We start from the raw sequence: 57,671 nt of genomic DNA, 5'->3' as shown, positions 1-57,671 counted from the left end.
GACCTGCGCGACGACGGACTCCTCGAGAACGACGAGGCCGCCACGCTGATTCTCGGCCTGCAGGACCGCACCACCCGTGACCGCGCCGCGCAGTGGATGGAGGGCGACGAGGCCGCCCCGGCGCTGTGCCTGTGGCGGGCACTGGCCCGTCGCTGCGTCGGCCCCTACCGCGAGCACGCAGCGGCACCCCTCACCCTCGCGGGATGGGTCGCCTGGTCCATGGGCGACGAACTGGAGGCACGGGAAGCGCTCGCCATGGCGCTCGGCGCCGATCCCGACTATCTGTTCGCCCGCCTTCTCCACCAGGCATGCAATGAAGGACTGGATCCGGAATCCGTCCGGCGCTGTCTGCGCGCCGAGCGCACGGACCACGGCCCGGCCGACACGGAGCGGCCGATCGACTCCGGCAGGCCACTGCCGGAGGACGGCCTGACGGTGCCCGGTTCCGCCCGGGAACCGGCCGGCCCGAAGACGACCGGTTCCCACACGCCGGACACCCCGCCCTTGGCGCCTGGCGCTCGGCGTCGCCGCAGGCCCCGACCGGCCGCGATCGGCGGCGGCCGACCGGGCCGTCGAGGTCCCGGGACCTCGAACAGCCAAGGGTGCCGCCCGGCGGCCGGTGCCTCACCGGCCGGGGACCGGCCACGGCGAGTGGCGGACCGGGCGGACGGCCGGCCGCGGAGGCGGGGCGACAGCGAGCAGCACGGTGCCGGGGAGGACTCGTGAGCGGCTGGGGCACAGCACGGTGGAACAGGTCCGGGACGAAGTCCGGCCGACATGCTCGGCCGAGGCGGGGCGGGGTTTCCGACGCGGCGGGCCGCGTCCCCATCCCACCGCTGCCGGACGGCGCGTTCTCCGCCGGGCCCGGTCACCTTCCTAGCGGTCACCTTCCGAGCGGTCGGCGACCACTCGACCGGTGCTCGTGCAACCGGTGGGCTGCCCCACCGCCATTCGGTCGGCTTCCTGGGCACATGCGTGACCCCGGACAGGGCTGTCCCGTTCACCTGAGTGGCGGAATCCCTGGCCGGATTGCGCCGCCGCAACGCCCGCGACCCCGCGGAGCCCCCACCCGGAGCGGAGCGCGCTCCAGGCGCACCGAGCGCGGAGGAAGCCACCCCATGCCCATGCCTCATCCGTCCTCGGCACCCGACGGCGGCCGTCCGACCGGGCACGAGCCCGTGCAGCCCGCCGGACGCGGGGGCGCTCCGGCAGCCCCACGCCCGGGCCGCGACGCGGGTGCGCCCTTCGTCCCGGCAGGGCGCGGACCCGGCACTCCCCGGACGTCCCTTCCCGTGCCGGGCCGGCCGGCGGACCTGCCGCCGGCCCACACCACCCTGATCTGTGCCGCCCTTCCCGGACTGGTGATCTCGACGGAGGAAGGACAACTGACCGGCCGCGGCCTCGAGGGCTTCTACATGGCGGGCCGACGGACTCTGTCCCGCTGCCTGGTCCGGGTCGCGGGCCGGGAACCGCTCGCGATGCAGGCCCGGATGCTCGCGGCCGACCGGGCCCGCTTCGTGGGCACGCTGCGCGCCGCCCCTGACACCGGTCCGGATCCGGACGTGGTCGTCGAGAGAACCCGCCATGCGGAGGGCATCGAACGGATCACCCTGCGCAGCTCGGCCCTTCGGGCCCTGCGGCTGCCCGTCGAGGTCGCCCTCGGGACGGATCTCGCGGACCTGGGCGACGTCGCCTCGGGACGGGGAGGGCCCGAACTGCCCGCCACTGTCCACGCCGCCGGCCTGCGCTGGTCCTGCCCCGCCGGCCACGTGACCGTCTCCGCCGACCCGCCGCCCACCGACGCCCTGGCCTCGGCGGGGATGCTGCGCTGGGAACTCGAACTGCCACCGGGCGGCACCCTCACCGTGGAACTGCGCATCAGACCGGACGGTCAGGGGCCGGTCAGGGCGGTGGGCCGCGGCGCGGCGAGCCCGTTCGCCGAGGCCCGGGTGCTGAGCGACGAGCCCGGAACCGAAGCGCTTCTGAGCATCTGTGTCGATGACCTGCGGGCCCTGCTGCTGCGCGACCCCCGGCATCCGGCCGACACACACCTCGCGGCGGGAGCGCCCTGGCGCTGCGGACTGGCGCCGGCCGAGGCGCTGGCCGCGGCCCGGATGACCCTGCCGCTCGGCACGCGTCTCGCCGCGGGCACGCTGCGCACCCTCGCCCGCACCCAGGTCGCCGGTCCGGGACCGCACTCCGGACTGATTCCGGGACCGCTCCGTGACAGCGGGCCGCACCTGCCGCCGGGCTGCACGGCGACCGAGGCGACCCTGCTGTTCCCGGTCCTGCTCGCGGAGGCCTGGCGCTGGGGGCTGGCCGAGCGGGAGGTGGAGGAACTGCTGCCCGCGGCCGAGCGGTGTCTGGAATGGCTGCGGACCACGGTCGGCGACGGCACGTATCTGCCCGACCCGCAGCCGGGCGGACCGTTCCGCTGCGAGACGCAGGCACACGCGCATCGCGCGGCCCTGCTCGGCGCCGGTCTGCTCGACGCGCACGGTCGGACCGGTGGCACGGGGCTGCGGCAGTGGGCCCAGGCGGTGCGGGCGGCGTTCCGTGACGACTTCTGGGTCGAGGACCTGACCGGTGGCCGACCGGCCGCCGCCCGTACCCAGGACGGGCGCCTCGTGCCCCAGCTCGGTTCGGGCACAGCCCATCTCCTCGACACCGGCTTGTCGGGTTCGGGAGAGACGGCTCCCGGTCTGCTCGACAAGGCGCGGACCGAACAGCTCGCGCGGCTCCTCGGCAGCCCGGCCATGGACTCGGGCTGGGGGCTGCGCAGCCTCGGGGCGAATGAGGCGGCGTACAACCCGTTCGGTCATCGCAGCGGGGCGGTGCGTGTCCACGAGACGGCCGTCGCCGTCACGGGACTCGCCGACGCGGGCCACGAGAAGGAGGCCGGCTCGCTGCTGTGCGGCCTCCTGGCCGCGGCCGAGTCCTTCGGCGGCAGACTGCCCGAGATGTACGCGGGGGAGCAGCGCACACGGGGGAGCGCACCGCTTCCCCATCCGGCCGCCTCCCGGCCCGCGGCCACCTCGGCCGCCGCCGGGGTGATGCTGCTCTGCTCCCTGGCCGGCATCCGCCCCGATGCGCCCGCGGGCACGGTGACCCTGCGCCCGTTCCGGGCCGCGCCCCTGGGAGAGATCGTGCTGACGGGCCTGAGGATCTCGGGCGCTCCCTTCTCCGTGCGCGTCAGCAGACTCGGGCTCGCCATGGTCGAGGAAGCGGGCGACGGACTGCAGTTGGGGGTATGACGTCGCGGTACGCGTACCTGACCGGCAGCACAGCCGACAGGGCTGCCGGTCAGAAACGGAAGTCGATCAACCATGGACCGGGCTCTCGAAGGAGGTGTTTATCGTCAGGAAGACGACTATGATCGCGGCATGCCCTACGACCCGTCAGCCTTTCCGCCCTTCGCCGTGACCGTGGACCTGGTCGTACTGACCGTGCGCCGCCATGCCCTGTGCGCGTTGGCGGTACGGCGGGGCGAGCAGCCGTTCCAGGGGCGATGGGCACTGCCCGGCGGCTTCGTACGCACCGACGAGGACCTGGCCCAGGCCGCGGCACGCGAGCTGGCCGAGGAGACGGGCCTGTGCGCCCACGACCCCTCCGTGCCCGCACAGGACAACGGCGCACACCTCGAGCAGCTCGCGACCTACGGCGACCCCAAGCGTGACCCCCGGATGCGTGTGGTCAGTGTCGCGCATCTCGCCCTCGCCCCCGACCTCCCCGCTCCCCGCGCGGGTGGCGACGCGAACAGCGCGCGCTGGGCACCGGTCGAGGAACTGCTGCAGCAGGGCGGGTACGGGCGGGACGGGGAACAGGCGGCGCCCCTCGCCTTCGATCACGCTCAGATCCTCTCGGACGGCGTGGAGCGCGCCCGGTCCAAGATCGAGTACTCGTCTCTGGCGACCGCCTTCTGTCCGACCGAGTTCACCGTCGGTGAGCTGCGCCGCGTCTACGAGGCCGTGTGGGGCGTGGTGCTCGACCCGCGCAACTTCCACCGCAAGGTGACCGGTACGCCGGGCTTCCTCGTGCCCACCGGGGGCACGACCACACGCCAGGGCGGCCGCCCCGCCCAGTTGTTCCGCGCGGGCGGCGCCACGCTGCTCAACCCGCCGATGCTGCGCCCCGAGGTCTGAGGGAGGCGGCGAACACGGTTCCGGGCCCACGGGCCCCGGCGTGCTCGCCGGACCTGCGAGGCCCGCCGGAGGTGAGCCGCATGGCGCCCGGAAAATCCGAAATGTCGCGCTATCTTGCTGTGAGTGATCCAGGCCATCGGACTGACCAGCAATATGCGCAAGGCGCGTCCGCCCGCCGTCGACGACGTGTCCTTCGAGGCACGCGCGGGCCACGTCACAGCGCTCGTCGGAGCCCCGGGCGCGGGCAAGACGACGGCGCTGAGACTCATGCTCGAACTCCAGCGGGGCCGCGGAATCACCTACTTCCGAGGCAGGCCGTTGCATCGGATCGCCCATCCCTCGCGCGAGGTCGGCGTACTCCTGGGCGAGGTGCCGGGCCATCCGGCACGTACGGTCCGCGGTCAGCTCCGCATGCTGTGCGCCGCCGCCGGGGTACCCGTGCGCCGCGCGGACGAAGTCCTCGAAGTGGTCGGGCTCGTCAGCCTGCGGGACGAGAGTCTGGGCACACTGTCCCGCGGCATGGACCGCCGGCTCGGACTGGCCTGCGCGCTCCTGCCCGACCCTCACACCCTCGTGCTCGACGGCCCCTCGGACGGCCTGTCCGTCAGGGAAGGACGATGGCTGCACGGGATTCTGCGCGCCCACGCGACCCAGGGCGGCACGGTGCTGTTCACGACGGACGACCCCAAGGAGGCCGCGCGAACCGCCGACCGGGTCGTCACCCTGGAGCAGGGACGCCTGGTCGCCGACCAGAAGGCCGCGGAGTTCGCCCGCACCCGGCTCCGGCCGCGCGTGGCCGTCCGCAGTCCGCACGCCGCCCGGCTCGGCTCCCTCCTGACCAAGGAAGCCCGCACGGCGCGGCGCTCCGTGGAAGTCGTGCGTGAGGAGGGCAACCGGCTCTCGGTGTACGGCAGCACCTGCGCCGACGTCGGCGAGACGGCCTTCCGGCACGGCATCCTCGTACACCAACTCGCCGACGAGACAGGGGACATGGGTCTCGCGGCGGCTGCGGCGTCCTCGGACGAGGGCGAGCATCCCGCCGACGAGCCGGGCACTGCCGACACATCAGGAGCGGACGCCTTGTCCGCCCTTCCGCCCCCCATCGCCGTACGCCAGGCCCGGAGCCCGCTGCGCCCCCTGCGCTACGAACTGCGCAGGGCCGCCGGTGTCAGCACCGGCTACCTCACCGCCGCCGCTGTTCTCGTCACCTCGGTCCTCCTGTCCGTCCTCCTGGCCAGAATCGGTCACACGCCTCAGCCGCGCCTGCTGGCAGCGTGGCCGCGCGAACTCCCGCTCCCGCCTGCCGCGCTCGGCGCCGGGCTGCTGGGCGCCGTCGCCTTCGGCGAGGAGTTCCGCCACCCCGCCCTGGCCGCGGACCGCGGCACCGTCCCGCGCAGGCTGGGACTGCTGACCGCCAAGCTCCTCGTCGCCTCGGCCACCGCGTTGATGCTGGCGTTCCTCACCGTGGGATGCGACCTCGAAATGCTCTACCTCGTCTACGGACGGGAGCTCACCGGAGTTCCGTCGGACTGGCTCTCACTGAGCGCGAGTTGGTTCGGCCTCGTGATGGGCTGCGCGTGGGCGGGCGTGCTGGCGGCCGGCATCTTCCGGTCCACCGCCGCCGGGCTCGCGGCGGTCCTCGCCGTGCCGGTCATCGTCGTACCCCTCGTACAAAAGGTTCTGTGGGGGCCGTCTGTGCGGTCGGCAGCCGGATTCCCGGAGCGGCTTCGGGAACTGGTTCTCGTGCAGTGGCCGTTCGGCGGGGAGCGCTACCTGGCTGCCGGTGTGCGGGTACTGGCCCAACCCGTGGGCGGGGCACTGCTGTTGTCGCTGACCGCACTGCTCTGCGCATATCTGCTCACGACCCTGCGGAGCCGAGTCCGATGACGACCGTCCGCACCCTTCCGTTCTCCCTGTGCGCACAACTCCCCGAAGAACGCCCATTTCTTTCCGATAAGGCGTCAATTGCGACGGTGTGAGCGATCACCCTTTCGTGTGCTTTTCACCAAAGACCTCAAGGCAGTTGGAGTAGGCGCCGACAAAAGACCCGTGAGTACCCTTGCGCAGACCATGATGACCGCCGCCCGTTCCTCAGACTCCGGCCTCGCCGGACCGGGCGAACTCGACCGTTACCCCTATGCCGACGCGTCCGGTGCCGACCGCGTCGGCCCTCCTGCGTGGGAGAGCGCCGAACCGGAGCTCGGCCGTGTCGGCCGACGCGCCACCGGCAGCCGCGGACGCGGACTGCACGGCCAGCTCGTCCAGCAGCTCGGCCAGATGATCGTCTCCGGAGACCTCGGCGCGGACCGTCCGCTCGTGCCCGAGGAGATCGGCCAGCGGTTCGAGGTCTCCCGGACCGTCGTCCGTGAGTCCCTCCGCGTACTGGAGGCCAAGGGGCTGGTCAGTGCCCGCCCGAACGTCGGCACGCGCGTGCGTCCCGTCAGCGACTGGAACCTCCTCGACCCGGACATCATCGAATGGCGAGCCTTCGGGCCGCAGCGGGACGACCAGCGGCGCGAGCTGAGCGAGCTCCGCTGGACCATCGAGCCGCTCGCCGCGCGCCTCGCGGCCGGACATGGACGTGAGGAGGTCCAGCAGCGGCTCGGCGACATGGTCGAGATCATGGGCCACGCCATGGCACAGGGTGACGCACTCACCTTCGCGCGTGCCGACTCCGAGTTCCACTCGCTGCTCATCCAGCTCGCGGGCAACAGGATGCTGGAACACCTCTCGGGGATCGTGTCGGCGGCGCTCCAGGTCTCCGGTGGCCCGGTCGCCGGCTGTGACCGGCCGAACGAGGCCTCGCTGGGTCACCACGCGCGCATCGTCGACGCCCTCGCGGCGGCCGACGGTGCGGCGGCCGAGTCGGCCATGCGGCAGCTCCTCACCGTCCACCCCGAGGTGGAGCGTGTCGTGCCCGCGCCGCGCGAGCACTGATCGCGCGCCGAGGGTGACGCGGTCCGGGGCGCGTGTGCGTCCGTGGCGGCGTCGGACCCGTGAGTCATCACCCGTCGGGATCTCGCCAAATCCTTCGTGGATGAGGTGAGGTCCCGACGGTGCGACCGGTCGGCGGATCATGAACTAACCTGGATTGATATGATCTGTCATCTTTTGGGCACTTACGGGGTGTGACTCGGGCCACGCAGATTGGGCGTAACGCTCTTCGGAGCAGCGCGATGACCTAAGAGGTGATAGCCGAGGAAGGAATACAGACGCCGTGTGTGGCGCTGTGCATCTTCCCGGCCCCCGCCCGCGCCGTCGGCCCATCCCCAGTCGGCGGTCGTCGGTTCCTGTCCGCAGTGGACGGGGCCGGAAGCCGTTTTTCAACGTTCCGAGAGGTTGTTCGTGTCGGCCAGCACATCCCGTACGCTCCCGCCGGAGATCGCCGAGTCCGTCTCTGTCATGGCGCTCATCGAGCGGGGAAAGGCTGAGGGGCAGATCGCCGGCGATGACGTGCGTCGGGCCTTCGAAGCTGACCAGATTCCGGCCACTCAGTGGAAGAACGTACTGCGCAGCCTCAACCAGATCCTCGAGGAAGAGGGTGTGACGCTGATGGTCAGTGCCGCGGAGCCCAAGCGCACCCGAAAGAGCGTCGCAGCGAAGAGTCCGGCCAAGCGCACCGCCACCAAGACCGTGGCGGCCAAGACGGTGACCACCAAGAAGGCCACCGCCACGGCGGCTCCGGCTGCCCTCGCCGACGATTCGGCTGAGGACGCCTCCGCAGGCAAGCCCACCGCAGCCAAGAAGACGACGGCGAAGAAGGCCGTCGCCAAGAAGACGGTCGCCAAGAAGACGGCGGCCAAGAAGACGAGCGCCAAGAAGGACGACGCCGAGCTCGTCGACGACGAGACGGCCGAGGAGACCCCGGGCAAGGCCGGTGCGGAGGAGCCCACCGAGGACGGCGCCCAGGGCTTCGTCCTGTCCGACGAGGACGAGGACGACGCGCCCGCGCAGCAGGTCGCCGCCGCCGGTGCCACCGCCGACCCGGTCAAGGACTACCTCAAGCAGATCGGCAAGGTCCCGCTGCTCAACGCCGAGCAGGAGGTCGAGCTCGCCAAGCGCATCGAGGCCGGTCTGTTCGCCGAGGACAAGCTGGCCAACGCCGACAAGCTCGCCCCCAAGCTCAAGCGTGAGCTCGAGATCATCGCCGAGGACGGCCGCCGCGCCAAGAACCACCTTCTGGAGGCCAACCTCCGTCTGGTGGTCTCCCTGGCCAAGCGCTACACCGGTCGCGGCATGCTCTTCCTGGACCTCATCCAGGAGGGCAACCTCGGTCTGATCCGCGCGGTCGAGAAGTTCGACTACACCAAGGGCTACAAGTTCTCCACGTACGCCACTTGGTGGATCCGTCAGGCGATCACCCGCGCCATGGCCGACCAGGCCCGCACCATCCGTATCCCGGTGCACATGGTCGAGGTCATCAACAAGCTCGCACGCGTCCAGCGCCAGATGCTCCAGGACCTGGGCCGTGAGCCCACCCCGGAGGAGCTGGCCAAGGAACTCGACATGACCCCCGAGAAGGTCATCGAGGTCCAGAAGTACGGCCGTGAGCCCATCTCTCTGCACACGCCGCTGGGCGAGGACGGTGACAGCGAGTTCGGTGACCTCATCGAGGACTCCGAGGCTGTCGTGCCGGCCGACGCGGTCAGCTTCACGCTCCTCCAGGAGCAGCTGCACTCCGTACTCGACACCCTGTCCGAGCGTGAGGCGGGTGTCGTCTCGATGCGCTTCGGTCTCACCGACGGTCAGCCGAAGACCCTCGACGAGATCGGCAAGGTGTACGGCGTGACCCGTGAGCGGATCCGCCAGATCGAGTCCAAGACCATGTCGAAGCTGCGTCACCCGTCGCGTTCCCAGGTGCTGCGCGACTACCTCGACTAGGCCTCGGCTGCATGTCGGCGAGGGCCCGACCTCCTCTGGGGGGTCGGGCCCTCGCCGTATGCGCGGAGTGCGTGCCCTCGCTCGCTGGATCACTCTGGGTGTTCCAAGACCCTCCCAGTGTGAGGAGCGCGCATGCGCCGTCCCTACGCCCCGACCCTGGCCCTTGCGGCCGCCACAGCGGTGATATCACTGACGACCCCCGCCCTGGCGTCCTCCGACAGCGTTGTCATAGGAAGCCGTCCGGTCCGGATCTCCGAGAGCCCGTGGACGGTCGCACTGTCCAGTCGTGACCGGTTCGGGGGTACCCGCGCGGGACAGTTCTGCGGAGGAGTGGTCATCGGCCCGACCACGGTCCTGACCGCGGCCCACTGCCTCGGCGAGGATGTGCTGGGGGCGCCACCGCGCGACGCGGGCGATCTGAAGGTCATCGCCGGGCGCGGGGACCTGACGTCCGAGGACGGCAAGGAGATCCCCGTACGAGACGTCTGGGTCAACCCGCACTACGACAGTGATACGAACGCCGGGGACTTCGGCGTACTGACGCTCGCCGAGCCGCTGCCGGCCTCCTCCGTGATCCGTATGGCCGCCTCGGGGGACCGGGCGTACGAGCCGGGGACCGCCGCCGTCGTCTACGGCTGGGGCGACCTGACGGGCGGCGGCGACTATGCGAGCAGCCTGCGTGCCGCCGACGTGCACGTGCTTCCCGACGCCGCGTGCGAGCGGGCCTACCCCGGCGACGAGTCCGGGACCTACGACGCGGCGTCCATGGTCTGCGCGGGAGAGCCGGCGGGCGGCCGTGACGCCTGCCAGGGGGACAGTGGCGGGCCGCTGGTCGCCCAGGGCCGTCTCATCGGCCTGGTGTCCTGGGGGAGCGGCTGTGGGCGTGCGGAGAGCCCTGGTGTCTACACGCGGGTGTCAGAGGCTGTCCAGGCGCTGAACGCGGGCCGCTGAGACCTCTCGGCGATGCGATACGAGTGCGGGCGGTCACACCCTGTATCCAGGGTGTGACCGCCCGCACACCGGCCTGTCGCCGGTACCCGCTCGTCGTTGATGCGAAGGGTCAGCGATCTTCGTCGTTGACGCTCTCGGGAACGGACGTGAGCCGCTCCGTCTCGTCCTGTATCTCAGCGGCGATCTTCTTGAGTTCCGGCTCGAACTTGCGACCGTGGTGGGCGCAGAAGAGCAGTTCTCCGCCGCTCAGGAGGACGACGCGCAGATATGCCTGGGCGCCGCAACGGTCGCAGCGGTCAGCGGCCGTCAGCGGGCTCGCGGGGGTCAGAACAGTAGTCACGTCGCCTCTTCTCTAGCTCGACGAGCTGTCGTACCAGGGTCAACATCCAACCAGGCCGAAAACGTTCCCGCTCGCGGCTTTTCCTCGAAATTTTCTTTCGAGCCAGCTGTCTGCTGCCGGTTGGCGGCGAATGAGCCGTATTGCGTGTCTTTGTGTCTGTACGGGTTCGCGCTGTCTGTCGGGTGTCGGTCCTCCCGGCTGGATTGCCGGTTGTTCATGAGGACGTGCCCGGAGCCTAAATGGTTCATGCCTCGAAGGGAACGTGATATGTACTTCACTCCATCGAGGGATCGAACACCCATGCGATCCTGGACTAGGGTGAGTTCATGCGAGGGTGGTGCTACAACGGCTCTACCAGGCCTCGGTACCCTCTGAACGGCGACCGAAGCCGGGCCCTTACCCAAAAGGGTCTCCCATGAAATTCAGCGAGGAGCGAACCGCGTGACCGCCGATACGTCCGTGCCGTCCACAGCGCTGCTGACCGGAGCAGACCGTGACGGTTCCAACTACACCGCGCGGCACCTGCTCGTCCTTGAGGGGCTCGAGGCAGTGCGGAAGCGCCCGGGCATGTACATCGGGTCGACCGACAGCCGTGGCCTGATGCACTGCCTGTGGGAGATCATCGACAACTCGGTGGACGAGGCCCTCGGGGGCTACTGCGACCACATCGATGTGACCCTGCACGACGACGGCTCCGTCGAGGTGCGGGACAACGGCCGCGGCATCCCCGTCGACGTGGAGCCCAAGACCGGCCTCTCCGGCGTCGAGGTCGTCATGACCAAGCTGCACGCCGGCGGAAAGTTCGGCGGCGGCTCGTACGCGGCCTCCGGCGGTCTGCACGGCGTGGGCGCCTCCGTGGTGAACGCGCTCTCCGCCCGTCTGGACGTCGAGGTGGACCGCAGTGGGAACACCCACGCCGTGAGCTTCCGCCGAGGCACCCCGGGAGCCTTCAAGGCCGACGGCCCCGACGCCGCCTTCGACGCGTCGAGCGGGCTGCGCAAGCTCAAGCGCATCCCGAAGACCCGCACCGGCACGCGCGTGCGCTACTGGGCCGACCGCCAGATCTTCCTCAAGGACGCCAAGCTCTCCCTGGAGCACCTCCACCAGCGCGCCCGCCAGACGGCTTTCCTGGTGCCGGGCCTGACCATCGTCGTCCGTGACGAATTGGGGCTCGGCGAGGGCGGCAGCAAGGGCGAGGAGTCGTTCCGCTTCGACGGCGGCATCAGCGAGTTCTGTGAGTTCCTGGCCGCCGACAAGCCGGTCTGCGACGTCCTCCGCTTCTCCGGGCAGGGGACCTTCAAGGAGACCGTCCCGGTCCTCGACGAGCACGGGCAGATGACCCCCACCGAGGTCACGCGTGAGCTGGGCGTCGATGTCGCGATGCGCTGGGGCACCGGATACGACATGACTCTGAAGTCGTTCGTGAACATCATCGCCACGCCCAAGGGCGGCACCCATGTCGCCGGCTTCGAGCAGGCCGTCGCCAAGACGATGAACGAGGTCCTGCGGACCAAGAAGCTGCTGCGGGTCGCCGAGGACGACATCGTCAAGGACGACGCGCTGGAGGGCCTCACGGCCGTTGTCACGGTGCGTCTCGCCGAGCCCCAGTTCGAGGGGCAGACGAAGGAGGTCCTCGGTACCTCGGCCGCCCGCCGCATCGTGACGAACGTGGTCACGAAGGAACTCAAGGCGTTCCTGACCTCCGCCAAGCGGGACGAGGCCGCGCAGGCGCGGGTCGTCATGGAGAAGGCTGTCGCCGCCGCGCGCACGAGGATCGCAGCCCGGCAGCACAAGGACGCGCAGCGCCGCAAGACGGCCCTGGAGTCCTCCTCGCTGCCCGCCAAGCTCGCCGACTGCCGCAGTGACGACGTCGAGCGCAGCGAGCTGTTCATCGTCGAGGGCGATTCCGCGCTGGGTACGGCGAAGCTGGCCCGGAACTCCGAGTTCCAGGCACTGCTGCCGATCCGGGGCAAGATCCTCAACGTTCAGAAGGCGTCCGTGACGGACATGCTGAAGAACGCCGAGTGCGGTGCGATCATCCAGGTCATAGGGGCCGGCTCAGGGCGGACCTTCGACATCGACGCCGCGCGCTACGGGAAGATCATTCTCCTCGTCGACGCCGATGTCGACGGCGCGCACATCCGGATTCTGCTGCTGACGCTGTTCCAGCGCTACATGCGGCCCATGGTCGAGGCGGGGCGGGTGTTCGCGGCGGTTCCGCCGCTGCACCGGATCGAGCTCAGCCAGCCCAAGAAGGGGCAGGACAAGTACGTCTACACGTACTCGGACCGTGAGCTGCGGGAGACGGTGCTGGAGCTGCAGCGCAAGGGTGTGCGTTACAAGGACTCGATCCAGCGGTACAAGGGTCTCGGCGAGATGGACGCCGATCAGCTGGCCGAGACGACGATGGATCCACGGTTCCGGACGCTGCGCCGGATCAACATCTCCGACCTGGAGGCGTCCGAGCAGGTGTTCGACCTGTTGATGGGGAACGACGTGGCGCCGCGCAAGGAGTTCATCTCGAGCTCTGCCGCGACGCTGGACCGGTCGCGTATCGACGCGTAGCCCTCCGGGCGCATTCCGGGTGGGCCCGCTAGGTGAATGGGGGCCGTGCCGGTACATCCGCCCGTCGCCGTCGGATCAGATGCGGGCTTCGCAGGGAGCGACAGCTCGGTCCGGACGTGAGCGACGGGCATGTGATGTACAGGCACAGCACTCCCGCGCGTCGCCGCCTGAGGGTACATCGTGGGTCCAGAGAGCCCTCCGGCCGCTCTGACCGCGGGCACGTGAGGGCTTGGGCGTGGCGCCTCCCGTGCGCGAAATCAATCCGCTCCGGTCGGCCTTTCGGCCGCGGGTCAGATTTCAGCCCCTCCGACGCACCCATCGTCTGGGAGGCAGGGTCCAGGCCGTCGGACCCGCCCATCGGCTCCAGTGCGTTCTCGGGTGCGGGGGGAAATCCAGTCCCTCCGGCGTTTGAGGAGCGGGCTCTGGGGCGGAGCCCCAGGGGGCGAACCAGGCTTTAGGTCGTCTGGGTCCGGGCTCGGGCCGCCTGGTCGGGGCGCTGTACGGGTGGGATCCACCCGTGGGTGGAGAGACGCGGGTGCGGGGGATCCACCCGCGATCCACCCGGGCGCCGATCTCCCGGGGGCTCGATTTCCGTAGCGTCGATGGGGTCGGCAGCGCTCGCTGCGGACACCCGTTTCCCGCTCACGGAGGCCGCGCATGTCCGGGCTCATGAATGCCGTGGTGATCTTCGCTGTCGCCGTAGTGGTGATCGCGCGCCAGTTCAGCGCACGCCGGATCAGTTCGGACCGGCGCTGGTGGATCGTGCCCGCCGTCCTCGCCGTCATGGCGATGCGCGAGTCCGGCGTGATCGACCCGCACCACCAGATCGAGGCGTCCCTCCTGCTCGGCACGGAACTGGTGACGGCGCTGGCCATCGGAGCCGGATGGGCGTGGACGACGCGGATATGGACCGAGCCGGACGGCGCCGTGTGGAGCAGGAGCACCAGGGCCGCCGGAGCCGTCTGGGGCGTGGGCATCTGTCTGCGGCTGGGTCTGTTCGGCATAGGTGCCCTGCTCGGTGTGCACCAGAACTCCTCCGCCCTGATGCTCGGCCTGGCGGCCACCCTGCTGGTCCGCTCCGGGCTCCTGACCTGGCGGGCGCGGGCCCTGCGGCCGACGGTGACCGGGCAGGGCCCGGCGTACGGTGACGGGGTCGGCCGCGTCCTGAGGAAGGAGCGCCTGTGACGGACAACGCCTGGATGCGCTGGCCCTCTCGTGAGGCACTGTCGCGTGTGGGTGTGCACAAGGCCCGCCGTGTGCTCTCCCGGGTCACGCGCGCCATCGTCCTCGGCGTGCTCGTCGCCACGACACTCACGAACCCGGAGCTCAGCAGCTGGGCGCTCGCCGGAGGCATCACGGGGATCGCGGTGTGCGGGTTCCTCGCCTGGGGCTTCTGGCGGACCACACTGGAACACCGTCTGCTGCCGTCCCTGGTACTGCTCGCTCTGCTCCTGGCGGTCGCGGCTGCGGGACACAGCGCGGGCTTCCGGATTCCGGCGCTCGTCCTGCTGTGCGGGATTGCTGTCGCCGCCATCGAACGGCTGCCCCTCGCGGCGGCCCTCCCGGCCATGGCGGTGGCGCTGAGCGCTTACGCGATGTTGGACAACGACGCCTGGCTGACCACCGCGGCCACCACCGTGGGCCTGGCGCTCGCGGGATACGTCCTGCGCCTCGACGCGGAAGCACGGGCGAGTGCCCAGCGGCTGCTGGCCCAGGAACGCGTGGCCCGCGTGGCCGAGGCGGAGACCGCGGCCCTCGCGGAGCGAGCGCGGATAGCCAGGGAGATCCACGACGTCCTGGCCCACAGCCTGTCCGCGCAGCTCGTGCATCTGGAGGCGGCACGACTGCTCATCGAGAGAGGAGCGGACCGGGAGATCATCCTCGAACGGGTCGTGGCGGCACGGGGAATGGCCCGTGAAGGGCTTTCGGAGACCCGGCAGGCACTCTCCGCGCTCCGGGGCGAGATGTCGCCGCTGGAGGACTTCCTCGGCGAACTCGTGGCCACCGCCGACCGCGCCGGTGTCACGGTGACCGGGGAGCGTCAGCCGCTGCCGGCGGAAGCCTCCCAGGCGGTGCGCCGAGTCGCGCAGGAGGCACTGACGAACGTACGCAAACACGCTCCGGGAGCCGAAATCCACATCCGGCTGGACTACGGAGAGCACGAAGTGACGCTGGATGTACGGGATTCGGGTGGAAAACCGGGCGAACTCGGCGGTTCGGGTGCCGGGTACGGTCTGCTGGGGATGCGGGAGCGCGCAGAGCTGCTCGGCGGCTCGCTGGACGCAGGACCGGGCGAGGAGGGGTTCGTGGTGACGCTGAAGGTGCCGGTATGACCGAGCGGGCGGAGGGCAGGGCACCGGCGCGGGTCGTGGTCGCGGACGATCAGACGGTCGTGCGCGAGGGCATTGTGATGCTGCTGGGACTGCTGCCCGGGATCGAGGTCGTCGGAGCGGCCGGTGACGGGGCCGAGGCGGTGGAGCTGGTGGCCGAACTCGCCCCGGACGTCGTGCTGATGGATCTGCGCATGCCTCGATGCGACGGGGTCGAGGCGACCCGGCGCATCCGTGCCGAGCATCCCGGGACCCAGGTCGTCGTGCTCACGACGTTCGCGGACGACGAGTCGCTGTTCCCCGCGCTGCGCGCCGGAGCCCGCGGCTATCTGACCAAGGACGCGGGAGGCGACGAGATCGTGCGGGCCGTGGAGAGCGTGCTCTCCGGAGACGCGGGGCTCTCGCCGAGCATCCAACGACGGCTGCTGGAGCGGCTGTCGGACCCGGAACCGGAGCCCGGCCCGCCTCCGGAGGCCCCGGACGGGCTCACCTCGCGCGAGACGGAGGTGCTCCTGCTCATCGCCGAGGGCCTCAGCAACCACGAGATCGCTCGCAAGCTCCATGTGTCCACGGCCACCGTGAAGACCCACATCAACAATCTCTTCGCCAAGGCAGGTCTCAAAGACCGTGCTCAAGCAGTCCGTTACGCCTATGGGAAAGGTCTCGTACGGCCGCCCGCGGGATGAAGTCACCTGATGGGGTGAAGAGCGCGGAGACAGGAGTCAGGGAGCCCTCCGATCTGCACATCCTTGGGCACGCGGCAGCAACGGGTCGCGGACAAGGAGAGTTCGGTGGACAAGCACGACGGCGGCGACACGGGGGAGGTCCGGTTCGACGACCCCTGGTACGACGCGCTCGCTTCCGGCTGGGGCGAGTTGGACGGTACGGGCGCGCTCGCTCCCGCCGTGCCAGCCGCTCGTTCGGAGCACCAAGGACGACCGGGCGGGACCGCCCTCGTCTACCTGGAGGTGCAGCGCAGTGCCGCCTTCCAGGAAGTACGCGGCCGGTACCGCAGGTTCGTGATTCCGGCCGTCGCCGTATTCTTCCCCTGGTACGTGGGTTATGTGGTGACCGCGACCACCGCGCCGGGGTTCATGGCGCGGCCCGTCGTCGGTGTCGTGAACGTGGCACTGCTCGCGGGACTCGGACAGTTCCTCACGACGTTCCTGCTCGCCTGGGCGTACGCGCGGCACGCGCGGCTGCGCCGTGACCGGGCCGCGCTGGAACTGCGCTGGAACACCCAGGAGATGACGCGGAACGTCAGGGGTGGTGAGCGGTGAGCGGCCACCATCAGACCCTGGCCCTGCTCCTGTTCAGCGCGTTCGTCGCGGTGACACTAGGGATCACGACATGGGTGAGTCGCCACCGGCACGGTTCGGCCGAAGAGTTCTACGCGGGCGGGCGGCTGTTCTCGCCGATGGAAAATGGATTTGCCCTCTCCGGGGACTACATGTCGGCTGCTTCCTTCCTCGGTATCACGGGACTCATCTCCCTGTACGGCTACGACGGTCTGCTGTACGCCGTGGGATTCCTGGTGGCCTGGCTGGTCGTTCTTTTCCTCGTCGCCGAACTGGTGCGCAACTGCGGCCGGTTCACGCTCGCGGACGTCGTCGCGGCCCGGATGGACGTGCGGCCCGTGCGGGTCGCGGCCGGAACGTCCTCGGTGGTGGTGTCCGTTCTGTATCTGGTGGCGCAGATGGTGGGCGCGGGCAGCCTGGTGTCGCTGCTACTGGGAGGTACGAGTGACGCGGCGCGCAACTGGACGGTGATCGGGGTCGGCGCGCTCATGGTGATCTATGTGTCGATGGGAGGGATGCGGGCGACGACCTGGATCCAGATCGTCAAGGCGGTTCTGCTCATCGGCGGGGCCATCGTTCTCACCGTGCTGGTCCTGATGCGGTTCCACGGGGACATCAACGAACTGCTGCGCACAGCTGCGGGGCGCAGCGGCCACGGCCAGGCCTTTCTCGCACCCGGGCTGAAATACGGCGGTGACTGGACGGCACGCTTCGACTTCATGAGCCTCGGGCTCGCACTCGTGCTCGGCACCGCCGGGTTGCCGCACATCCTGTCGCGCTTCTACACCGTGCCGACCGCGCGGGCCGCCCGGCGCTCGGTGCTGTGGTCGATCGGGCTCATCGGCGGCTTCTACCTGATGACGATCGTGCTGGGCTTCGCTGCCGCTGCCGTCGTCGGTCCCGAGGCGGTGCGCGGATCGAACGCCGCGGGGAACACCGCCGTTCCGCTGCTGGCCCTGGATCTGGGCGGCGGGGCCAACTCCACCGGAGGAACAGTGCTGTTCGCGACCGTCGCCGCCATCGCCTTCGCCACGATTCTCGCGGTCGTCGCAGGAGTCACCCTCGCGTCCTCGGCGGCCGTGGCCCACGACCTGTACGCCTCGTCGCGTCGCCGCCGCGCCAAGCCGCACAGCGAGGTCGCGGTGGCGCGTGCCGCGTCGGTCGGCATCGGCGTGATCGCCATCGGCCTGAGCCTCCTGGCCCGCGACCTCAACGTGGCCTTCCTGGTCGGGCTCGCCTTCGCCGTCGCCGCGTCCGCGAACCTGCCGGTTCTGCTGTTCTCCTTGTTCTGGCGGTCCTTCACGACGCGTGGCGCCGTGTGGGCCGTCTACGGCGGCCTGGTGCCCGCGGTGGTGCTCGTGCTGCTGTCGCCGGTGGTGTCGGGCAGTCCCGAATCGCTCTTCCCGGGCGTGGACTTCCAGTACTTCCCGCTTCAGAACCCGGGGCTCGTCTCGATCCCCCTGGGCTTCGTCGCCGGCTGGCTCGGCACCGTCACCTCGGCGGAGCCGCCGGACGAGGCCAAGCACGCCGAGATCGAGGTCCGCGCGCTCACGGGCGCCGGGGCCGTCTGAGGGCCGAGAGCGACCGCCCTGAGACGGCATGATCCAGACGGCATCCAGCTGTCGGGGGAGTGCCGGCTCAGGGCGCCACCCATGCGTAGCGGTGTTCCGGGCGCCCCGTGTCGCCGTACTTGAGGGAGAGGCGCAGCCGCCCCGCTTGTTCCAGGTGCCGCAGATAGCGCTGGGCGGTGGATCGGCTCAGGCCGGTCTCGGCGGCCACCTCGTGGGCCGACAGCGGCTGGCTCGCCTGGTGCAGCACATCGCAGATCAGGTCCGTGGTGGGCTCCGAGTGCCCGCTGGGGAGCCCGAGGGAGGACGGCGCGGGTGCGGTGCGCAGGGCTCCGAAGATCCGGTCGACCTGCTCCTGGCCCGTCACACCGCGGCCGCCCACCCGGTCGACGGTACGGCGCAGCGCGGCGTAGGAGTCGAGGCGTGTGCGCAGGGCGGTGAACGTGAACGGTTTGATCAGGTAGTGCAGGGCACCCAGGCGCATCGCCGCCCGTACGGTGGCCACATCGCCAGCCGCGGTGATCATGATGACGTCGGTGCCGTGACCGTTCTCCCGCATCCGGTGAACGAGCTCGAGTCCCGTCCTGTCCGGCAGATAGTGGTCGAGCAGCACCAGATCGACGGGAGTGCGCTCGATCGCGGCCAGAGCCTGGGCGGCACTGTGCGCGCGGGCGGCCACCCGGAACCCGGGAACCTTGCTCACGTACTTCGCGTTGATCTCGGCGACGCGGAAGTCGTCGTCCACGACCAGGACGTCAATCATCGGGCCTCTTTCTCTCAAGGCCTGGGCGTATGTTGCGCCCGTGTTTCGGCTCCGCTGTTGTAGCGCGAGCAAAATGAGCACAACAGACCCTTGCGAGCAGAAGAACGCCTTGCGCCCACAAGACTGATGTTGTGGCCCGCACCACATCTACCGTCCGGGCCATGAGCACAGACACCAGCCCCGCCATCGAGCTGCGGGGCGCGAGCAAGATCTTCAAGACCCCGTCGGGGGGTTTGCACACAGCCGTCAGGGACCTTGACCTGACCGTCGGCCGTGGCGAGTTCGTGGCGGTGGTCGGACCGACCGGCTGCGGGAAGTCCACGACGCTGACCCTGGTCAGCGGTCTTGAGGAGCCCACCGAGGGCGAGGTCCTGGTCGCCGGGGAGCCGGTCGCCGGCGTCGGGGACAAGGTCGGTTTCGTCTTCCAGCAGGACGCCACCTTTCCCTGGCGCACGGTGCTGTCCAACGTGATGGCCGGGCCCCGGTTCCGTGGCGTGCCCAAGGCCGAGGCGAGGGAACGCGCCAGGGAGTGGCTCGCCCGGGTCGGGCTCGCGGCCTTCGAGGACCGCTATCCGCACCAGCTCTCCGGTGGTCAGCGCAAGCGCGTCGCCCTCGCCGCCACCTTCGTCAACGACCCCGAGATCCTGCTGATGGACGAGCCGTTCTCGGCGCTCGACGTGCAGACCCGGGCGCTGATGTCCGACGAACTTCTCGAGCTGTGGGCAGGCACGGGCGCCTCGGTCGTCTTCGTCACCCACGACTTGGAGGAGTCCATCGCGCTCGCCGACAAGGTCGTCGTGATGACCGCGGGTCCGGCCACCGTGAAGCAGGTCTTCGACATCGATCTGCCGCGGCCGCGCAAGGTCGAATCGGTGCGTCTGGAGCCGCGGTTCATCGAGATCTACCGCGAGATCTGGGAGTCCCTCGGCGAAGAGGTCCGCATCACCCGTGAAAGGGGCGCCGCTGATGTCGCCTGACGTTCTCAGTGCTCCGGTCGTCGAAACGGCCAAGACTCAGGGCCGCGCGCACACCCGCGCCCGTGCCGCCCGCAGACGCAGGATCGTGGTGGGCACCGCCCGGGTGCTGCTCCTGGTCGCCGTGCTCGGCCTGTGGGAGGTCCTCTCGCGGGCCGAGGTCATCGACCCGTTCAACTTCTCGATGCCCTCGAAGATCTGGGAACAGATCCAGACCTGGGTGATGCACGGGACCGCGCTCGGTTCTCTCGGTGAGCAGATCTGGTACACGCTTCACGAGGCGCTGCTCGGCTGGGTCATCGGTGTGGTCGCCGGTGTGCTCTTCGGCATCGCCCTGGGGCGTATCACCTTGCTCGCGGACATTCTTGGTCCATACATCAAGGTGCTCAACTCCATACCGAGGATCGTCCTCGCGCCCATCTTCGTGATCTGGTTCGGGCTCGGACCCGCCTCCAAGGTCGCCTCGGCCGTGGTGCTCGTCTTCTTCCCGGTGTTCTTCAACGCCTTCCAGGGCGCCCGGGAGGTCGACCGGAACCTGGTGGCCAACGCCCGGATCCTGGGAGCGAGCGACCGCAGGGTGACGCTGCAGGTCGTCATACCGTCCGCCACCTCGTGGATCTTCACCAGCCTCCATGTCAGCTTCGGCTTCGCGCTGATCGGCGCGATCGTCGGCGAGTACATCGGCGCCACCAAGGGCATCGGCCTGCTCGTCGCCCAGTCGCAGGGCACCTTCAACGCGGCGGGGGTGTACGCGGCGATGGTCATCCTCGCCGTCGTCGCCCTGGTCGCCGAAGGACTGCTGACGTTCGGTGAACGCCGCATCTTCCGCTGGAAGCCGTCGGAATCCGACCGCTGACTTCACCCCGGCAAGCACGTACGACCTCCTCCTCGCACACGTACGAGTCCGCCCGTACGCACGATCCCGCCCCACCCGTACGCACCATCCCGCCGTACGCACGCACGGCCTCCCCTTCACTCACAAGGACGTGAACCACCATGCGCAAGACCGCCAGATACTCCGCGCTGGCAGCCGCCGGTCTCCTCGCTCTCTCCTCGCTCACCGCCTGTGCCAATGACGCGGCGAGCACGACGGCCGACTCCGGCAGCGGCGGGGGTGGCGGCAAGGGGGAGCACGTCAAGATCATGGTCGGTGGGCTGGACAAGGTCATCTACCTGCCGGCGATGCTCACTCAGAGGCTCGGTTACTTCGAGGACGCCGGTCTGAACGTCGAGCTCCTCAGCGAGCCGGCCGGAGTCCAGGCCGAGACCGCCCTCGTGTCGGGACAGGTGCAGGGAGCCGTCGGCTTCTACGACCACACGCTCGACCTGCAGACCAAGGGCAAGGCGGTGGAGTCCGTCGTGCAGTTCTCGCACGCTCCCGGTGAGGTCGAGATCGTCTCCGCCAAGCGTGCGGGCGACATCACTTCACCCAAGGACTTCAAGGGCAGGAAGCTCGGGGTCACCGGACTCGGCTCCTCGACCGACTTCCTCACGAAGTACCTCGCGGTCAAGAACGGTGTGCAGGTCAGCGAGTTCACGCCGGTCGCCGTCGGTGCCGGCCCGACGTTCGTCTCCGCCCTCCAGAAGGGCGCCATCGACGGCGGCATGACGACGGACCCCACCGTCGCCACGGTCATGGAGAAGAAGCTCGGCAAGGTACTCATCGACATGCGCACGCCCGAGGGCTCCCAGAAGGCGCTCGGCGGGCCGTACCCCTCGTCAAGTCTGTACATGCAGACGGACTGGGTCAACGGTCACAAGGAGACGGTCCAGAAGCTCGCGAACGCCTTCGTGAAGACCCTCCGGTGGATGGCCGGGCACAGCGCCTCCGAGATCGCCGCCAAGATGCCCGCCGACTACTCCCAGGGCAACCAGACGCTGTACGCCGGGGCGATCGAGAGCACGCTGCCGATGTTCACCGAGGACGGGGTGATGCCCGAGAACGGTCCCGAGACCGTCGAGAAGGTCCTCAAGGCGTTCAACCCGAACATCAGGAACGCCGACGTGGACCTGAGCAAGACGTACACCACGGAGTTCGTGAAGAAGGCGGTCGGCTGACCATCCGCAGCCGATACACGCCGAGCCGTCCCGCCGTGCGTACGACCGTGCTCCCCCCGCCGGTCGTACGGGCGACGGGGCGGCCGTTTTTCCGCTTCGTCGGAGGTGCCCTCAGGCGCGGGTGGCCCAGGCGTAGCGGTGCTCCGGGCGGCCCGCGTCGCCGTATCGGAGGGTCAGACGAACCTTCCCCGTACGCTCCAGGAGCTTCAGATAGCGCTGTGCGGTCTGCCGGCTCAGTCCGGTCTCCTCCGCGACCTCCTGTGCCGACAGCGAGCCCTCCGCGTTCAACAGGGCGCGTCGTACGAGTTCGGCCGTCGGCGGGGAGTGGCCCTTGGGCAGGTCGGGCACGACGCCTGCCGAGAGGGTCCCGAAGATCAGGTCCACATCGGACTGCTCGGCCGTACCACCGCGGTCGAGCGTGCGTCGCAGATCCGCGTACGTCTCCAGTTTGGCGCGCAGCCCGGCGAAGGAGAACGGCTTGACCAGGTACTGGAGTACGCCCTGCCGCAACGCCGCCCGGACGGTCGCGAGGTCACGCGCGGCGGTCACCATGATCACATCGATCTGATGCCCGCGTCGGCGCATCTCCTGGACGACCGCGAGACCTGTCTCGTCCGGCAGGTGATGGTCCATGAGGACCAGGTCCGGGCGCGGAAGCTCCTCCACGCGGCGCAGCGCCTCGGCCGCGCTGTGCGCCTGCCCCACGACACGGAATCCCGGCACCCTCTCCACGTAGGCGGCGTTGACGCGGGCGACCCGCGTGTCGTCGTCCACGACCAGGACCTGGATCATCACGACTCCCCGTAGGGGTACCCGGTGCTCCGGTCGGTCCCGGTGTTCTCGGCACTCCAGGTGTTCCCGGTGTTTTCGGTGGCGTCCTTCGGCGCGAGGGACGGGTCGGTCAGCGCCTCCGGCAGGACGACGATGAACTCCGCGCCGCCGCCGTCCGCGTCGGCCACCTCCGCGCTGCCGCCCTGCCGCTCGGCGAGGCGCCGCACCAGCGAGAGGCCGATTCCACGCTTGCCGTGTGCGGGCGGCTGCTTGGTGCTCCAGCCGTCCGTGAAGATCAACTCCCGCCGCTCCTCGGGGATGCCGGGCCCGGTGTCCCGTATCCGCAGCACGGCGGTCCGCCCCTCGGCGTGCAAGTCGACCTCCACACGCGCGTGCGGTGTGCCCGCGACGGCGTCGAGCGCGTTGTCGACCAGGTTGCCGACGACGGTGACGAGCCCACGCGGGTCGACCAGCCGGTCCGGCAGCAGCGTCCGGTCCGAGACCCACAGTGCCACGCCACGCTCGGTCGCCACGGTCGCCTTGCCGACCAGAAGGGCGGCGAGCAGCGGATCGTGGATCTTCTCGGTGACCTGTTCCGAAGTGACCCTGTGGTCGCCGACCACCTCCCCGATGAACTCCACGGCGTCGTCGTACATCTCCAGTTCGAGCAGCCCCAGGAGCGTGTGCATCCGGTTGGCGTGCTCATGGTCCTGTGCGCGCAAAGCGTCGATCAGGCCGTGCGTGGAGTCGAGCTCACGGCCGAGCTGCTCCAGTTCGGTCCGGTCGCGCAAGGTGGCGACAGCTCCGCCGTCCTCGGTGGGCATCCTGTTGGCGACCAGGACGCGCTGGCCGCGAACGGTGAGCAGGTCCGTTCCGGTGACGCGTCCCGCCAGCACATCCGTCGTACGGCCCGGGCCGAGCGCGTCGTCGAGCGGCCGCCCGATGGCCTCGGCGCCGACCCCGAGGAGCCGCTGCGCCTCGTCGTTCAGAAGGCGTACGCGACCGCCGCGGTCCAGGGCGACCACGCCCTCCCGGATGCCGTGCAGCATCGCCTCGCGTTCTGCCAGCAGCGCCGCGATATCGGAGAAGGCCAGGTCACGGGTCTGTCGCTGGACCCTGCGGGAGATCAGATACGCGGCCAGCGCGCCGACGGCCATGGCTCCGCCCGCGTACGCGAACAGTCCCGGGATCGCGTCGATCAGCCGGGCCCGCACACTGCCGTACTTGATACCCACCGACACCGCGCCGACGATCCGGTCGCCGGCGTCGCGCAGCGGCACCTTGCCCCGTGCGGACCGCCCCAGGGTTCCGGTGTCGATTTCCATGACATCCCTGCCGGCCAGGGCCTGCTTCGGGCTCGTCGAGACCGGTTTGCCGATCTGGGCGGGGGACCTGTGCGACCAGCGGATGCCCCGCATGTCCATCACGACGACGTACTCGGCACCGCTCGCCTTCCGTATCCGCTCGGCCTCGGCCTGCACGGGGCCGGTCCTGGAGGGGGCCGTCCGCTGGAGGTCCACGGCGATCTGCGGCTGGGCGGCCGTGGTCTGCGCGATCGCGAGAGCGCGCCGCATGGCCTCGTCGTCCAGCTGTGCGCTCAGCGGGGCCAGGAACAGCCCGGTGGCGAGTACCGCGACTCCCACCGCGATCGCGATCTGCATCAGCAGCACTTGGGCGAACACCCGCCGCGGCAGACCGAGGCGCAGTCGTCGTGCGAGGGGAGTGGGGCTCATGGCCACGACGGTACGGGGGAGTGCGCGCCCCTCCGAAGGGAGTGTGGTGTGGATCTCTTGATCAATGGATGATGCGGCTGTCAGTCCTGCACAGCGCCGCGGGTCGGGTGGTGGGGGCCTGACACGACTTCTGGTCGGTTCGTGCGTCGCACCCCGGCCCCGTCGAACTCGGGGCCCGGGCCGTCAGCAGGCCACGGCGACAGCCGTCTCCTCCAGTTGCCGTACAGCCACCACGTCCATCCGCGCCGGTGAACCGAGTGCCGAGCCGCAGCTCTCCGGGCGGGGCGGCAGAGAGGCGCCCCGCGCCACGACGACCCGCCACAGGCGGCCGTCGGAGTGGGCGACGGTCACCTCCCAGCGCGGCGCGGTGCCGTCCGTGCGGATCACCGTCAGGACATCGGCGGCGTGCTCCCCCGACGCCGTCCGTACGGCCAGCTCGGCCGCCTGGCCAGGGCGTTCCCAGGCGGAGTTCCCGCGACACCCCTCGGTGACGACCCGGCCCTCCCGGACGCCCTGGAGGACCTCCTTGACGGCATGGGCCTCGGCACGGCCGTACGCGTACCCGTACGGCAGGATCAGCACGGTGGGGGAGAAGCGATGACCTCCCAGATGAGTGACCTCCCAGGTGCCGCCGACGCCGGAGGCTGCCAGTTCCGCCGCCAGCGGGCGTCCGAGCAGGGCGCAGCAGCGGTCGCGCTTGCCGTTGGTGCAGACGAGGGCCAGCGGATCGCCGGTATGGGGCCGCCCTTGGAGGACCTCTTCGAAGGAGCGCGGATCGCCCGCGCCGAGCGCGGCGAAGTCGAGGTCGAGCAGGTGTCCGGGGTCGCGCGTCATGGCGCTGTGCAGCCATACGTTTCCCGGGGTGGTGTGGGCCACGTACACATGCCGTTCGGCGAGAGAGTCGCAGTCGGCATGGCGCCCGGGACGCCGGATCAGGGCGATCCGTACCCCTGTGCCCTGCGCGGCCGCTTCGAGGGCGCGGCCGACCGTGGGATCCAGGTGGCTCGAAGTGAGCGCCTTGGCACCCCAGGGGCCGGGCTGCTCGATGAGCAGCCATGTCCTCGCAGTGGCCGCGGTCCCGGAAATGGGCTCGTCGAGCTGCCGCGACGCGGTCGTGCACGTACTCACAGAGGTGAGCCTAACCTGACTTCGCCCGGGGTGACTTCCCGCCGTCCACAGGGGGCGCGCCAGGGGTGGTCCGGGCGCGTGGCGGGGCGTATGGAAGCGCAGGGATGGAGACAGCGCTCGGAGGGCGCGCACAGGTCCTCCCTGCGCGCCGAGTGAGCGCCGTCTAGCTCCGGCGGGGAAGTGGCTGGGGCGGCCGCTCACCCACGTAGTGGCCGCTCGGTCGCATGCGCAACGGGCGCTCCGCGTACTCCTCCAGGGTGTGGGCGATCCAGCCGGCCGTCCGGGAGACAGCGAAGATGGTCTCTCCCGCAGAGGCCGGCATCCCGGACGAGACGGTGAAGACGGCCAGCGCCAGATCGACATTGGCGTGCAGAGGGGTGTGCCGGGCCGTGGTGGTCACCACGTCATGGGCCGCCTCCAGTGCGGGGGCCGCGCCGGGGACCTCTTCCAGGAGGGCGAACAGGGCGCGCGCACGTGGGTCTTCGCCGGGGTAGAGCCGATGGCCGAGTCCGGGGACACGGCGCCCGGCGCGCAGTTCGTCGGCGACCACGGGAGCGGCGGTTCCCTGGTCCAGGACGTCCAGCAGCAGTCGGTGCGCGAGCCCGCTGGCCGCCCCGTGCAGGGGCCCTTCGAGGACGCCGAGGCCCGCCGACACGGCCGCGTACGGGTGGGCGCGGGCCGATGCCGCTACCCGGACCGCCAGCGTCGAGGCTGCCAGGTCGTGGTCGACGAGCAGCCCGAGTGCCGTGTCCAGCACCCGCACGGACGCGTCGTCGGGTGCGCGTCCGCTGAGCCGTGCCCACAGCCGACGGGCCAGCGGGCCTTCGTCGCGGTGGTCGTGCCGCATGGTCGGAAGCGCGGCGACGAGGGTGGGAATGAGGGTGCGTCCGGTGCCGAGCACGGCGTTCTCGGAGAGGTCGAAGCGCAGCGGGTCGGCAGCCGCCGCTGCGATCGCCGCGACGCGCAGCCGGTCGGTCGGGCCGCTGTGCTCGGGCAGCGCTTCGACGCCGCGCCGGGCGGCGGTCACGGCTGTCTCTGGGGCCGTGAACGTGACGCCGGGGCGCAGTTCACCGGTCCACAGCCATTCGGCGATCTCCTCGTAGGAGTACCGTGCGGCCAGTTCCGTCGCGTCGACACCCCGGAAGTAATACCGGTCCTTGTCGATCAACGTGATGCGAGTGCGGACGGAGAGCTCGCCGCCACTGCTCGAACTGCCGCCGCCTTCCCGTCTGTTGCGCCGCGCAAGGGCCTCGACCTCCTTGGTGTCGAACGTGCTCCCGCGCCCTCCCGGCTCCCGCCTGCTGCTGAGCTGACCCCGGCTCACATACGCGTACACGGTCTCCGGCTTCACGCCGAGCAGTTCGGCGGTCTCCTTGGTGCTGAGCCGCCGGCCCTCGTGCGCAGGTACTGCCGCTTCTCGATCCCTCATGAGCGCCACCGTATCTGTGGATCGGCATATTGATTGAATCAATATTGACAGTTATTGAGTCAAGCATGGACAGTCGAATCAAGTCCAGGGAGGAAACATGCCGATCAACCAAGCCGCGTCCACCTCTGCCGTCGTACCTGCCGATGTTCCGCGAGGTCTCGCCGGCGTCGTCGTCACCGATACCGAACTGGGTGACGTCAGGGGGTTGGAGGGCTTCTACCACTACCGCCAGTACTCGGCCGTCGACCTCGCGCAGGCCTGCGGCTTCGAGGAGGTCTGGCATCTGTTGGTCCACGGTGAGCTGCCCGACGAGGACCGCCGTGCCGCCTTCACCGCGAGGACCGCGCGGCTGCGCAGGCTGCCGGACGACGTGCGCGACGCGCTGCCCGCGATCGCGAGAGCAACCGGACCGTCTGGCCCCCTCGCCGGGCTGCGCACCGCGTTGTCGCTGCTCGGGGCCTCCCTGGGCTTCCGGCCGGTGTACGACATCGACGCCGGGCGGCGCCGCGACGACGGCCTCGCGGCGACGGCGGCCGTGCCGACACTGCTCACCGCGCTGTACCGGATCGGGCAGGGACTGGACCCGGTGGAGCCGCGCGAGGACCTGGGATACGCCGCCAACTACCTGTACATGTTGACGGGTTCGGAGCCGGACGCAGCCCGTGCTCGAGCGGTCGAGCAATACCTCATCTCAACCATTGACCACGGATTCAATGCATCAACATTCACGGCGCGGGTGATCGCTTCCACCGGCGCGGATGTGGCGGCCTGCCTAGTGGGCGCGGTCGGGGCTCTCTCCGGTCCTCTCCATGGAGGCGCTCCCAGCCGCGCGCTGGACACCCTCGACGCGATCGGGACGCCCGACCGCATCGACCCCTGGATTCGCGAACGTGTCCTCGCCGGCGAGCGCATCATGGGCTTCGGGCACCCTGTCTACCGCACGGAGGACCCACGCTCGCGGATGCTCCGAGGGATGGCTCAGGAGTTCGGTGGCCCGCTCGTGGAGTTCGCGGTCGAGGTGGAGCGACAGGTGGAAGCGATCCTGGCCGAACTCAAGCCGGGCCGCGAGCTGCACACCAACGTGGAGTTCTACGCCGGTGTGGTCATGGAACTCTGTGGGCTGCCCCGAGAGATGTTCACGCCCACCTTCGCCGCCGCCCGCGTGGTCGGCTGGAGCGCGAACATCATGGAACAGGCGGAGGACACGAAGATCATCCGCCCGGCGGCTCGCTATGTGGGTCCGGAGGCGCCGGTGGCGGTGCCAAGGGTCTCCGTCTAGGTCGGCCGTAGTCCGTCTGGAGTTCGTGCGCGGCATCGCGTGACGGGACCGGCGACCGCGGCGGGCTCAGACGAGAGGTCCAGCACCGATCGGGGCTGGACCTCAGGAGGTTTCTGTCGAGCGGTTCGGTGCGGAGTGAGCGCCGGCGTTGCTCGGGCTCCGGCGGCAGGGATGCCGCGCCGGGCGTGTGGGTGGTTATGGGGCGGGCCGGGAAAATGTGCGCCCTCCGGAGATGGGCCGGGGTGACCGACTGATCTCGACGGACTGCGGGCGTTTCCTGTCTCAGCCCGGTGGCCGCTTCACTTCTCGGGAATGTCCCTCTTCGCGCGGAGGAGGGTTTCCCTGCTGATGATCACGATGCGCTCGTAGTCCGCGCGTGCCGCGTCGTGAGGGAGCTGGTCGTCGAGCGCCGCTGTCGCTTCTGTGCCGATAACGGCGAAATTCCCGTCGCTCAGCTCGAAGATGTCAGGGCATGTCTCGCCCGTCACGCTGCCTCGTTCGCGTGGAGATGCGCCGATGCGGCGCACGATCTTCAACTGGATCCCGGTCCTCAGGTTTAGACAGTGAAAACAGGGATTACAGTAGCCGAAAGTTTACCCAGTTAGATTATCGCACTCGTGAGCCAACTGGGCTACTGGGGATGCTTGTTGGGCCGGATGTTAGTCCTGTTCCGGGGGTGACTCGCCGACGACCCACCACTCTTCCGTATCCGATTCATCCAAATCGCGGATGAGTGTGTCCATCATTCGGCCCACCCGCGCCTCCTGTGACGCTGTTTGAAGGCTCGCCCGATGGTGGCGTGTCGCGTCCCAGTAGTCGCGAAAGATCGCGCTCTGGCAGATCACTCGAAGGTGTCCGTGCAGTTCGTCCCAGGTGAGGTCCCCGGCCCGGTAGGCCCGCAGGATGTTGGTGTAGATGGCGTTGGCGAAGAGGTACTGGCGCCGCCTGGTCGGGTCCACTTCGTTGATGGTGCTCAGGACCTCGGCGAGATCCGGATCGTTCAGCGCTTTGTCGAGGAGGTAGGCCTGAAAGCGTTGCTGTTCCGCCAGCCGCGTGTTCCGGTCGTCGGCCTGCTCGACCTGCGCGACGCGCAGGCGAAGTGCCTCGAACCGGCGCTGCTGAGCGAGCAGGACCGCGAGGACCCCTACCGCGAACGCGAGTCCTGCCGTCGCGGCAGAACTCAGCCTCCGCGCCCCATGGTTCTGTGTGGTCATGTCAACCCCCGAATCAGGCGACCGTCCGCCGGTCGTCGGTTGTGGGGCGACAGGGAGCGGACCGGCGAGCGGTGGGCGGCGCGCTTGCCGTCTCCCAGTGTTGCCGAGCGGCTCTGATCGGCGGGGAGGCGGAGAGGAGGCGCACGGAGGGATGTGCGGGTCTCATCCACCGGCGCCATGTCCAACGTGTGCCCCGCGAGCGCCGCTAACAATCGTTCACTTCGGGGCGATTCCCCCCACTCGTATGCTGGGTCGGCATTCATTCCCCGTGTGAGCGCCGGTCCCGTGAGCCGGTGTACGCACAGCTTCAGAGAGGGCGCGTGGTGAGTCGGTCGAGTACCCGCCAGATCCCGGTCGTCGTTCTCGCCGGCTTCCTGGGTTCCGGCAAGACCACACTGCTCAACCATCTCCTGCACCGCAGCGGTGGCAGTCGCATCGGAGCCGTCGTCAACGACTTCGGCGCGATCGAGATCGACGCTATGGCCGTGGCCGGAGCGCTCGGCGACTCCACCGTCTCGCTCGGCAACGGGTGTCTGTGCTGTGCGGTCGATGTCAGTGAACTGGATCAATATCTGGACCGGCTCGCTCAGCCCTCCGCCCGGATCGACGTCATCGTCATCGAGGCGAGCGGGCTCGCCGAGCCCCAGGAACTCGTACGCATGGTGCTCGCCAGCGAGCACCCCGGGATCGTGTACGGCGGGCTCGTCGAGGTCGTCGACGCCGCCGAGTTCGCCGGCACGCGCGAGAGACACCCCGAGATCGACCGGCATCTCGCTCTCGCCGATCTCGTCGTCGTCAACAAGACCGACCGGGCCGAGGACGCCGGACGCGTACTGGGTGTCGTCCGGGAACTCGCCGACCGTGCCGCGGTCGTCCCCGCCACCTACGGCCGGGTCGATCCGGAGTTCCTCTTCGACTGCAGGCCCAGCGAGGAGCGCATCGAACAGCTGTCCTTCGACGATCTCCACCGGCACGACGAGGGCGACGGCGGGGCGGACGGTCCGGGAGAGGGCGGCCATGAGGATCACGGCCACCTCGGTCATCTCCACTCCGCCTACGAGTCCCTCTCCTTCAGCTCCGCAGCGCCTCTGGGGCCACGGCAGCTGATGGCTTTCCTCGACAGTCGGCCCGAGGGGCTCTACCGGATCAAGGGGTACGTCGACTTCGGCGTCCAGGACATCCGCAACCGGTACGCCGTGCATGCCGTCGGGCGGTTCCTGCGCTTCTATCCGGAGCCCTGGACCGACGAGGACGAGCGGCTCACCCAGCTCGTCCTCATCGGCTCCGGGATCGACACGGTGGCGCTGGCCAAGGAGCTGGAGGCATGTAAAGAGGACGCCCCGCATGCCGATGAACACAGCATGTGGGGCGTCCTCCGCTACGTACAGGAGCCCAGCCCGGAGGGCTGACCGCGCACTACACCGGGCCGGCCACCACCGACACCGGCTTGCCGAGCGAGATGCCCGAGCCGTCACGGCGCGGGTCGATCTCCGGCAGGTCGACGGGCATGCCGGTCTTCTGCGCCGCGTGTCCCGGCACCGGGCCGGCCCAGGCCAGCGACAGGCAGTCCTCGCCCTTCAGGAACCGCTGGCAGCGCACACCGCCGGTGGCACGGCCCTTGCGCGGATACTGGTCGAAGGGAGTCAGCTTCGCCGTGGTCTGGACGGAGTCGTCCAGCGTTCCGCGTGAACCAGCCACCGTGAAGACCACCGCGTCGACCGCCGGGTCGACCGCGGTGAACGAGATCACCTTCGCGCCGTCCGTCAGCTTGATGCCCGCCATACCGCCCGCGGCACGGCCCTGCGGGCGTACCTGCGAGGCCTGGTAGCGCAGGAGCTGGGCGTCGTCCGTGATGAAGACCAGGTCCTCCTCGCCGGTGCGCAGCTCGATGGCGCCGACGATCCGGTCGCCGTCCTTGAGGGTGATGACCTCCAACTCCTCCTTGTTCGAGGGGTAGTCGGGCACCACACGCTTGACGACACCCTGCTCCGTGCCGATCGCGAGGCCTGGCGACGTCTCGTCGAGCGTCGTCAGACAGATCACCGTCTCGTCCGGATCGAGGGAGGACAGGAACTCCGTGATCGGAGCGCCCCCGGAGAGATTGGGCGCCGACGCCGTCTCGGGTAGCTGCGGCAGGTCGATCACGTTCAGGCGCAGAAGGCGGCCCAGGGACGTGACCACACCGATCTCGCCGCGTGCCGTCGCGGGCACCGCTGAGACGATCACGTCGTGCTTGGTGCGCTTGCCGTCCGGGTCCTCCCCGAAGGGGTCACCGGTCGCCGTACGCGCCAGCAGCCCCGTGGAGGACAGCAGGACGCGGCACGGGTCGTCGGCGACCTGGAGCGAGACGGTCGCGGCGGGAGCGCCCGCGGACTCCAGGAGAACCGTGCGCCGGTCGGTGCCGAACTTCTTGGCCACCGCGGCCAGTTCACCGGAGACCAGCTTGCGCAGCTCCGAGTCCGAGTCCAGGATGCCGGTCAGCTCGTCGATCTCGCCGTTGAGGCGGTCGCGCTCCGACTCCAGCTCGATGCGGTCGAACCGGGTGAGCCGGCGCAGCGGCGTGTCCAGGATGTACTGCGTCTGGATCTCGGAGAGCGAGAAGTGCTCGATCAGGCGTTCCTTGGCCTGCGCCGAGTTGTCGCTGGAGCGGATGAGGCGGATGACCTCGTCGATGTCCAGGAGAGCGACGAGGAGGCCTTCGACCAGGTGCAGCCGGTCGCGCTTCTTGGTGCGGCGGAACTCGCTGCGGCGGCGTACGACGTCGAAGCGGTGGTCGAGATAGACCTCCAGCAGCTCCTTGAGGCCCAGGGTGAGCGGCTGACCGTCCACCAGTGCCACGTTGTTGATGCCGAAGGACTCCTCCATCGGCGTCAGCTTGTAGAGCTGTTCGAGGACCGCCTCCGGCACGAAGCCGTTCTTGATCTCGATGACCAGGCGCAGGCCGTGCGCGCGGTCGGTGAGGTCCTTGACGTCGGCGATGCCCTGCAGCTTCTTCGAGCCGACCAGGTCCTTGATCTTGGAGATCACCTTCTCCGGACCGACGGTGAAGGGCAGTTCCGTGACGACGAGGCCCTTGCGGCGCGCCGTGACGTCCTCGACCGACACCGTGGCGCGGATCTTGAAGGTGCCGCGGCCCGACTCGTACGCGTCCCTGATCCCGGAGAGACCGACGATCCGGCCGCCGGTGGGCAGGTCGGGGCCCGGGACGTGCTTCATCAGCGTCTCGAGGTCGGCGCCCGGATACCGGATGAGGTGCCGGGCGGCGGCGATGACCTCGCCGAGGTTGTGCGGCGGCATGTTCGTGGCCATGCCGACGGCGATACCCGACGCGCCGTTGACCAGCAGGTTCGGGAAGGCGGCCGGAAGGGCCACCGGCTCCCGCTCCTGGCCGTCGTAGTTGGGCGAGAAGTCGACGGTGTCCTCGTCGATCGACTCGGTCATCAACGACGTCGCGTCGGCCATACGGGCCTCGGTGTAGCGCATCGCGGCCGGCGGGTCGTCGTTGCCGAGCGAACCGAAGTTCCCGTGGCCGTCGACCAGGGGCAGACGCATGGAGAAGGGCTGCGCCAGACGCACCAGCGCGTCGTAGATCGACGCGTCGCCGTGCGGGTGCAGTTTACCCATGACCTCGCCGACGACACGGGCGCACTTCACATAGCCGCGGTCGGGACGCAGGCCCATCTCGTTCATCTGGTAGACGATGCGACGGTGAACCGGCTTCAGGCCGTCGCGGGCGTCCGGCAGGGCTCGCGAGTAGATGACCGAGTACGCGTATTCGAGGAAGGAGCCCTGCATCTCGTCCACGACGTCGATGTCGAGGATCTTCTCCTCGTACGAGTCGTCGGGCGGCGGGGTCTTCGTGCTGCGGCGGGCCATCGCTGCTGCGGCTCCTTCACAGTCTCTGCCGGGGCATGAACGGGTTCTGACGCGCACCATTGTGGACCGCCCCACTGACAACGCCGACCGCGACCCGTCCGTAGCGCTCCTGCGGCGCGCTGCGCGGGCCTCGCGGGGACCGCTCCCGGACGGCCGTCCGGCCCGGTGCCCGGCGGCCCCGAGCGCGTTCGCGGCCGTTCTCGGTGGGCTTCCCCAGGCGCGCCGGAGACACGCACAAGTCTCGCTCTCGGCGTACGAGGTGCGGGAACTTCGCCAGCCGTCCGCGCGCTTGCATACAGTGGCAGGACCGACAGGAATGACGTAGTTCCGCGATCGAAGGGACGTACATGCCCATGGGTCACACGGCCACAGCTGAGGCAGGCTCCGGCGGCCTGACAGCGACCGAGCACCGCCTGGCCAACGGCCTGCGCGTGGTGCTCTCCGAGGACCATCTGACCCCGGTCGCCGCGGTGTGCCTCTGGTACGACGTCGGCTCGCGCCACGAGGTCAAGGGCCGGACCGGTCTCGCCCACCTCTTCGAGCACCTGATGTTCCAGGGCTCCAAGCAGGTCCACGGCAACGGTCACTTCGAACTCGTCCAGGGCGCCGGCGGCTCCCTCAACGGCACGACGAGCTTCGAGCGCACCAACTACTTCGAGACCATGCCCACCCACCAGCTGGAGCTCGCCCTCTGGCTGGAGGCCGACCGCATGGGCTCGCTGCTTGCGGCACTGGACGACGAGTCCATGGAGAACCAGCGCGACGTCGTGAAGAACGAGCGCCGGCAGCGTTACGACAACGTGCCGTACGGCACCGCCTTCGAGAAGCTCACCGCGCTCTCGTACCCCGAGGGCCACCCGTACCACCACACCCCGATCGGGTCGATGGCGGACCTGGACGCGGCCACCCTGGAGGACGCCCGCGCGTTCTTCCGCACCAATTACGCGCCCAACAACGCGGTCCTGTCGGTCGTCGGCGACATCGACCCGGAGCAGACGCTCGCCTGGGTCGAGAAGTACTTCGGCTCCATCCCCGGGCACGACGGCAAGCCCGCCCCACGGGACGGCTCGCTTCCCGACGTCATCGGCGAGCAGGTGCGCGAGGTCGTCGAGGAGGACGTACCGGCGCGCGCCCTGATGGCCGCCTACCGGCTCCCGGAGGACGGCACGCGCGCGTGCGACGCGGCCGACCTGGCGCTCACCGTCCTCGGCGGCGGCGAGTCCTCCCGGCTCTACAACCGGCTCGTACGCCGTGACCGCACCGCCGTCGCGGCCGGGTTCGGCCTGCTGCGGCTCGCCGGAGCGCCCTCCCTGGGGTGGCTGGACGTGAAGACGTCCGGCGACGTCGAGGTCCCGGTCATCGAGGCCGCCGTCGACGAGGAGCTCGCCCGGTTCGCCGAGGAGGGCCCCACGGCCGGTGAGATGGAGCGCGCCCAGGCCCAGTTGGAGCGCGAATGGCTCGACCGGCTCGGCACCGTGGCGGGCCGCGCCGACGAACTGTGCCGGTACGCCGTCCTGTTCGGGGACCCGCAGCTCGCCCTGACCGCCGTGCAGCGCGTCCTCGACGTCACGGCGGAGGAGGTCCGGGAGGCCGCCAAGGCCCGCCTGCGCCCCGACAACCGCGCGGTGCTCGTCTACGAGCCGACCACCGCCGAAGCAGCCGACGCGGCTGACTCCGCCGACGAGACCGACGAGGAGGCGGCGAAGTGACCGAGCTCGCCACCATGGACTTCCACCCGCAGCCCCAGGCCGGCCAGCCGAAGCCGTGGGCGTTTCCCGCCCCCGAGCGGGGCACCCTGGACAACGGTCTGACCGTGCTGCGCTGCCATCGCCCCGGCCAGCAGGTCGTGGCCGTCGAGGTGAACCTCGACGCGCCGCTGGACGCCGAGCCGGCGGGCCTGGACGGCATCGCCACGATCATGGCGCGCGCCTTCTCCGAGGGCACCGACAAGCACTCGGCCGAGGACTTCGCCGCCGAACTGGAGCGCTGCGGCGCCACGCTCGACGCGCACGCCGACCACCCCGGTGTGCGCCTGTCCCTCGAAGTGCCCGTCTCGCGCCTGGCCAAGGCCCTCGGCCTGCTCGCCGACGCCCTGCGGGCCCCCGCGTTCGCGGACAGCGAGGTCGAGCGGCTGGTGACCAACCGGCTGGACGAGATCCCGCACGAGACGGCCAATCCCGCCCGCCGTGCCGCCAAAGAGCTCTCCAAGGAGCTGTTCCCGGCGAGCGCGCGCATGGCGCGCCCGCGGCAGGGCACCGAGGAGACCGTCCAGAACATCGACTCGTCGGCCGTTCGCGCGTTCTACGAGAGGCACGTGCGCCCCGTCACGGCCACTGCCGTCGTCGTCGGTGACCTGACCGATGTCGATCTCGACGAACTGCTCGCCGACACGCTCGGCTCCTGGACCGGCTCGGCCGCCCAGCCGCGCCCCGTGCCGCCGGTGAGCGCCGACGACACCGGCCGCGTGATCATCGTCGACCGCCCCGGCGCCGTCCAGACGCAGCTGCTCATCGGCCGGGTCGGCGCCGACCGGCACGACCGCGTGTGGCCCGCGCAGGTCCTCGGCACCTACTGCCTCGGCGGCACCCTCACCTCGCGCCTGGACCGCGTCCTGCGCGAGGAGAAGGGCTACACCTACGGCGTGCGGGCGTTCGGACAGGTCCTGCGCTCCGCGCCGGACGGCACGGGAGCCGCGATGCTCGCCATCAGCGGCTCGGTCGACACCCCCAACACCGGTCCTGCGCTCGACGACCTGTGGACGGTGCTGCGCACCCTCGCGGCCGAGGGTCTGACCGACGCGGAGCGCGACGTCGCCGTGCAGAACCTGGTGGGTGTCGCGCCCCTCAAGTTCGAGACGGCCGCGGCGGTCGCGAGCACGCTCGCGGACCAGGTCGAGCAGCACCTGCCGGACGACTATCAGGCGACGCTCTACCGGCAACTGGCCGCCACCGGCACCGTGGAGGCCACCGCGGCGGCCGTGAGCGCCTTCCCGACGGACCGTCTGGTGACCGTCCTGGTGGGCGACGCGGCGCAGATCGCGGAGCCGGTCAGGGCCCTCGGAATCGGTGAAGTCACCGTGGTGGCCGCCGAGTAGAACCCGTGCGACGCGGGAGGGCCCTGACGGCTGAAGAGCCGTCAGGGCCCTCCCTTTTCCGGAAGCCGTTCCCAAGATGTCCGTATTCGTATGACGGTCACCCTTCTGCCCTGTGGGATACGTTACAAAAATCGTGATCCGTTTGTTGTTCGAAAGTTGCCCCGCTTAGCGTCAGTGCGGCTGTTCGTCACGCAGTGCGCCGCGCCCGCGGCACCGGACAGTCATCGCCGAGTCCCCCATGACGCGAGTCAGGGGAGCCGGGGACCCACACGTAGTCCCTGGGGTGAATCGGACGCCCTCTCCGGAGGGGGCCCGTAGGAGACCTTCCTGCTCCGAACCCGTCAGCTAACCCGGTAGGCGAGAGGGAAGGAAAGGATCAGCCCCTACATGGCGTTCACCTGTGGCACCGGCAAGCACCGTCGTACGAGCCGCGTGCACAGCACGACCACCACGACCGCCGTCGGGGTCGCGGCGCTCACCACCACCGGTGTCATCGGAACCCTGGCCGCCCCCGCGTTCGCCGCGGAAACCTCCGTCGAGCAGACCGGGCTGACCCAGACCGTCACCCTCAACGACACGGTCGCCGACCAGATCGACGCCCAGGCCTTCGCGCAGCTGCGCGCCGCCGACGAGGCCGCCGCGCGCAAGCAGGCCGAGCAGACCGCGCGCAAGCAGGCCGCGGAGCAGGCCCAGGAGCTGCGCGAGACCAAGGAGCGCGCCGCCCGCGAGGCCGAGCGCAAGCGTCTGAACACGTTCGTCATGCCGATCACCGGTTCGTACGTCTCCACCGGCTACCAGGCCAGCAGCAGCCTCTGGTCCTCCGGCAGCCACACCGGAGTCGACTTCCACGCCGCGTCCGGCACCTCGGTCCACGCCGTCGGCTCCGGCACGGTCGTCACGGCCGGCTGGGGCGGCGCCTACGGCAATCAAGTCGTGATCAAGATGCACGACGGCACGTACACCATGTACGGCCACCTCTCGTCCATCGGTGTGTCCGTGGGGCAGACGGTCACTCCGGGGCAGCAGATCGCTCTCTCGGGGGACACCGGCAACACCACCGGTCCCCACCTTCACTTCGAGGCCCGTACGACCGCCGAGTACGGATCGGACATGGACCCGGTCGCGTACCTGCGCTCGCACGGCGTCAACGTCTGACGACCGCTTCGCGGCTTCTTCGCCGCTTTCGATGCCCCGGCTCACCGAGCCGGGGCATCGTCGTTTCCAGATGCCGTCTGTCCAAAAAATATCCATGGATTCAGGCCTGCCATCGGAAATTCAGGCTTCCTGCAATAGAGTCACTGAACAAGCGTCAATCGACGGCGTTTCACGGGGATTAAAGCGGAGGTCGGTCATGCGTATTCCGGCGCACTCGGTGTGCACGGCGATCCGTGACGACATCGTCGCGGGTGTCTACGAGCGCGGCGGCCGCCTCACCGAGGAACTGCTCGCACGCCGATACGGCGTCTCTCGCGTCCCCGTGCGCGAGGCCCTGCGCACGCTGGAGGCCGAGGGGTTCGTGGTCACCCGCCGGCACGCGGGCGCGTGTGTCGCGGAGCCCTCCGAGCTGGAGGCCGCGGACCTCCTGGAGATGCGCATGCTGCTGGAACCGCTGGGTGCCGCGAGGGCCGCGCAGCGGCGCACGGAGGCCCACCTGAAGGTGCTGCGGGGTCTGGTCAGGCTGGGGCAGGAGCGCTCCAGGCGAGGCCACAGCGAGGATCTGCGCTCGTTGGGCGGCTGGTTCCACGAGACGCTCGCGCAGGCGTCCGGCAGCCCCGCGCTCACCTCGACGCTCGCCCAGCTGCGCCACAAGATCGCCTGGATGTACTCGGTGGAGGCGCCGGCCGACCCCGCGGAATCCTGGGCGGAGCACGGCGGCATCGTGGACGCGGTCGCCCGCGGGGACAGTGAGCGGGCCCGCGCGATCACGGCCCTGCACACCGAGCGCGCCACGGCCGCGCACCGGCTCCGATTTCCCGGCGGCGACCGGCCGGACCGTGTGAGAAGTTCGCAACATCCCGTAAACATGACGGGCCCGCGTCATTAACACGGGCGCCGTATACAAAGAGGGATATTCGGCAGGGGCTCATTTCTGATGCCCTTTTATGCGTGTGTCCGGAATTTCGGCGCACGCCATTCCCGCGGCCATGGCGCGAGGTCGTACGTGGCATGTGGGGAATTTCCGAGCGAGGGTACGGAAAAACGGCCGAGCCGCGCCACCCGGCGAAGGGGAGCGCGGCTCGGCCGTGTGAGTCCACGTGCCTCGTGGGCGGCTCAGACGGTCTCGGGGAGTTCGTCGAGCCCCTCGGCGACCAGCTTCGCCAGACGGTCGAGAGCGGCATCCGCGCCCTCGGAGTCCGACGTGAGGACGATCTCCTCGCCGCCCTGGGCGCCCAGGCCGAGGACCGCGAGCATGGAGGCCGCGTTGACGGGGTTCCCGTCGGCCTTGGCGATCGTCACGGGGATGCCGGAAGCCGTGGCGGCCCGGACGAAGATGGAGGCGGGGCGGGCATGGAGGCCCTCGGTCCAGCCGACGTTGACGCGGCGCTCAGCCATGTGATGCTGCCCTTCGGGTGTTCAAGGTTGTCTAGACCATTCTTTCATATCGCGAGGCGTGCCCGAACGGTCCCGGACCTCACCCGCCGCGGTGTCGGCCGAGGACCCGCTCCGACGCCCGTCACCCTCAGACTGCCTCGCGCCGTTGTCGTACGCGAGCCGTACTCTGGGGCCCATGCAGACCTCGGCGGACCGGCACGAGTACCCAGCCCACTGGGAGGCCGACGTGGTGCTGCGCGACGGCGGCACCGCACGCATCAGGCCCATCACCGTCGACGACGCCGAACGCCTGGTCAGCTTCTACGAGCAGGTGTCGGACGAGTCGAAGTACTACCGCTTCTTCGCGCCCTATCCGCGGCTGTCCGCCAAGGACGTCCACCGCTTCACCCACCACGACTTCGTGGACCGCGTGGGCCTCGCGGCCACGGTGGGCGGCGAGTTCATCGCCACCGTGCGCTACGACCGGATCAACGCGGACGGCATGCCCGCCTCCGCGCCCGCCGACGAGGCCGAGGTCGCCTTCCTCGTGCAGGACGCCCACCAGGGCCGCGGTGTCGCCTCCGCGATGCTCGAGCACATCGCCGCGGTGGCCCGCGAGCGCGACATCCGCCGCTTCGCCGCCGAGGTGCTGCCCGCCAACAACAAGATGATCAAGGTGTTCACGGACGCCGGATACACCCAGAAGCGCAGCTTCGAGGACGGTGTCGTACGCCTGGAGTTCGACCTCGAACCCACCGACCGGTCCCTGGCCGTGCAGCGCGCGCGGGAACAGCGCGCCGAGGCCCGCTCCGTGCAGCGGCTGCTCGCCCCCGGCTCCGTCGCCGTCATCGGCGCCGGGCGCACACCCGGCGGGGTCGGTCGCAGTGTCCTCGACAACCTCCGGGAAGCCGGGTTCACCGGACGCCTGTACGCCGTGAACACGGCCCTCCAGGAGAAGGAACTCGACGGAGTCCCGGCCCACCGCTCCATCAGGGACATCACCGAACCCGTCGACCTCGCCGTCGTCGCCGTGCCCGCCGAACACGTCCCCGAGGTCGTGACGGAATGCGGCGAACACGGTGTGCAGGGACTGGTGGTGGTCTCCGCCGGCTACGCCGAGAGCGGTCCCGAGGGACGCGAGCGCCAGCGCGAACTCGTGCGGCACGCGCGCACGTACGGGATGCGCATCATCGGGCCCAACGCCTTCGGTGTCATCAACACATCGCCCGACGTGCGCCTGAACGCCTCGCTCGCCCCCCAGATGCCCCGCCCCGGACGCATCGGCCTGTTCGCGCAGTCCGGAGCCATCGGCATCGCCCTGCTGTCCCGGCTGCACCGGCGCGGCGGAGGCGTCACGGGTGTGACCGGCGTGTCGACCTTCGTCTCCTCCGGGAACCGCGCGGACGTCTCCGGCAACGACGTACTGCAGTACTGGTACGACGACCCGGACACCGACGTCGCCCTGATGTACCTCGAATCCATCGGCAACCCGCGCAAGTTCACCCGGCTCGCGCGGCGGACGGCGGCCGCGAAGCCGCTGGTCGTGGTCCAGGGGGCGCGGCACGGCGGGGCCGCTCCCCAGGGGCACGCCGTACGGGCCACACGACTGCCGCACGCCACCGTGTCCGCGCTGCTGCGCCAGGCCGGAGTGATCCGGGTGGACACGATCACCGAACTCGTCGACGCGGGCCTGCTGCTGGCCCGCCAGCCGCTTCCCCGGGGACCCCGCGTGGCGATCCTCGGGAACTCCGAGTCCCTGGGGCTGCTGACGTACGACGCGTGTCTCGCCGAGGGACTCAGGCCACTGCCACCCCGGGACCTGACCACGGCGGCCTCCGCGGAGGACTTCCACCGGGCACTGTCCCAGGCGCTCGCCGACGACGGCTGCGACGCCGTCATCGTGACGGCCATACCGACGGTGGGGGAGACCTCGGCCGCCGACGCGGCACTCGCCGAGGCGCTCCGCTCCTCCGCCCTGGAGGCTCCGGCGAAACCCGTGCTCGTGGTGCACGTCGAACTGGGCGGACTCGCCGAAGCCCTGTCCGCCGCCGCGAGTACCGCCCCGCAGGCCCCCGCGACGGCACCCGGTGCGACGGCCGGCGCCCGCTTCCACCCCTCGGACCGGTCGCCCGCCGCGGTCCGTGCCGACCCCGCGCCGGACTCCCGGCTCATCCCCGCCTACCCCGCCGCCGAACGTGCCGTCCGCGCCCTCGCCGAGGCCGTCAAGTACGCCCAGTGGCGCACGGACGCCGGCGAGCCCGGCAAGGTGCCCGAGTACGAGGACATCGACGAGAAAGGCGCCGCCCGGCTGATCGACGACCTCCTCGCGCGCGGGGAGGGTCTGACCCTGGGAGGCGAGCAGACGGCGGTGCTGCTCGGGTTGTACGGCATCGACGTGCACAGTGCCCTGCCCGCCCCCACTCCGGACGACGCGGTGGCGGCCGCGCACGCCATCGGCTACCCCGTGGCCCTCAAGACCACCGCCCCGCACCTGCGGCACCGCGCGGACCTCGGCGGCGTACGCCTGGACGTGGCGGACGAGGAACAGTTGCGCCGGGCTTACGCGGAGCTGACCGAGCTGTTCGGGCCACCCACGGTGCTGCGCCCGGTCGTGCAGGCGATGGCGCCGCGCGGTGTCGACACGGTCGTCCGCGCGGTGATCGACCCGGCGGCCGGGGCGGTCCTCTCCTTCGGGCTCTCCGGAGCCGCCTCCGAACTGCTCGGGGACACCGCCCACCGGCTGATCCCGGTCACCGACCGGGACGCGGCCTCGCTGGTCCGGTCGATCAGGACGGCACCGCTCCTGTTCGGCTGGCGGGGCTCCGCGCCGGTCGACACGGCGGCCCTCGAAGAGCTGATGCTGCGCATCTCCCGGCTGGTCGACGACCACCCGGAGGTCGTCGCGGTCTCGCTGGAGCCGGTGGTGGTCGCCCCGGCCGGCCTGAGCGTCCTCAGCGCCACGGTACGGCTGGCCCGCGCCCCGCTCCGGGACGACCTCGGCCCCCGGACGCTGCCCGTCGTCTGAGCAGTCCGATCCGCCTGAGTCGTCCGGGCCAAGCGGGCCGTTCGAGTCGTGCGGGGCGCCGGAAGGGGGCGGCACTGTGACGGCGGGCACCCCGCCCGGACGCCTGCCGTGCCCGCGTCGCACCGGTCACCCTGCGCGATTCGGTCTGATCCGTCCACGACGGACCCGAGCGAGCGGTGCCTCGCAGTCAGTGGGCCCCCGTAGGATGGACGGCATGGCCAAGACCAGTACGACGACCCAGGGGCTGCGAGCGGCGATCGAGCGCAGCGGCTACTACCCGGCCCTCGTGGCCGAGGCGGTGGAGGCCGCGATCGGCGGCGAGACCATCCGGTCGTACCTGGTCCACCAGGAGACGACGTTCGACGCGAACGAGGTGCGGCGGCACGTCACCGTGCTGGTCCTCACCGGCAACCGTTTCATCGTGAGCCACACGGACGAGCAGAACGCGGACACCACCTCCCCGACCCCTTACGCCACGACCTCGACGGAATCGGTCAAGCTCGGCCGGATCTCCTCGGTCGTCGTCAGCCGCGTCGTCGCGAACCCGGAGTCGTACACGCCCGGCACCCTGCCCCGTGAAGTGGTCCTGACCATCGGCTGGGGCGCCGTCTCCCGCATCGACCTGGAGCCGGCCGCCTGCGGTGACCCCAACTGCGAGGCCGATCACGGCTACACCGGCAACTCGACGGCGGACGACCTGAGCCTGCGGGTCAGTGAGGCGGGCGACGGTCCGGAGACCGTCCGCCAGGCCCTCGTCTTCGCGCAGTCCCTCTCCGAAGCGACCGCGGACGTCGCCCGCTGATGGCCCTGCCCACCTGGGATCACCCGGAACCGCTCGCCGTCGACTCCGCGCCCGTCCCCGAGTACGGCGCCGGTTCACTGGCCGATCTGCTCCCCACGCTCGCCGCCGGCATGTCCGTGCCCGGCGCGGCCGCCGCCATACCCGAGCTGACCGCGGCCGACCGGAACTGCGTGTTCCTGATCGACGGTCTCGGCTGGGAGCAGCTCCGGGCCCACCCGGACGAGGCCCCCTTCATGACCTCGCTGCTGGCGTCCTCGCGCGGCGGTACGGGACGTCCGATCACCGCCGGCTACCCGGCCACCACCGCGACCTCCCTCGCCTCCGTGGGCACCGGCCTGCCCCCGGGCGCCCACGGCCTGCCCGGCTACACCGTGCGCAACCCCGCCACCGGCCAGCTGATGAACCAGCTCCGCTGGAACCCGTGGACCGAGCCGCGCGCCTGGCAGCCCCATCCCACGATCTTCCAGCTGGCCGACGCGGCCGGGGTGCACACCGCCCAGGTCTCCTCGCCGACCTTCCAGAACACTCCGCTGACGAAGGTCGCGCTGAGCGGCGGGACGTTCCACGGCCGGCTGTCCGGCGAGGAGCGCATGGACTTCGCCGCCGAGCAACTGGCCGCCGGTGACCGCTCGTTGGTCTACACGTACTACGCGGAGGTGGACGGCAAGGGCCACCGCTTCGGCGTCGACTCCGACCCCTGGCGCGGCCAGCTCATGTACGTCGACCGGCTGGTCCAGCGCCTCGCGGAGCAGTTGCCGCCGCGCACGGCGCTGTATGTCACCGCCGACCACGGCATGATCGACATTCCGTTCGACGAACAGCACCGCATCGACTTCGACGAGGACTGGGAGCTGCGCGCCGGTGTCGCCCTGCTGGGCGGAGAGGGCCGCGCCCGTCATGTGTACGCGGTCCCGGGCGCCGAGGCGGACGTGCTGACCTGCTGGCGCGAAGTGCTGGGCGAGCAGTTCTGGGTCGCCTCCCGTGACGAGGCGATCGACGCGGGCTGGTTCGGCCCACGGGTCGACGAGCGGGTCTACGCCCGGCTGGGTGACGTCATCGCCGCCGCCCGGGACGATGTCCTGATCACCGCGTCCGAACGGGAGCCGAAGGAGTCGGTGATGGTCGGCAACCACGGCTCGATGACCCCGGCCGAGCAACTGGTGCCCCTCCTCCAAGTACGCTCCTGACGCCGTCCCCCTTCCCCGTTGCCGAAAGGTGCTCAACTCCCCATGCCCGAGCTGGTGTTCTTCTCTGGAACGATGGACTGCGGGAAGTCCACGCTGGCTCTCCAGATCGAGCACAACCGCTCGGCGCGGGGCCTGCAGGGCATGATCTTCACGCGTGACGACCGCGCGGGCGAGGGCAAGCTCTCCTCGCGCCTCGGGCTGGTCACCGACGCGGTCGAGGTGGCGGACGACCAGGATCTGTACGCCCATCTCGTGGACCATCTCTCGCAGGGCGGCCGGGCCGACTACGTGATCGCGGACGAGGCGCAGTTCCTGGCCCCCGCGCAGATCGACCAGCTGGCCCGTGTGGTGGACGACCTGGACGTCGACGTCTTCGCCTTCGGGATCACCACCGACTTCCGGTCCAAGCTCTTCCCCGGCTCCCAGCGCCTGGTCGAACTGGCGGACCGGGTCGAGGTGCTCCAGGTCGAGGCCCTGTGCTGGTGCGGTGCCCGCGCCACGCACAACGCCCGCACCGTGGGCGGTGAGATGGTCGTCGAGGGCGCCCAGGTGGTCGTCGGTGACGTCAACCAGCACGAGAACATCGGCTACGAGGTCCTGTGCCGCCGGCACCACCGACGCCGTATGACAGCCGCCACGGCCCGCGCGAGCGCCCTGTCCCCCGACGTCCTGCCGATCGCCTCCGTCTGAGCCCTGTCCCCGAGCCCCTCCCTGGAGAGATGCCGTCCCCGGAGAGCTGCCGGGTCAGGAGACGGCGTGGATCAGGGAGAAGACCGCGCCCTCCGGATCCGCCACCGTCGCCACGCGGCCGTACGGGGAGTCGTGGGCCGCCCGAAGGAGGTGTCCGCCGAGTTCCGTGACGAGGCGGACGGTGTCGTCCAGTTCGGCGGCCTCGAAGTACGTCAGCCAGTGCGGGCCCCGGTCGCGCGGCAGGGTGTTCCCGACGCCATGGAGGCCGGCCACCGGCCGTCCGTCGATGTGCAGGGTCACGTAGTCGAAGCCGGGCGAGACGGTCGGCTCCAGGTCGTAGCCGAACACCCCCTGGTAAAACTTGACGACGCTCTCCGTGTCGCGCGTCACGAGCTCGTTCCACGCCGGGGTGCCGGGCACGCCGGTGAGCTCCGTTCCCAGGTGGGCCACCCTCTGCCAGATCCCGAAAACGGCGCCCGACGGGTCGGAGGCGATCGCCAGGCGGCCGGCCTCGGCGGCGTCCAGCGGTCCCACGCCCACGGTTCCCCCGCTGTGCCGGACCTTCTCGGCGGTCCGGTCCACGTCGGCCGACGCGAAATAGGGCGTCCAGGCGATCGGCAGGTGCCGGTCGGGCGGCAACTGACCGATCCCGGCCACCTCGCGGCCGTCGAGCAGCGCCCGGGCGTAGGGGCCGAGCTGCGGGGGGCCGGGCTGGAACTCCCAGCCGAACAGCGCTCCGTAGAACTCCTGGGTCGCGGCCGTGTCATGCGCCATCAGGCTCACCCAGCAGGGTGTCCCGGGCGTGTGCCGAGCGTGCGTGGTGCCGTTCGGGCCGGCCGATTCCCGTGCCTCGGTCATCGTCACTCTCTTCTCGGCCCCTCGCGGTGGCCGGTCACCTTCCGCCTGCGAACACGCGTACTCAGTCGCGTGCGTGCGCGCCGTGCCGATGCTCGCACCACCGGTCATGCCGGAGGTCCCTCCCGCGCCGCGGTCGAGCGGTGCGGGAACGGACGACGTCCGATCCGCCGCCTCTCGTCCGTCGCGGAGCGATTGCCGTGCGGTGCCCATCGGTTGTACAGCATGTGCCCGATCCCGTACGCCTGGTGATCGGACCTGCCCGGCGGAGCAGAGTAGCCGGACATGGACGAAGCGGCCACCCCGTGCGCAAGGATGGGGCCATGAACGCCATCATCACGGCACCCGAACTCGCCAGTGACCTGGCGGGGCCGACCCCGCCGGTCCTCCTCGACGTCCGCTGGCGGTTGGGTGGCCCCAACCTGCGCTCCGAGTACGAGAACGCGCACATCCCCGGTGCCGTTTTCGTCGATCTGGATTCCGAACTCGCTGGTCCGGCCGGTGGGGCGGGCCGGCATCCGCTCCCCGACCCCGAGGTCTTCGGCGCGGCGATGCGGGCCGCGGGAGTGTCCCAGAACCGCGATGTCGTCGTGTACGACGGCGGGCAGGGCTGGGCGGCCGCACGCGCCTGGTGGCTGCTGGGCCATTCGGGTCATCCGGCGGTACGCGTGCTTGACGGCGGGTTCGCCGCCTGGAGCGGGCCGGTCTCCTCGGAGGTCCCCTCGCCGGCGCCCGGAACGTTCGTACCGACGGCCGGCGCCCGGCCGTCGCTCGACGCGGACGGGGCGGCCGCGCTCGCCCGCACCGGGCTGCTGCTGGACGCCCGCGCGGGGGAGCGGTACCGGGGCGAGGTCGAGCCGATCGATCCGGTCGGCGGTCACATCCCGGGTGCCGTGTCCGCGCCGACCACCGAGAACGTCACGGAGGACGGACGGTTCCTGCCGGTGGACGAACTCGCCGACCGTTTCAAGTCACTCGGGGTGACACCGGCGTCCGAGGTCGGCGTCTACTGCGGTTCCGGCGTCTCGGGCGCCCATGAGGTGCTGGCCCTCGCCGTGGCCGGCATTCCCGCGGCGCTGTACGTGGGTTCGTGGTCGGAGTGGTCCCAGGACACGGACCGCCCCGTCGCGGTGGGCCCCGACCCGCAGTGACACCCGCAGTGACATCCGCGATGGCGAGCGCGGGGACGCCGAGGGAGGGCCACCCGTAGGAACGCTGCGGGGACGCCCACGGGAACACGCGCACGACGACGGGGCCCGCACCGGATCGGTACGGGCCCCGTCGTCATGGAACTGGCAAATCCTGCTTCTTCTGGCTAGTCCTGCTTCTTACGGCGTGTGCCGAAGACGATCTCGTCCCAGCTCGGGACCGCCGCTCTGCGGCCCGGACGGACGCCGTCGGCCTCGGCCTGGCGGTCGGTCGCGCCGACCAGCCGGTCGCGGTGGCTGCCCACCGAGCGGGGCATGAGCACGTCCGCGTACGCGGAACCGGCACCCGCCGAGGCGGCGGGAGCCGGGGGCTCCTCCTCCTCGGGCTCGGGGACGGGCTCCTCGGCCGCGGGGCGCTCGGCGGGGGCGGGCCGCTCGGGCACCACCATGTCGCCCCGGAAGCTGGGCACCGCCTCCAGGAGGCTGGTCAGCGAGTCCCGGTCCTCCGCCTCTTCGGAGGATTCCGGAGACGCCGGGGGCAGACTCGGCCGCTCCGCCTGGCGGTCCAGGGCACGGTCCAGCGGACGGTCACGGGGCAGCCGGGCGATTCGCGGCACGAACGGGAAGCTCGGCTCGGGCGCGGCGAGGTCGTCGGACTCGCCGATCAGCGAGCGCGCCTCGTCGTCGACGGCCTGGACGAGCCGCCGGGGCGGGTCGTAGGTCCAGCTCGCCGCGTGCGGTTCGCCCGCGACCCGGTAGACCAGCATGACTTCCCAGGTGCCGTCGTCGCGGCGCCAGGAGTCCCACTGGACGGTGTCCTTCTCGGCGCCCCGGATCAGCAGCCGCTCCTGGACGGCCTCACCGAGCTGGGGGCCGGCGTTCTCGCCGGGGCGGCGGACGGGAGTCTTCCTGGCGCGCTCGGCCATGAAGGCGCGCTCGGCCAGCACGGGTCCCTCGAAACGGCGTACGCGATCGACGGGGATGCCGGCGAGCTGGGCGACTTCCTCCGCGGAGGCACCGGCGCGTATACGCGCCTGGATGTCGCGGGGGCGGAGATGGCTCTCCACCTCGATCTCGATCTGGCCGAGGCGGGGACGGTCGCCGCGTACGGCGGCGCGCAGCCGCTCGTCAATCGGAAGCGTGTATTCCGTACTGTCCGCAGCCTTCAGCACCAGCCGTGTGCCGTCGTTAGAGACGGCCACGACACGCAGTTCGGGCATGGGGACCTCCCGGGTGGTGCCTGCCGACGTCACGTGCGTCGCTGCTTCCGCTAGTCGAGTGTGGCCTGCCCGGGTGCAGCCTGCCACAACCTTGCCGAGTTGCCCGGCGTGTCGGGCACGGGCCCGGGGTCGCCGTTATGGCACGGTTACCTATTCGCAACGCTAAGTGACGAACTCCATCACCCTGTGCAACGAGCCCCCTCCCGGTGGTCCTGCAAGGCCCCGGACGCCCTGGCGGGAGTCCGGACCCAGGGCTCGCAACAGTACTCCATTCGGGCCACATGCGTGGATCGGCACGCCGCCCAACTTCTAGCGGGGGGTGCTAGTTGGCCGATCCGGACGCACTTTCGGCGGCCGGGCACTGTGGCACAGTTCACGCAATCGGCAGAAACGGAACTTATCGTTTCGCCTGTACGTCCCTTTCTCGTGCGGTCGGTCGATCAAGTACGGGAAAGGCAGGCAAGGTCCGGGAATGCGTGAGAAGCCGGAAGTCGGCGGCGAACAGCCGGGTGCCGACGGAGAACCGAGGAAGAGGCGGCTGGACCTGAGCGTCCCCCAGGTGGCGGGGAGCGCGGTCGCCGCGGTGGTCGCGGCGAAACTGGCGTCGTACTTCGGCGTCTACGGGACGATCCTGGGCGCCGGGCTGGTCAGCGTCGTCGCGACCTGCGGAGGAACGCTGTTCCAGCACTTCTTCAGGCGCACCGGTGAACAGTTCCGTGACGTGACGGTGCAGCCGGGACCGAAGCCCCGGCAGCTGTCCGGTGTGCCCGGGGAGTTCGGCGAAGGGACCGTGTACCGCGCGCGGGTCAAAAACTGGAAGAGGCCGCTGGTCGCGACCGCTCTCGTCTTCGGCGTCACGATGGCCGGAATCACCACGTACGAAGCGGTCTCGGGGCAGAGTTTCAGCGGAGACGGCACCAGCACGACGGTCGGCGACGCCTTCAAGGGGAACAACGCCGGCTCGGGGAACCGGAAGCCGGACACGGCACCGTCGACCGGGCCCTCGCCGTCCTCGCCGACGGCCTCTCAGGAGGCTCCGACGCCTTCCGGCGGCACCGCCGGCTCGGGTGACACGGGCGGTGACGGCACGGCCACCGCGCCGGCCCCGGGGGACGGCACGGCATCGGAGCCGGAAACCGGGGACGGCACCCCGGCTCCCGAACCCAGCGCGACCGCTACGACCCCAGAACCCTCCGCAAGTAGTCATTCGCAAAGCGCCGGTCCGGATCGAGACGGTCCCGCAGCGCGGTGAACTCGCCGAAGCGCGGATAGGCCCGGGAGAAGTACTCCGCGTCGCGGGTGTGCACCTTGCCCCAGTGCGGCCGGCCCTCGTGCGCGGTGAAGATCCGCTCGGCCGCGGTGAAGTACGCCTGATAAGGGGTGCCCCGGAACATGTGGACGGCGATGTACGCGCTGTCCCGCCCGGATGCCGTGGAGAGGGTGATGTCGTCGGCGGGCGCCGTCCGCACCTCCACGGGGAAGCTCACCCGCAGGGTCGAGCTGTCGACCATCGCCTTCAGCTCGCGCAGCGTCTCGACCAGGGCCTCGCGCGGCACGGCGTACTCCATCTCCACGAACCGCACGCGGCGCGGAGAGGTGAAGACCTTGTACGGGATGTCGGTGTAGGTCCGCGCGGACAGCACGCGGCTGGAGAATCCGGCGATCGACGGGATGGCTGCGGGAACGGCCCGGCCGAGCAGGTTGGCCACCTGGAAGGCGCCGTTGGAGAGGAACTCGTCCTCGATCCAGCCGCGGACGGGGCCGACCGGGTTCTCGGGGCCCGCGCTGCGGTTGTTGCGCTTGGTGTTGCAGTTGCCGGTGTGCGGGAACCAGTAGAACTCGAAGTGCTCGTTCTCGGTGAAGAGTTCCTCGAAGTCGGCGGTGACCTTGTCGAAGGTCATCGGCTCCTCGCGGGCCGTGAGCAGGAAGACGGGCTCCACGGAGAAGGTGATCGCGGTGACGATTCCCAGGGCGCCGATGCCTATGCGGGCCGACGCGAAGACCTCCGGGTTCTCGCTCTCGGAACAGGTGAGCACCGAGCCGTCGGCCGTCACGAGTTCAAGGCCCGTGATCTGGGCGGCGATCGAGGCCGAGTCACGCCCGGTGCCGTGGGTTCCGGTGCTGGTCGCCCCTGAGACCGTCTGCTCCATGATGTCGCCCATGTTCGTGAGCGACAGGCCCTCGCGAGCCAGGGCCATGTTGAGCCTCTTGAGCGGGGTGCCGGCCTCGACGGTGACCGTCATGGCCGCGCGGTCGATCTTGCGGATCCCGGTCAACAGTTGAGGGCGGATCAATACGCCGTCGGTCGCGGCGGCAGCCGTGAAGGAGTGCCCGGTGCCGACGGCCTTCACCGTCAGACCGTCCTCGGCCGCCTTCCGTACGGCGGCGGAGAGTTCGTCCACCGAGGCAGGGGTGACCTCCCGTACGGGAAGGGCGGTGACGTTGCCCGCCCAGTTACGCCACGTGCCGCTCTTCTCGCTCACTGCGGTGCTCATGAGACCCTCCCCGCTGCAGAACCGGCCTGCTGAGCCGGCGGTAGCCGAGGAAACCGACCGCGACCGCGACGGCCCCGGACACCGCCGGAACCCCGTACCCGGCCTTCGCGCCGGCGGAGTCGATCACCCAGCCGGCGACGGAGGAACCGAGCGCGACCCCGACGGCGAGCCCTGTACTCACCCAGGTCATGCCTTCGGTCAGTTTCGCGCGAGGTACGTGCTGCTCGATGAGGGACATCGTCGTGATCATCGTGGGAGCGATGGACAGGCCCGCAACGAACAGCGCCACGGCCAGGAACGGCAAGTTTCCGACCAGTAGGAGGGGGATCATACTCACGGCCATCGCGCATATGCCCAGCAGCCACCTGCCTTCCGCCGCCCCCTTGAAGTGCAGCAGTCCGAAGACCGCTCCCGCGAGGCAGGAGCCCGCCGCGTAGAGGGCCAGGACGATGCTCGCGGCGCCCTTGTGACCCTGCTCCTCGGCGAAGGCCACGGTGACCACGTCGACGGCTCCGAAGATCGCCCCCGTCGCCACGAACGTGGCCACCAGGACCTGGAGTCCTGCCGAGCGGAGTGCCGAGCCGCCGCTGTGCTGTCCGCGCGGATGCGGCTGGGGCTCGGTGGCGTGCTGGGAGGTCAGCCAGAAGACCCCGGCCGTCAGGAAACAGGCGGCGAGCAGCGGTCCGGCCTCCGGGAACCACACCGTGGACAGGCCGATGGAGATGATCGGTCCGAAGATGAAGCAGATCTCGTCCACCACGGACTCCAGGGAGTACGCGGTGTGCAGTTGCGGGGTGCCTCCGTAGAGCGCCGCCCAGCGGGCCCGGATCATCGCGCCGATGCTCGGGACGCAGCCGATGCCGGCCGAGCACACGAACAGGACCCAGTCCGGCCACCCGTAGTGCGCGGCGACCAGCAGCATCCCGGCCGCCGCGAGCGCGAAGACCGTCACCGGGCGCAGGACACGCCGCTGACCGTGCAGGTCCACCAGGCGCGAGACCTGCGGGCCCATCGCCGCGGCCGCCAGCGCGATGGTCGCCGACAGGGCGCCTGCGAGGCCGTAGCGCCCGGTCAGCTGGGAGATCATCGTGACGACGCCGATGCCCATCATGGACAGCGGCATCCGGCCGAGCAGGCCCGCGGCGGAGAAGCTCTTGGAGCCGGGGGCGGCGAACAGGGCGCGGTACGGGCTGGTCACGAGGGTCTCCGTCGGCTCCGTTCGGCCCCGCCCCGTCACGCGGGCGGCCCGAACCTGGGTAAGGCGTGAAGGTGGCCGATACAGCTTACTGGTTAGGTAACCCTAACGCAGCCTCTCGTGACTGCCCGCCGACGCTGCCCGTCCCGTCCGTCCGACACGCGGTCGCAGGATGCCCGTCCGGCAGCGCAGCCCCTCGCGCCCTTCCGGCCGTCTGTCCGGGCGGCGCCCGGCCGGGGCACGCTCCCGCCGCGCGCCCCGCCGTCGTCGTCCGCACGCCACCCCGCCGGTTATCGCCCGTCAGTGACGGGTGGCAGGATCGGATCCATGCCAGAAGTGCTCGATGCCACCCCCTACGACGCCCTGCTCCTGCTCTCGTTCGGCGGTCCGGAGGGCCCGGACGACGTGGTCCCGTTCCTGGAGAACGTGACGCGGGGCAGAGGCATCCCCAAGGAACGCCTCAAGGAGGTCGGGCAGCACTACTTCCTGTTCGACGGAATCAGCCCCATCAACGACCAGAACCGCGCCCTGCTCGACGCGCTGCGCAAGGACTTCGCCGAGCACGGTCTGGATCTGCCGGTCTACTGGGGCAACCGCAACTGGGCGCCCTACCTGACCGACACGCTGCGCGAGATGGCCGCCGACGGGCGGCGCAGGATCCTGGTGCTGGCCACCAGCGCGTACGCCTCGTACTCGGGCTGCCGGCAGTACCGCGAGGATCTGGCGGGGTCCCTGGCCGTCCTGGAGGCGGAGGGGCTGGAGCCGCCGAAGGTCGACAAGCTGCGGCACTACTTCAACCATCCCGGGTTCGTCGAGCCGATGACCGAGGGCGTCCTGAGGTCGCTCGCCGAACTGCCCGAGGAGGTCCGACCGGGCGCGCACCTGGTGTTCACCACGCATTCGATCCCGGTCGCCGCGGCGGACACCTCCGGCCCGGCCGATGGACACGGCGACGGCGGTGCCTATGTCCGGCAGCATCTGGACGTGGCCCGGCTGATCGCGGAAACGGTGCGCGAGGAGACCGGGACCGACCGGCCGTGGAAGCTCGTTTACCAGTCGCGCTCCGGGGCCCCGCACATCCCCTGGCTGGAGCCGGACATCTGCGACCACCTGGAGGAGCTGCACGGGGCAGGAGCCCCGGCGGCGGTGATGGTGCCGATCGGCTTCGTGTCGGATCACATGGAGGTCCTGTACGACCTGGACACGGAGGCGCGGGCGAAGGCGCGGGAGCTGGGGCTGCCGGTGAGCCGTTCGGCCACGGTGGGCTCCGATCCCCGGTTCGCCGCGGCCGTCCGTGACCTGGTGCTGGAGCGTGCCGCGGCCGAGAGCGGCCGACAGGTGACACGGTGTGCCCTGGGCGCGCTGGGCGCGAGTCACGACCTGTGTCCGGTGGGCTGCTGTCCGGCCCGTTCGCCCAAGCCCGCCGTCGCGGGCGCCGACAGCCCTTACGCATGAGGAGCCACGTGACCGACCCGCTGCACACCGAACTCCTCCAGCTCGCGCACGAGGCCGCCCGCCGGGCGGGCGAGCTGCTGCGCGACGGCCGCCCGGCTGACCTCACGGTCGCCGCCACGAAGTCCAGCCCGATCGACGTCGTCACCGAGATGGACATCGCCGCCGAGAAGCTGATCACCTCGCTGATCGCCGAACACCGGCCCCGCGACGGCTTCCTCGGCGAGGAGGGCTCCGCCACCGAGGGCACCAGCGGAGTCCGCTGGATCGTCGACCCGCTCGACGGCACGGTCAACTACCTGTACGGGCTGCCGACCTGGGCGGTGTCCATCGCGGCCCAGCAGGACGGCGAGACCGTCGTCGGCGTCGTGGCGGCGCCCATGCGCGGCGAGACGTACCACGCGGTCCGCGGCCGGGGTGCCCGGGCTTCCGGGGCATGGGTCGGCGAGCGCCGACTGGCCTGCCGCCCGTCCCCGCCGCTCGACCAGGCCCTCGTCTCGACGGGCTTCAACTACGTGACCGAGGTCAAGGTCCATCAGGCCGACGTGGCCCAGCGGCTGATCCCGCTCGTGCGCGACATCCGGCGCTCCGGCTCGGCGGCGGTCGACCTGTGCGACGTCGCGGCCGGCCGCCTCGACGGCTACTACGAACGCGGTCTGCACCCCTGGGATCTGGCGGCGGGGGACCTGATCGCCAGGGAAGCGGGCGCGGTGACCGGTGGACGCCCCGGAGAGGGCCCCACGGGCGATCTCGCGGTGGCGGCCTCCCCGGGCGTCTTCGAGCCCCTCCAGCGGCTCCTGGAGGACTTCGGGGCCTGGCACGACTGACGCACCCCTGACAGCACGCCCGTCAGGGCTCGTCGGCGGCCGCCGACGGGGGACGGCGCAACGCACGTACGAGAGCGGGGCCCCGGTACTGGATCGATACCGGGGCCCCGCTCTCGTACGTGCTGATCAGACGCGTGTGGCGCCGACCTCCACACCGTGCTCGGCGGCAAGGCGGTGCAGGTCGTCGAGTTCGGCCTGCTCGACCTCCGCGAGGAAGTCGTCGCCTGTCTCGCGAGCCCGCGTCAGGTCGGACTCGGTCGTCCTTATGCGCTGCAGAAGTCCTGTGGTGAATGCGTCCATGCTGCGCCCCCTCGTCCTGGGTCGTGGGTCGGGTGGCACGGGGGTGTGCCGATGGAAAGGGGCGATCACGTCTCCGAATGGGGTGCCCAGCGCTGCCCGCTCCGGGCGGCGACGGTGCCGGACACCCACGCCCGCTCTGCGGAAGCGGTTGGACGTACCACAATGTGGTTTGCCACATGCAGAGCGTGATCGCGGGGTGTAAAGCCGTCCTCCCCCCGCTCTCTTCCACGGAAACCTCAACCCGACGAGAAAATCTCGCATTTTCGGCCCCCGGGACGCGCCTCCCTGGCGCCTCCCCCGTCTTACAGCCGGTTTATGGCCGAAACGGGCAGGATGGAGCTCTCATCCGTGACGGACCCACCCGCGTGGTGCGCTGAAACGTGCCTGCCGGTGACAGAGGAAGGACAAGCGACGTGCGCGTACTCGTCGTCGAGGACGAGCAACTGCTCGCCGATGCGGTGGCCACCGGACTGCGCCGGGAGGCCATGGCCGTCGACGTCGTGTACGACGGCGCGGCCGCGCTGGAGCGCATCGGGGTCAACGACTACGACGTCGTCGTCCTCGACCGAGACCTCCCGCTCGTGCACGGCGACGACGTCTGCCGGAAGATCGTCGAGCTCGGCATGCCCACGCGCGTGCTGATGCTGACCGCGTCCGGCGATGTCAGCGACCGTGTCGAGGGCCTGGAGATCGGCGCCGACGACTACCTCCCCAAGCCGTTCGCGTTCAGCGAGCTGACCGCACGCGTGCGTGCCCTCGGACGTCGTACGAGCCTGCCGCTGCCGCCGGTCCTGGAACGTGCCGGGATCAAGCTCGACCCCAACCGCCGCGAGGTCTTCCGCGACGGCAAGGAGGTCCAGCTCGCTCCCAAGGAGTTCGCCGTCCTGGAGGTACTGCTGCGCAGCGAGGGCGCCGTCGTCTCCGCGGAACAGCTCCTGGAGAAGGCCTGGGACGAGAACACGGACCCGTTCACCAACGTGGTGCGCGTGACCGTCATGACGCTGCGGCGCAAGCTCGGTGAGCCCGCCGTGATCGTCACCGTGCCCGGCTCCGGGTACAGGATCTGATCCACCGTGGCCACCACCCCCGCGCCGCCCGCGGCGCCTCCGAAGCCCACCTGGGACCCGAGAAGAGCGGAACCGCCCTTCCCCTGGCTGCGCCCCACGATCCGCATACGGCTCACGCTGCTGTACGGCGGCATGTTCCTGATCGCCGGCATCATGCTGCTGTCGATCATCTACCTGCTCGCGGCGCAGGCGCTGAACGTCGGCAGCGAACTCCCCTTCAAGATCATTTCCGGACAGGTCGGCAGCAGCACCTGCAACCTCCCGTCGGCACCCTCGGCGGACGAGCTCAACAGCGCGATGGCCGACTGTGTGAACCGGCAGCGCCAGCACGCCCTCGACGACCTGCTCAGCCGCTCCTTGCTGGCCCTGCTCGGCCTCGCGGTCATCGCCTTCGCGTTCGGTTACGCGATGGCGGGCCGCGTCCTGTCGCCGCTCGGCCACATCACCCGCACCGCGCGGGCGGTGGCCGGCTCCGACCTGTCCCGGCGGATCGAGCTGGACGGCCCGGACGACGAGCTGAAGGAGCTCGCGGACACCTTCGACGACATGCTGGAGCGGCTTCAGCGGGCCTTCACCGCCCAGCAGCGGTTCGTGGGGAACGCCTCCCACGAACTGCGCACGCCTCTCGCGATCAACCGCACGCTCCTGGAGGTGCACCTCTCCGGTCCCGGGGTGCCGACGGAGATGCAGCAGCTCGGCAAGACGCTGCTCGCCACCAACGAACGCAGCGAACAGCTCGTCGAGGGACTGCTGCTGCTCGCCCGCAGCGACAACCAGATCATCGAGCGCAAGCCGGTGGACCTCGCCGAGGTCGCCTCGCAGGCCGTCGACCAGGTGCACGCCGAGGCGGAGGCCAAGGGCGTGGAGATCCGCGGGCTGCGCGCTCCGGTGGTCGTCCAGGGCAACGGCGTCCTCCTGGAGCGGATCGCCCTGAACCTCGTCCAGAACGCCGTTCGGTACAACGTGCCGCAGGACGGCTGGGTCGAGGTCACGACCGACACGGAGCACGGCCGGGCGGTCCTGGAGGTGTCGAACACGGGACCGGTCGTTCCCGCGTACGAGGTCGACAATCTTTTCGAACCCTTCCGGCGGCTGCGCACGGAGCGCACGGGCAGCGACAAGGGCGTGGGCCTTGGCCTGTCGATCGTCCGGTCGGTGGCCCGCGCGCACGGGGGTCACATTGTCGCCCGGCCCCGAGAAGGGGGTGGGCTCGTGATGCGCGTCACCCTTCCCATCTGAGACCATGTCGCGGACACGCGGCGATGTTCGCTTTGCGCGGAATTTTCGGGTCACCCACCCGAGTGACCCGTGTGTGATCGATCACAAGGGCGATTTTCTGTCCATCTACTCTCCGTGATCATGTGAACTGCCGGAAAGCCGGGAAAATCCGGGTTTTCGGGGGTCCCGATCACGGGAAGTACACGGTGGGGCGCCTTTGAAGTGTGACCTCGGGACCGTGTACGGTCCGCATCGCCATCCAAGCCGATCACTCTTGATGAGTCCGGTTGGGTGTCGATTGAGTAACAGACCTTGATGTGAGGCAAAATCTCCGCCTCGGGTCGGGCACAAGTCCGGCCTCTCACGCGTTACGTGCGCTGGAGACACCGAAGACACCCAGAGGGGGAGAGCGACAATGGCAACGGATTACGACACCCCGCGCAAGACCGACGACGACGTCGACTCGGACAGCCTTGAAGAACTGAAGGCTCGCCGGAACGACAAGTCGACCTCGTCCGTCGACGTAGATGAGTTCGAGGCCGCGGAAGGCCTGGAGCTGCCCGGTGCGGACCTCTCGAACGAAGAGCTGGCCGTCCGGGTGCTGCCCAAGCAGCAGGACGAGTTCACCTGCATGAGCTGCTTCCTGGTGCACCACCGCAGCCAGCTGGCCCGCGAGAAGAACGGTCAGCCGATCTGCCGCGACTGCGACTGAGGCAGGGTCGGCCGTGACCGGCTCGACCCCACCTTGGAAGCGCCGCCTCCCCTCCAGGGCGGCGGACGAAGGGCCCTCCAAGGGCCCTGAAGGCGTGCGTGACGACGAGCGGGGCTCTTCCGAACAGGGATCAGCCTCGCTCGACCGAGCGGGCGCCACAGACGGCCTGACGGCCCCCACGGACACTCCCTCGCCTGCCGCGAGGCGTCGCGTGGAGGCTGTCCGGGACGGCGTCAAGAGGGGCGTCACGAGGAGCGGCGTCCGGGCCAGGGCGGGCCTCGCGTTCGTCACCGACCGCATCATCGACATCGCCCCGCGGGTTCCCGTACGGGACCTGGCCACCCTCCGCAGACAGTTCCCGGGCCTCGGCCCCGAGGAGCTCGCGGACAAGCTCGTCGCGGGCGCCGCCGCCGCGACGTCCACAGTCGGCGCCGGCATCGGCGCCGCCGCGATGCTGCCGGTACCGCCCGCCATGCCCACGGAGCTGGCCGCCGAGATCACCGCCGTCGCCGCGATCGAGCTGAAACTGATCGCCGAACTCCACGAGGTCTA

The 57,671-nt window shown here is 70.3% G+C and carries 48 protein-coding genes, 1 pseudogene and 1 riboswitch (2 of these 50 running past the window's edge); of the genes and pseudogenes, 34 read left to right on the top strand and 15 right to left on the bottom strand.

Annotation, left to right across the window (positions count from 1 at the left end; genetic code table 11):
• The 7 genes and pseudogenes from OG780_RS11410 to OG780_RS11380 all read left to right on the top strand — a co-directional run.
• Positions 1-726 (top strand): annotated as a pseudogene (locus OG780_RS11410) (DUF4192 domain-containing protein) (its annotated part extends 462 nt beyond the left edge of the window); the annotation flags it as partial.
• A gap of 392 nt (positions 727-1,118) precedes the next feature.
• Positions 1,119-3,254 carry a glycogen debranching N-terminal domain-containing protein gene (locus tag OG780_RS11405; protein WP_328447256.1) on the top strand — a complete coding sequence of 712 codons (2,136 nt, stop codon included), beginning with the start codon at positions 1,119-1,121 and terminating at the stop codon, positions 3,252-3,254.
• A gap of 129 nt (positions 3,255-3,383) precedes the next feature.
• A complete protein-coding gene (locus OG780_RS11400) occupies positions 3,384-4,142 on the top strand; it encodes an NUDIX hydrolase (RefSeq protein WP_261707644.1) in 759 nt (252 codons plus the stop codon).
• 123 nt (positions 4,143-4,265) lie between these two features.
• The gene (locus tag OG780_RS11395) at positions 4,266-6,029 is read left to right on the top strand and encodes an ABC transporter ATP-binding protein (RefSeq protein ID WP_328447246.1); all 1,764 of its coding nucleotides are present in this window, start codon (positions 4,266-4,268) and stop codon (positions 6,027-6,029) included.
• 162 nt (positions 6,030-6,191) lie between these two features.
• Entirely contained in the window at positions 6,192-7,079 is an 888-nt protein-coding gene (locus OG780_RS11390; protein WP_328447244.1) for a FadR/GntR family transcriptional regulator, read from the top strand.
• Between the two features lie 408 nt (positions 7,080-7,487).
• Positions 7,488-9,023, top strand: coding sequence for an RNA polymerase sigma factor (locus OG780_RS11385; RefSeq protein ID WP_328447242.1), 1,536 nt, complete (start codon positions 7,488-7,490; stop codon positions 9,021-9,023).
• Positions 9,024-9,155: 132 nt separating this feature from the next.
• Positions 9,156-9,974, top strand: coding sequence for a S1 family serine peptidase (locus OG780_RS11380; RefSeq protein ID WP_328447240.1), 819 nt, complete (start codon positions 9,156-9,158; stop codon positions 9,972-9,974).
• A gap of 109 nt (positions 9,975-10,083) precedes the next feature.
• Here the strand turns inward: OG780_RS11380 and OG780_RS11375 are convergent, their stop codons facing one another.
• Positions 10,084-10,314 (bottom strand): DUF7455 domain-containing protein, encoded by a 231-nt coding sequence (locus tag OG780_RS11375; protein WP_103549626.1) that lies wholly within the window; start codon positions 10,312-10,314, stop codon positions 10,084-10,086.
• A gap of 441 nt (positions 10,315-10,755) precedes the next feature.
• Between OG780_RS11375 and OG780_RS11370 the strand changes: the two genes are divergently transcribed.
• From OG780_RS11370 to OG780_RS11345, 6 genes are all read left to right on the top strand, one after another.
• The gene (locus OG780_RS11370) at positions 10,756-12,879 is read left to right on the top strand and encodes a DNA gyrase/topoisomerase IV subunit B (protein WP_328447232.1); all 2,124 of its coding nucleotides are present in this window, start codon (positions 10,756-10,758) and stop codon (positions 12,877-12,879) included.
• A 657-nt stretch (positions 12,880-13,536) separates the two neighbouring features.
• On the top strand, positions 13,537-14,064 hold the full coding sequence (locus tag OG780_RS11365) for a DUF1453 domain-containing protein (protein WP_328447230.1): 528 nt from the start codon (positions 13,537-13,539) through the stop codon (positions 14,062-14,064).
• Positions 14,061-15,212, top strand: coding sequence for a sensor histidine kinase (locus OG780_RS11360; RefSeq protein WP_328447228.1), 1,152 nt, complete (start codon positions 14,061-14,063; stop codon positions 15,210-15,212). Before OG780_RS11365 ends, OG780_RS11360 begins: the two co-directional genes overlap by 4 nt.
• Positions 15,209-15,895, top strand: coding sequence for a response regulator transcription factor (locus OG780_RS11355; RefSeq protein WP_328447226.1), 687 nt, complete (start codon positions 15,209-15,211; stop codon positions 15,893-15,895). The genes OG780_RS11360 and OG780_RS11355 overlap by 4 nt, the downstream gene beginning before the upstream one ends.
• Before the next feature lie 105 nt (positions 15,896-16,000).
• Complete coding sequence (locus tag OG780_RS11350) at positions 16,001-16,489, top strand: DUF485 domain-containing protein (protein ID WP_328447224.1); 489 nt, start codon at positions 16,001-16,003, stop codon at positions 16,487-16,489.
• Positions 16,486-18,078 carry a solute symporter family protein gene (locus OG780_RS11345; protein WP_328447222.1) on the top strand — a complete coding sequence of 531 codons (1,593 nt, stop codon included), beginning with the start codon at positions 16,486-16,488 and terminating at the stop codon, positions 18,076-18,078. The genes OG780_RS11350 and OG780_RS11345 overlap by 4 nt, the downstream gene beginning before the upstream one ends.
• A gap of 67 nt (positions 18,079-18,145) precedes the next feature.
• On the opposite strand, the gene OG780_RS11340 is transcribed toward OG780_RS11345, so the two are convergent.
• Entirely contained in the window at positions 18,146-18,838 is a 693-nt protein-coding gene (locus OG780_RS11340; RefSeq protein WP_328447220.1) for a response regulator, read from the bottom strand.
• Between the two features lie 161 nt (positions 18,839-18,999).
• Here OG780_RS11340 and OG780_RS11335 point away from each other — a divergent pair, with 161 nt between their 5' ends.
• From OG780_RS11335 to OG780_RS11325, 3 genes are all read left to right on the top strand, one after another.
• Positions 19,000-19,815 carry an ABC transporter ATP-binding protein gene (locus OG780_RS11335; protein WP_328447218.1) on the top strand — a complete coding sequence of 272 codons (816 nt, stop codon included), beginning with the start codon at positions 19,000-19,002 and terminating at the stop codon, positions 19,813-19,815.
• On the top strand, positions 19,805-20,668 hold the full coding sequence (locus OG780_RS11330; protein ID WP_328447216.1) for an ABC transporter permease: 864 nt from the start codon (positions 19,805-19,807) through the stop codon (positions 20,666-20,668). The genes OG780_RS11335 and OG780_RS11330 overlap by 11 nt, the downstream gene beginning before the upstream one ends.
• A 140-nt stretch (positions 20,669-20,808) precedes the next feature.
• Positions 20,809-21,870, top strand: coding sequence for an ABC transporter substrate-binding protein (locus OG780_RS11325; protein WP_328447214.1), 1,062 nt, complete (start codon positions 20,809-20,811; stop codon positions 21,868-21,870).
• Positions 21,871-21,981: 111 nt separating this feature from the next.
• On the opposite strand, the gene OG780_RS11320 is transcribed toward OG780_RS11325, so the two are convergent.
• From OG780_RS11320 to OG780_RS11305, 4 genes are all read right to left on the bottom strand, one after another.
• Positions 21,982-22,662, bottom strand: a complete 681-nt coding sequence (locus OG780_RS11320; RefSeq protein ID WP_328447211.1) for a response regulator — start codon at positions 22,660-22,662, stop codon at positions 21,982-21,984.
• The gene (locus tag OG780_RS11315; RefSeq protein ID WP_328447209.1) at positions 22,662-24,374 is read right to left on the bottom strand and encodes a sensor histidine kinase; all 1,713 of its coding nucleotides are present in this window, start codon (positions 24,372-24,374) and stop codon (positions 22,662-22,664) included. Before OG780_RS11315 ends, OG780_RS11320 begins: the two co-directional genes overlap by 1 nt.
• 183 nt (positions 24,375-24,557) lie before the next feature.
• Positions 24,558-25,502, bottom strand: coding sequence for a sucrase ferredoxin (locus OG780_RS11310; protein ID WP_328447207.1), 945 nt, complete (start codon positions 25,500-25,502; stop codon positions 24,558-24,560).
• Positions 25,503-25,665: 163 nt separating this feature from the next.
• Positions 25,666-26,931 (bottom strand): citrate synthase, encoded by a 1,266-nt coding sequence (locus OG780_RS11305; RefSeq protein ID WP_328447205.1) that lies wholly within the window; start codon positions 26,929-26,931, stop codon positions 25,666-25,668.
• Between the two features lie 97 nt (positions 26,932-27,028).
• Here OG780_RS11305 and OG780_RS11300 point away from each other — a divergent pair, with 97 nt between their 5' ends.
• The gene (locus OG780_RS11300; RefSeq protein ID WP_328447203.1) at positions 27,029-28,210 is read left to right on the top strand and encodes a citrate synthase/methylcitrate synthase; all 1,182 of its coding nucleotides are present in this window, start codon (positions 27,029-27,031) and stop codon (positions 28,208-28,210) included.
• A gap of 299 nt (positions 28,211-28,509) precedes the next feature.
• Here OG780_RS11300 and OG780_RS11295 read toward each other — a convergent pair whose 3' ends face one another.
• Both OG780_RS11295 and OG780_RS11290 read right to left on the bottom strand, forming a co-directional pair.
• Positions 28,510-28,746 carry a hypothetical protein gene (locus tag OG780_RS11295; protein ID WP_326785064.1) on the bottom strand — a complete coding sequence of 79 codons (237 nt, stop codon included), beginning with the start codon at positions 28,744-28,746 and terminating at the stop codon, positions 28,510-28,512.
• A 123-nt stretch (positions 28,747-28,869) separates the two neighbouring features.
• On the bottom strand, positions 28,870-29,424 hold the full coding sequence (locus OG780_RS11290; RefSeq protein ID WP_328447200.1) for a DUF6082 family protein: 555 nt from the start codon (positions 29,422-29,424) through the stop codon (positions 28,870-28,872).
• Positions 29,425-29,747: 323 nt separating this feature from the next.
• Here OG780_RS11290 and OG780_RS11285 point away from each other — a divergent pair, with 323 nt between their 5' ends.
• Complete coding sequence (locus OG780_RS11285; protein WP_328447198.1) at positions 29,748-30,833, top strand: CobW family GTP-binding protein; 1,086 nt, start codon at positions 29,748-29,750, stop codon at positions 30,831-30,833.
• A gap of 7 nt (positions 30,834-30,840) precedes the next feature.
• Here OG780_RS11285 and OG780_RS11280 read toward each other — a convergent pair whose 3' ends face one another.
• A complete protein-coding gene (locus OG780_RS11280) occupies positions 30,841-33,300 on the bottom strand; it encodes a DNA gyrase/topoisomerase IV subunit A (RefSeq protein ID WP_328447196.1) in 2,460 nt (819 codons plus the stop codon).
• 353 nt (positions 33,301-33,653) lie between these two features.
• Here OG780_RS11280 and OG780_RS11275 point away from each other — a divergent pair, with 353 nt between their 5' ends.
• From OG780_RS11275 to OG780_RS11260, 4 genes are all read left to right on the top strand, one after another.
• The gene (locus tag OG780_RS11275; RefSeq protein WP_328458052.1) at positions 33,654-35,009 is read left to right on the top strand and encodes a M16 family metallopeptidase; all 1,356 of its coding nucleotides are present in this window, start codon (positions 33,654-33,656) and stop codon (positions 35,007-35,009) included.
• Positions 35,006-36,394 (top strand): M16 family metallopeptidase, encoded by a 1,389-nt coding sequence (locus tag OG780_RS11270; RefSeq protein WP_328447194.1) that lies wholly within the window; start codon positions 35,006-35,008, stop codon positions 36,392-36,394. Before OG780_RS11275 ends, OG780_RS11270 begins: the two co-directional genes overlap by 4 nt.
• A 215-nt stretch (positions 36,395-36,609) precedes the next feature.
• A riboswitch (cyclic di-AMP (ydaO/yuaA leader) is annotated at positions 36,610-36,769 on the top strand.
• A 12-nt stretch (positions 36,770-36,781) separates the two neighbouring features.
• Entirely contained in the window at positions 36,782-37,549 is a 768-nt protein-coding gene (locus OG780_RS11265; protein WP_328447191.1) for a M23 family metallopeptidase, read from the top strand.
• 196 nt (positions 37,550-37,745) lie between these two features.
• Complete coding sequence (locus OG780_RS11260; protein ID WP_326785057.1) at positions 37,746-38,438, top strand: GntR family transcriptional regulator; 693 nt, start codon at positions 37,746-37,748, stop codon at positions 38,436-38,438.
• Between the two features lie 227 nt (positions 38,439-38,665).
• Here OG780_RS11260 and OG780_RS11255 read toward each other — a convergent pair whose 3' ends face one another.
• Entirely contained in the window at positions 38,666-38,947 is a 282-nt protein-coding gene (locus OG780_RS11255; protein ID WP_328447188.1) for an HPr family phosphocarrier protein, read from the bottom strand.
• Positions 38,948-39,122: 175 nt separating this feature from the next.
• Here OG780_RS11255 and OG780_RS11250 point away from each other — a divergent pair, with 175 nt between their 5' ends.
• The 4 genes from OG780_RS11250 (at position 39,123) to OG780_RS11235 (ending at position 44,630) form a co-directional block, all read left to right on the top strand.
• Positions 39,123-41,951, top strand: coding sequence for a bifunctional acetate--CoA ligase family protein/GNAT family N-acetyltransferase (locus OG780_RS11250; RefSeq protein ID WP_328447186.1), 2,829 nt, complete (start codon positions 39,123-39,125; stop codon positions 41,949-41,951).
• A gap of 214 nt (positions 41,952-42,165) precedes the next feature.
• Positions 42,166-42,753 (top strand): DUF5998 family protein, encoded by a 588-nt coding sequence (locus OG780_RS11245; protein ID WP_328447184.1) that lies wholly within the window; start codon positions 42,166-42,168, stop codon positions 42,751-42,753.
• Positions 42,753-43,940, top strand: coding sequence for an alkaline phosphatase family protein (locus OG780_RS11240; protein ID WP_328447181.1), 1,188 nt, complete (start codon positions 42,753-42,755; stop codon positions 43,938-43,940). The genes OG780_RS11245 and OG780_RS11240 overlap by 1 nt, the downstream gene beginning before the upstream one ends.
• Before the next feature lie 42 nt (positions 43,941-43,982).
• The gene (locus OG780_RS11235) at positions 43,983-44,630 is read left to right on the top strand and encodes a thymidine kinase (RefSeq protein ID WP_328447179.1); all 648 of its coding nucleotides are present in this window, start codon (positions 43,983-43,985) and stop codon (positions 44,628-44,630) included.
• Between the two features lie 54 nt (positions 44,631-44,684).
• Here the strand turns inward: OG780_RS11235 and OG780_RS11230 are convergent, their stop codons facing one another.
• Positions 44,685-45,488, bottom strand: a complete 804-nt coding sequence (locus OG780_RS11230) for a VOC family protein (RefSeq protein ID WP_328447176.1) — start codon at positions 45,486-45,488, stop codon at positions 44,685-44,687.
• A gap of 320 nt (positions 45,489-45,808) precedes the next feature.
• On the opposite strand from OG780_RS11230, the gene OG780_RS11225 reads away from it, so the two are divergent.
• Positions 45,809-46,636, top strand: a complete 828-nt coding sequence (locus OG780_RS11225; RefSeq protein ID WP_328447174.1) for a sulfurtransferase — start codon at positions 45,809-45,811, stop codon at positions 46,634-46,636.
• Between the two features lie 164 nt (positions 46,637-46,800).
• On the opposite strand, the gene sepH is transcribed toward OG780_RS11225, so the two are convergent.
• Positions 46,801-47,886, bottom strand: coding sequence for a septation protein SepH (gene sepH, locus OG780_RS11220; protein WP_328447172.1), 1,086 nt, complete (start codon positions 47,884-47,886; stop codon positions 46,801-46,803).
• A gap of 439 nt (positions 47,887-48,325) precedes the next feature.
• Here sepH and OG780_RS11215 point away from each other — a divergent pair, with 439 nt between their 5' ends.
• Entirely contained in the window at positions 48,326-49,105 is a 780-nt protein-coding gene (locus tag OG780_RS11215) for a hypothetical protein (RefSeq protein ID WP_328447167.1), read from the top strand.
• On the opposite strand, the gene OG780_RS11210 is transcribed toward OG780_RS11215, so the two are convergent.
• Together OG780_RS11210 and OG780_RS11205 are read right to left on the bottom strand one after the other, a co-directional pair.
• Positions 49,029-50,348: a D-arabinono-1,4-lactone oxidase gene (locus tag OG780_RS11210; RefSeq protein WP_328447164.1), complete on the bottom strand. Its 1,320-nt coding sequence runs from the start codon at positions 50,346-50,348 to the stop codon at positions 49,029-49,031. The two genes, OG780_RS11215 and OG780_RS11210, sit on opposite strands and share 77 nt — an antisense overlap.
• The gene (locus tag OG780_RS11205; RefSeq protein WP_328447162.1) at positions 50,308-51,546 is read right to left on the bottom strand and encodes an MFS transporter; all 1,239 of its coding nucleotides are present in this window, start codon (positions 51,544-51,546) and stop codon (positions 50,308-50,310) included. The genes OG780_RS11210 and OG780_RS11205 overlap by 41 nt, the downstream gene beginning before the upstream one ends.
• A gap of 324 nt (positions 51,547-51,870) precedes the next feature.
• On the opposite strand from OG780_RS11205, the gene OG780_RS11200 reads away from it, so the two are divergent.
• The gene (locus OG780_RS11200; protein WP_326785046.1) at positions 51,871-52,998 is read left to right on the top strand and encodes a ferrochelatase; all 1,128 of its coding nucleotides are present in this window, start codon (positions 51,871-51,873) and stop codon (positions 52,996-52,998) included.
• Positions 52,999-53,006: 8 nt separating this feature from the next.
• A complete protein-coding gene (locus OG780_RS11195) occupies positions 53,007-53,822 on the top strand; it encodes an inositol monophosphatase family protein (protein ID WP_328447161.1) in 816 nt (271 codons plus the stop codon).
• 126 nt (positions 53,823-53,948) lie between these two features.
• Here OG780_RS11195 and OG780_RS11190 read toward each other — a convergent pair whose 3' ends face one another.
• Complete coding sequence (locus OG780_RS11190) at positions 53,949-54,122, bottom strand: hypothetical protein (RefSeq protein WP_167455614.1); 174 nt, start codon at positions 54,120-54,122, stop codon at positions 53,949-53,951.
• Positions 54,123-54,535: 413 nt separating this feature from the next.
• Here OG780_RS11190 and OG780_RS11185 point away from each other — a divergent pair, with 413 nt between their 5' ends.
• From OG780_RS11185 to OG780_RS11170, 4 genes are all read left to right on the top strand, one after another.
• On the top strand, positions 54,536-55,189 hold the full coding sequence (locus tag OG780_RS11185) for a response regulator transcription factor (protein ID WP_037745430.1): 654 nt from the start codon (positions 54,536-54,538) through the stop codon (positions 55,187-55,189).
• A 6-nt stretch (positions 55,190-55,195) separates the two neighbouring features.
• Entirely contained in the window at positions 55,196-56,428 is a 1,233-nt protein-coding gene (locus OG780_RS11180; RefSeq protein ID WP_328447155.1) for a sensor histidine kinase, read from the top strand.
• A gap of 394 nt (positions 56,429-56,822) precedes the next feature.
• Complete coding sequence (locus OG780_RS11175; RefSeq protein WP_003997302.1) at positions 56,823-57,119, top strand: DUF4193 domain-containing protein; 297 nt, start codon at positions 56,823-56,825, stop codon at positions 57,117-57,119.
• A 13-nt stretch (positions 57,120-57,132) separates the two neighbouring features.
• Positions 57,133-57,671: the 5' portion of a hypothetical protein gene (locus OG780_RS11170; protein ID WP_328447152.1), read on the top strand. It continues 373 nt past the right edge of the window; 539 of the gene's 912 nt are visible here — the first part of the coding sequence; it begins with the start codon at positions 57,133-57,135; its stop codon lies beyond the right edge, outside the window.

It is taken from the genome of Streptomyces sp. NBC_00386, from assembly GCF_036063235.1.
Classification (GTDB): Bacteria; Actinomycetota; Actinomycetes; order Streptomycetales; family Streptomycetaceae; genus Streptomyces.
This window is presented reverse-complemented; position numbering and strand designations above follow the sequence as displayed.

Coding starts and splice junctions, on each gene's coding strand:
- OG780_RS11405 (WP_328447256.1), top strand. CDS start 1,119: ATGCCCATGCCTCATCCGTCCTCGGCACCCGACGGCGGCCGTCCGACC.
- OG780_RS11400 (WP_261707644.1), top strand. CDS start 3,384: ATGCCCTACGACCCGTCAGCCTTTCCGCCCTTCGCCGTGACCGTGGAC.
- OG780_RS11380 (WP_328447240.1), top strand. CDS start 9,156: ATGCGCCGTCCCTACGCCCCGACCCTGGCCCTTGCGGCCGCCACAGCG.
- OG780_RS11365 (WP_328447230.1), top strand. CDS start 13,537: ATGTCCGGGCTCATGAATGCCGTGGTGATCTTCGCTGTCGCCGTAGTG.
- OG780_RS11355 (WP_328447226.1), top strand. CDS start 15,209: ATGACCGAGCGGGCGGAGGGCAGGGCACCGGCGCGGGTCGTGGTCGCG.
- OG780_RS11340 (WP_328447220.1), bottom strand. CDS start 18,838: ATGATTGACGTCCTGGTCGTGGACGACGACTTCCGCGTCGCCGAGATC.
- OG780_RS11335 (WP_328447218.1), top strand. CDS start 19,000: ATGAGCACAGACACCAGCCCCGCCATCGAGCTGCGGGGCGCGAGCAAG.
- OG780_RS11330 (WP_328447216.1), top strand. CDS start 19,805: ATGTCGCCTGACGTTCTCAGTGCTCCGGTCGTCGAAACGGCCAAGACT.
- OG780_RS11325 (WP_328447214.1), top strand. CDS start 20,809: ATGCGCAAGACCGCCAGATACTCCGCGCTGGCAGCCGCCGGTCTCCTC.
- OG780_RS11320 (WP_328447211.1), bottom strand. CDS start 22,662: ATGATCCAGGTCCTGGTCGTGGACGACGACACGCGGGTCGCCCGCGTC.
- OG780_RS11315 (WP_328447209.1), bottom strand. CDS start 24,374: ATGAGCCCCACTCCCCTCGCACGACGACTGCGCCTCGGTCTGCCGCGG.
- OG780_RS11305 (WP_328447205.1), bottom strand. CDS start 26,931: ATGAGGGATCGAGAAGCGGCAGTACCTGCGCACGAGGGCCGGCGGCTC.
- OG780_RS11300 (WP_328447203.1), top strand. CDS start 27,029: ATGCCGATCAACCAAGCCGCGTCCACCTCTGCCGTCGTACCTGCCGAT.
- OG780_RS11290 (WP_328447200.1), bottom strand. CDS start 29,424: ATGACCACACAGAACCATGGGGCGCGGAGGCTGAGTTCTGCCGCGACG.
- OG780_RS11280 (WP_328447196.1), bottom strand. CDS start 33,300: ATGGCCCGCCGCAGCACGAAGACCCCGCCGCCCGACGACTCGTACGAG.
- OG780_RS11275 (WP_328458052.1), top strand. CDS start 33,654: ATGGGTCACACGGCCACAGCTGAGGCAGGCTCCGGCGGCCTGACAGCG.
- OG780_RS11265 (WP_328447191.1), top strand. CDS start 36,782: ATGGCGTTCACCTGTGGCACCGGCAAGCACCGTCGTACGAGCCGCGTG.
- OG780_RS11260 (WP_326785057.1), top strand. CDS start 37,746: ATGCGTATTCCGGCGCACTCGGTGTGCACGGCGATCCGTGACGACATC.
- OG780_RS11255 (WP_328447188.1), bottom strand. CDS start 38,947: ATGGCTGAGCGCCGCGTCAACGTCGGCTGGACCGAGGGCCTCCATGCC.
- OG780_RS11250 (WP_328447186.1), top strand. CDS start 39,123: ATGCAGACCTCGGCGGACCGGCACGAGTACCCAGCCCACTGGGAGGCC.
- OG780_RS11245 (WP_328447184.1), top strand. CDS start 42,166: ATGGCCAAGACCAGTACGACGACCCAGGGGCTGCGAGCGGCGATCGAG.
- OG780_RS11240 (WP_328447181.1), top strand. CDS start 42,753: ATGGCCCTGCCCACCTGGGATCACCCGGAACCGCTCGCCGTCGACTCC.
- OG780_RS11235 (WP_328447179.1), top strand. CDS start 43,983: ATGCCCGAGCTGGTGTTCTTCTCTGGAACGATGGACTGCGGGAAGTCC.
- OG780_RS11230 (WP_328447176.1), bottom strand. CDS start 45,488: ATGACCGAGGCACGGGAATCGGCCGGCCCGAACGGCACCACGCACGCT.
- OG780_RS11225 (WP_328447174.1), top strand. CDS start 45,809: ATGAACGCCATCATCACGGCACCCGAACTCGCCAGTGACCTGGCGGGG.
- OG780_RS11215 (WP_328447167.1), top strand. CDS start 48,326: ATGCGTGAGAAGCCGGAAGTCGGCGGCGAACAGCCGGGTGCCGACGGA.
- OG780_RS11210 (WP_328447164.1), bottom strand. CDS start 50,348: ATGAGCACCGCAGTGAGCGAGAAGAGCGGCACGTGGCGTAACTGGGCG.
- OG780_RS11200 (WP_326785046.1), top strand. CDS start 51,871: ATGCCAGAAGTGCTCGATGCCACCCCCTACGACGCCCTGCTCCTGCTC.
- OG780_RS11190 (WP_167455614.1), bottom strand. CDS start 54,122: ATGGACGCATTCACCACAGGACTTCTGCAGCGCATAAGGACGACCGAG.
- OG780_RS11175 (WP_003997302.1), top strand. CDS start 56,823: ATGGCAACGGATTACGACACCCCGCGCAAGACCGACGACGACGTCGAC.